General features: G+C 63.8%; 61 protein-coding genes (1 of these 61 cut by a window edge). 46 read left to right on the top strand and 15 right to left on the bottom strand.

From position 1 onward, the window contains the following. The 36 genes from fliN to F9929_RS08430 all read left to right on the top strand — a co-directional run. A protein-coding gene (gene fliN / locus F9929_RS08605) for a flagellar motor switch protein FliN (RefSeq protein ID WP_193227668.1) crosses the window boundary here: on the top strand, nt 1-63 show its end. 267 nt of this gene lie to the left of the window's left edge; 63 of the gene's 330 nt are visible here — the last part of the coding sequence; its start codon lies beyond the left edge, outside the window; it ends in the stop codon at nt 61-63. Nucleotides 64-80: 17 nt separating this feature from the next. Further along, the gene (locus tag F9929_RS08600; RefSeq protein WP_152046140.1) at nt 81-1124 is read left to right on the top strand and encodes a FliG C-terminal domain-containing protein; all 1044 of its coding nucleotides are present in this window, start codon (nt 81-83) and stop codon (nt 1122-1124) included. 45 nt (nt 1125-1169) lie between these two features. Next, complete coding sequence (gene flhB, locus F9929_RS08595) at nt 1170-2252, top strand: flagellar biosynthesis protein FlhB (RefSeq protein WP_152046139.1); 1083 nt, start codon at nt 1170-1172, stop codon at nt 2250-2252. 137 nt (nt 2253-2389) lie between these two features. Continuing rightward, nucleotides 2390-2839, top strand: a complete 450-nt coding sequence (locus F9929_RS08590) for a hypothetical protein (protein ID WP_152046138.1) — start codon at nt 2390-2392, stop codon at nt 2837-2839. A 214-nt stretch (nt 2840-3053) separates the two neighbouring features. Next, on the top strand, nt 3054-3434 hold the full coding sequence (flgB, locus tag F9929_RS08585) for a flagellar basal body rod protein FlgB (RefSeq protein ID WP_152046137.1): 381 nt from the start codon (nt 3054-3056) through the stop codon (nt 3432-3434). 4 nt (nt 3435-3438) lie between these two features. After that, a complete protein-coding gene (gene flgC / locus F9929_RS08580) occupies nt 3439-3861 on the top strand; it encodes a flagellar basal body rod protein FlgC (RefSeq protein WP_152046136.1) in 423 nt (140 codons plus the stop codon). Continuing rightward, nucleotides 3858-4175, top strand: coding sequence for a flagellar hook-basal body complex protein FliE (locus tag F9929_RS08575; RefSeq protein ID WP_152046135.1), 318 nt, complete (start codon nt 3858-3860; stop codon nt 4173-4175). The genes flgC and F9929_RS08575 overlap by 4 nt, the downstream gene beginning before the upstream one ends. Nucleotides 4176-4203: 28 nt before the next feature. Next, entirely contained in the window at nt 4204-4989 is a 786-nt protein-coding gene (flgG, locus tag F9929_RS08570; RefSeq protein ID WP_152046134.1) for a flagellar basal-body rod protein FlgG, read from the top strand. A 68-nt stretch (nt 4990-5057) separates the two neighbouring features. Next, entirely contained in the window at nt 5058-5555 is a 498-nt protein-coding gene (gene flgA / locus F9929_RS08565; protein ID WP_152046133.1) for a flagellar basal body P-ring formation chaperone FlgA, read from the top strand. Then, a complete protein-coding gene (gene flgI / locus F9929_RS08560) occupies nt 5552-6763 on the top strand; it encodes a flagellar basal body P-ring protein FlgI (RefSeq protein WP_152046132.1) in 1212 nt (403 codons plus the stop codon). The genes flgA and flgI overlap by 4 nt, the downstream gene beginning before the upstream one ends. Nucleotide 6764: 1 nt before the next feature. Then, on the top strand, nt 6765-7361 hold the full coding sequence (locus tag F9929_RS08555; RefSeq protein WP_152046131.1) for a MotE family protein: 597 nt from the start codon (nt 6765-6767) through the stop codon (nt 7359-7361). Nucleotides 7362-7365: 4 nt separating this feature from the next. After that, the gene (gene flgH / locus F9929_RS08550) at nt 7366-8073 is read left to right on the top strand and encodes a flagellar basal body L-ring protein FlgH (RefSeq protein ID WP_152046130.1); all 708 of its coding nucleotides are present in this window, start codon (nt 7366-7368) and stop codon (nt 8071-8073) included. Nucleotides 8074-8183: 110 nt separating this feature from the next. Continuing rightward, on the top strand, nt 8184-8717 hold the full coding sequence (locus F9929_RS08545; RefSeq protein ID WP_152046129.1) for a flagellar basal body-associated FliL family protein: 534 nt from the start codon (nt 8184-8186) through the stop codon (nt 8715-8717). After that, nucleotides 8714-9490, top strand: a complete 777-nt coding sequence (gene fliP, locus F9929_RS08540; RefSeq protein ID WP_152046128.1) for a flagellar type III secretion system pore protein FliP — start codon at nt 8714-8716, stop codon at nt 9488-9490. Before F9929_RS08545 ends, fliP begins: the two co-directional genes overlap by 4 nt. A gap of 185 nt (nt 9491-9675) precedes the next feature. Further along, entirely contained in the window at nt 9676-11382 is a 1707-nt protein-coding gene (locus F9929_RS08535; protein ID WP_152046127.1) for a flagellin N-terminal helical domain-containing protein, read from the top strand. Between the two features lie 345 nt (nt 11383-11727). After that, on the top strand, nt 11728-13455 hold the full coding sequence (locus F9929_RS24795; RefSeq protein ID WP_152046126.1) for a flagellin N-terminal helical domain-containing protein: 1728 nt from the start codon (nt 11728-11730) through the stop codon (nt 13453-13455). Between the two features lie 225 nt (nt 13456-13680). Beyond that, nucleotides 13681-15372: a flagellar basal-body MS-ring/collar protein FliF gene (fliF, locus tag F9929_RS08525; RefSeq protein WP_193227661.1), complete on the top strand. Its 1692-nt coding sequence runs from the start codon at nt 13681-13683 to the stop codon at nt 15370-15372. A 3-nt stretch (nt 15373-15375) separates the two neighbouring features. Continuing rightward, nucleotides 15376-16206: a hypothetical protein gene (locus F9929_RS08520; RefSeq protein ID WP_152046125.1), complete on the top strand. Its 831-nt coding sequence runs from the start codon at nt 15376-15378 to the stop codon at nt 16204-16206. Beyond that, nucleotides 16203-17321 (top strand): flagellar motor protein MotB, encoded by a 1119-nt coding sequence (locus F9929_RS08515; protein WP_328595982.1) that lies wholly within the window; start codon nt 16203-16205, stop codon nt 17319-17321. Before F9929_RS08520 ends, F9929_RS08515 begins: the two co-directional genes overlap by 4 nt. Beyond that, entirely contained in the window at nt 17318-18724 is a 1407-nt protein-coding gene (locus tag F9929_RS08510; protein ID WP_152046124.1) for a hypothetical protein, read from the top strand. The genes F9929_RS08515 and F9929_RS08510 overlap by 4 nt, the downstream gene beginning before the upstream one ends. After that, entirely contained in the window at nt 18721-20115 is a 1395-nt protein-coding gene (locus F9929_RS08505; RefSeq protein ID WP_152046123.1) for a flagellar hook-length control protein FliK, read from the top strand. The genes F9929_RS08510 and F9929_RS08505 overlap by 4 nt, the downstream gene beginning before the upstream one ends. A gap of 462 nt (nt 20116-20577) precedes the next feature. Further along, entirely contained in the window at nt 20578-21249 is a 672-nt protein-coding gene (locus F9929_RS08500) for a response regulator transcription factor (RefSeq protein ID WP_152046122.1), read from the top strand. 184 nt (nt 21250-21433) lie between these two features. Then, nucleotides 21434-23152: a flagellar hook protein FlgE gene (locus tag F9929_RS08495; protein WP_152046121.1), complete on the top strand. Its 1719-nt coding sequence runs from the start codon at nt 21434-21436 to the stop codon at nt 23150-23152. A 95-nt stretch (nt 23153-23247) separates the two neighbouring features. Beyond that, nucleotides 23248-25062, top strand: coding sequence for a flagellar hook-associated protein FlgK (flgK, locus tag F9929_RS08490; protein ID WP_152046120.1), 1815 nt, complete (start codon nt 23248-23250; stop codon nt 25060-25062). Between the two features lie 15 nt (nt 25063-25077). Further along, the gene (locus F9929_RS08485; protein WP_152046119.1) at nt 25078-26151 is read left to right on the top strand and encodes a flagellar hook-associated family protein; all 1074 of its coding nucleotides are present in this window, start codon (nt 25078-25080) and stop codon (nt 26149-26151) included. Nucleotides 26152-26212: 61 nt separating this feature from the next. Next, a complete protein-coding gene (gene flaF / locus F9929_RS08480; protein ID WP_152046118.1) occupies nt 26213-26560 on the top strand; it encodes a flagellar biosynthesis regulator FlaF in 348 nt (115 codons plus the stop codon). A gap of 2 nt (nt 26561-26562) precedes the next feature. Beyond that, nucleotides 26563-27018: a flagellar biosynthesis repressor FlbT gene (gene flbT, locus F9929_RS08475; protein ID WP_152046117.1), complete on the top strand. Its 456-nt coding sequence runs from the start codon at nt 26563-26565 to the stop codon at nt 27016-27018. Continuing rightward, nucleotides 27015-27440: a flagellar hook assembly protein FlgD gene (gene flgD / locus F9929_RS08470; protein WP_152046116.1), complete on the top strand. Its 426-nt coding sequence runs from the start codon at nt 27015-27017 to the stop codon at nt 27438-27440. Before flbT ends, flgD begins: the two co-directional genes overlap by 4 nt. Nucleotides 27441-27444: 4 nt before the next feature. Then, the gene (fliQ, locus tag F9929_RS08465; protein ID WP_152046115.1) at nt 27445-27711 is read left to right on the top strand and encodes a flagellar biosynthesis protein FliQ; all 267 of its coding nucleotides are present in this window, start codon (nt 27445-27447) and stop codon (nt 27709-27711) included. Between the two features lie 177 nt (nt 27712-27888). After that, nucleotides 27889-29976 carry a flagellar biosynthesis protein FlhA gene (flhA, locus tag F9929_RS08460; RefSeq protein WP_152046114.1) on the top strand — a complete coding sequence of 696 codons (2088 nt, stop codon included), beginning with the start codon at nt 27889-27891 and terminating at the stop codon, nt 29974-29976. Nucleotides 29977-29989: 13 nt separating this feature from the next. After that, entirely contained in the window at nt 29990-30739 is a 750-nt protein-coding gene (locus F9929_RS08455; RefSeq protein WP_152046113.1) for a flagellar biosynthetic protein FliR, read from the top strand. Beyond that, on the top strand, nt 30736-31143 hold the full coding sequence (locus F9929_RS08450) for a hypothetical protein (RefSeq protein ID WP_152046112.1): 408 nt from the start codon (nt 30736-30738) through the stop codon (nt 31141-31143). The genes F9929_RS08455 and F9929_RS08450 overlap by 4 nt, the downstream gene beginning before the upstream one ends. Before the next feature lie 46 nt (nt 31144-31189). Then, the gene (locus tag F9929_RS08445; protein ID WP_152046111.1) at nt 31190-31588 is read left to right on the top strand and encodes a rod-binding protein; all 399 of its coding nucleotides are present in this window, start codon (nt 31190-31192) and stop codon (nt 31586-31588) included. Nucleotides 31589-31627: 39 nt separating this feature from the next. Next, nucleotides 31628-31999 (top strand): flagellar protein FlgN, encoded by a 372-nt coding sequence (locus F9929_RS08440; protein ID WP_152046110.1) that lies wholly within the window; start codon nt 31628-31630, stop codon nt 31997-31999. Continuing rightward, nucleotides 31996-32466, top strand: coding sequence for a hypothetical protein (locus F9929_RS08435; protein ID WP_152046109.1), 471 nt, complete (start codon nt 31996-31998; stop codon nt 32464-32466). Before F9929_RS08440 ends, F9929_RS08435 begins: the two co-directional genes overlap by 4 nt. 108 nt (nt 32467-32574) lie before the next feature. Beyond that, nucleotides 32575-34812, top strand: a complete 2238-nt coding sequence (locus F9929_RS08430; protein ID WP_152046108.1) for a DUF1217 domain-containing protein — start codon at nt 32575-32577, stop codon at nt 34810-34812. A 52-nt stretch (nt 34813-34864) separates the two neighbouring features. Here F9929_RS08430 and F9929_RS08425 read toward each other — a convergent pair whose 3' ends face one another. Then, the gene (locus tag F9929_RS08425) at nt 34865-35257 is read right to left on the bottom strand and encodes a PilZ domain-containing protein (protein WP_152046107.1); all 393 of its coding nucleotides are present in this window, start codon (nt 35255-35257) and stop codon (nt 34865-34867) included. A 339-nt stretch (nt 35258-35596) separates the two neighbouring features. On the opposite strand from F9929_RS08425, the gene F9929_RS08420 reads away from it, so the two are divergent. Continuing rightward, nucleotides 35597-36019, top strand: coding sequence for a hypothetical protein (locus tag F9929_RS08420; protein WP_152046106.1), 423 nt, complete (start codon nt 35597-35599; stop codon nt 36017-36019). A 3-nt stretch (nt 36020-36022) separates the two neighbouring features. On the opposite strand, the gene F9929_RS08415 is transcribed toward F9929_RS08420, so the two are convergent. From F9929_RS08415 to F9929_RS08405, 3 genes are all read right to left on the bottom strand, one after another. Beyond that, nucleotides 36023-36334 carry a polyhydroxyalkanoic acid system family protein gene (locus tag F9929_RS08415; RefSeq protein ID WP_152046105.1) on the bottom strand — a complete coding sequence of 104 codons (312 nt, stop codon included), beginning with the start codon at nt 36332-36334 and terminating at the stop codon, nt 36023-36025. Between the two features lie 125 nt (nt 36335-36459). Continuing rightward, nucleotides 36460-37818, bottom strand: coding sequence for a DEAD/DEAH box helicase (locus F9929_RS08410; RefSeq protein ID WP_152046104.1), 1359 nt, complete (start codon nt 37816-37818; stop codon nt 36460-36462). A gap of 263 nt (nt 37819-38081) precedes the next feature. Continuing rightward, nucleotides 38082-39893 (bottom strand): ATP-binding cassette domain-containing protein, encoded by a 1812-nt coding sequence (locus tag F9929_RS08405; RefSeq protein ID WP_152046103.1) that lies wholly within the window; start codon nt 39891-39893, stop codon nt 38082-38084. A 104-nt stretch (nt 39894-39997) separates the two neighbouring features. Between F9929_RS08405 and F9929_RS08400 the strand changes: the two genes are divergently transcribed. Next, nucleotides 39998-40282 carry a ribbon-helix-helix domain-containing protein gene (locus tag F9929_RS08400; RefSeq protein ID WP_193227660.1) on the top strand — a complete coding sequence of 95 codons (285 nt, stop codon included), beginning with the start codon at nt 39998-40000 and terminating at the stop codon, nt 40280-40282. Then, entirely contained in the window at nt 40279-40581 is a 303-nt protein-coding gene (locus F9929_RS08395; protein ID WP_152046102.1) for a type II toxin-antitoxin system RelE/ParE family toxin, read from the top strand. Before F9929_RS08400 ends, F9929_RS08395 begins: the two co-directional genes overlap by 4 nt. 3 nt (nt 40582-40584) lie before the next feature. On the opposite strand, the gene F9929_RS08390 is transcribed toward F9929_RS08395, so the two are convergent. From F9929_RS08390 to F9929_RS08375, 4 genes are all read right to left on the bottom strand, one after another. Continuing rightward, nucleotides 40585-43737: an efflux RND transporter permease subunit gene (locus F9929_RS08390; RefSeq protein ID WP_235919115.1), complete on the bottom strand. Its 3153-nt coding sequence runs from the start codon at nt 43735-43737 to the stop codon at nt 40585-40587. Continuing rightward, entirely contained in the window at nt 43734-45041 is a 1308-nt protein-coding gene (locus tag F9929_RS08385; RefSeq protein WP_152046101.1) for an efflux RND transporter periplasmic adaptor subunit, read from the bottom strand. The genes F9929_RS08390 and F9929_RS08385 overlap by 4 nt, the downstream gene beginning before the upstream one ends. 181 nt (nt 45042-45222) lie before the next feature. After that, entirely contained in the window at nt 45223-46740 is a 1518-nt protein-coding gene (locus F9929_RS08380; protein WP_152046100.1) for a PRC-barrel domain-containing protein, read from the bottom strand. Between the two features lie 150 nt (nt 46741-46890). Further along, the gene (locus F9929_RS08375) at nt 46891-47067 is read right to left on the bottom strand and encodes a DUF1328 domain-containing protein (protein ID WP_152046099.1); all 177 of its coding nucleotides are present in this window, start codon (nt 47065-47067) and stop codon (nt 46891-46893) included. A 168-nt stretch (nt 47068-47235) separates the two neighbouring features. Between F9929_RS08375 and F9929_RS08370 the strand changes: the two genes are divergently transcribed. Then, complete coding sequence (locus tag F9929_RS08370) at nt 47236-48192, top strand: diacylglycerol/lipid kinase family protein (protein WP_152046098.1); 957 nt, start codon at nt 47236-47238, stop codon at nt 48190-48192. Between the two features lie 9 nt (nt 48193-48201). Here the strand turns inward: F9929_RS08370 and F9929_RS08365 are convergent, their stop codons facing one another. The 6 genes from F9929_RS08365 to F9929_RS08340 form a co-directional block, all read right to left on the bottom strand. After that, the gene (locus F9929_RS08365) at nt 48202-48519 is read right to left on the bottom strand and encodes a hypothetical protein (RefSeq protein WP_152046097.1); all 318 of its coding nucleotides are present in this window, start codon (nt 48517-48519) and stop codon (nt 48202-48204) included. Between the two features lie 30 nt (nt 48520-48549). Continuing rightward, nucleotides 48550-48822: a hypothetical protein gene (locus tag F9929_RS08360; protein ID WP_152046096.1), complete on the bottom strand. Its 273-nt coding sequence runs from the start codon at nt 48820-48822 to the stop codon at nt 48550-48552. An 87-nt stretch (nt 48823-48909) separates the two neighbouring features. Continuing rightward, nucleotides 48910-49347: a phage holin family protein gene (locus F9929_RS08355; RefSeq protein ID WP_152046095.1), complete on the bottom strand. Its 438-nt coding sequence runs from the start codon at nt 49345-49347 to the stop codon at nt 48910-48912. After that, nucleotides 49347-49694, bottom strand: a complete 348-nt coding sequence (locus F9929_RS08350) for a DUF883 family protein (RefSeq protein WP_152046094.1) — start codon at nt 49692-49694, stop codon at nt 49347-49349. The genes F9929_RS08355 and F9929_RS08350 overlap by 1 nt, the downstream gene beginning before the upstream one ends. Before the next feature lie 113 nt (nt 49695-49807). After that, nucleotides 49808-50359 carry a sigma-70 family RNA polymerase sigma factor gene (locus tag F9929_RS08345; protein ID WP_152046093.1) on the bottom strand — a complete coding sequence of 184 codons (552 nt, stop codon included), beginning with the start codon at nt 50357-50359 and terminating at the stop codon, nt 49808-49810. Nucleotides 50360-50367: 8 nt separating this feature from the next. After that, the gene (locus F9929_RS08340) at nt 50368-50586 is read right to left on the bottom strand and encodes a NepR family anti-sigma factor (RefSeq protein ID WP_193227659.1); all 219 of its coding nucleotides are present in this window, start codon (nt 50584-50586) and stop codon (nt 50368-50370) included. 273 nt (nt 50587-50859) lie between these two features. Between F9929_RS08340 and F9929_RS08335 the strand changes: the two genes are divergently transcribed. The 6 genes from F9929_RS08335 (at nt 50860) to F9929_RS08310 (ending at nt 54065) form a co-directional block, all read left to right on the top strand. Beyond that, nucleotides 50860-51654: a response regulator gene (locus F9929_RS08335; protein ID WP_152046092.1), complete on the top strand. Its 795-nt coding sequence runs from the start codon at nt 50860-50862 to the stop codon at nt 51652-51654. A gap of 11 nt (nt 51655-51665) precedes the next feature. Then, a complete protein-coding gene (locus tag F9929_RS08330; protein ID WP_152046091.1) occupies nt 51666-51845 on the top strand; it encodes a hypothetical protein in 180 nt (59 codons plus the stop codon). A gap of 77 nt (nt 51846-51922) precedes the next feature. Further along, nucleotides 51923-52927: a sensor histidine kinase gene (locus F9929_RS08325; RefSeq protein WP_235919113.1), complete on the top strand. Its 1005-nt coding sequence runs from the start codon at nt 51923-51925 to the stop codon at nt 52925-52927. A 55-nt stretch (nt 52928-52982) separates the two neighbouring features. Continuing rightward, nucleotides 52983-53273: a hypothetical protein gene (locus F9929_RS08320; RefSeq protein WP_152046090.1), complete on the top strand. Its 291-nt coding sequence runs from the start codon at nt 52983-52985 to the stop codon at nt 53271-53273. A gap of 109 nt (nt 53274-53382) precedes the next feature. Then, nucleotides 53383-53661: a glycine zipper domain-containing protein gene (locus F9929_RS08315; protein ID WP_152046089.1), complete on the top strand. Its 279-nt coding sequence runs from the start codon at nt 53383-53385 to the stop codon at nt 53659-53661. Nucleotides 53662-53741: 80 nt separating this feature from the next. Continuing rightward, nucleotides 53742-54065 (top strand): hypothetical protein, encoded by a 324-nt coding sequence (locus F9929_RS08310; protein WP_152046088.1) that lies wholly within the window; start codon nt 53742-53744, stop codon nt 54063-54065. Here the strand turns inward: F9929_RS08310 and F9929_RS08305 are convergent. After that, complete coding sequence (locus F9929_RS08305; protein ID WP_152046087.1) at nt 54057-54800, bottom strand: HugZ family pyridoxamine 5'-phosphate oxidase; 744 nt, start codon at nt 54798-54800, stop codon at nt 54057-54059. The genes F9929_RS08310 and F9929_RS08305 overlap by 9 nt on opposite strands. Nucleotides 54801-54923 lie beyond the last annotated feature (123 nt).

The raw sequence follows: 54923 nt of genomic DNA, 5'->3' as shown, positions 1-54923 counted from the left end.
ACGCTTACCGAGATCGTGTCGCCCGGCGCCAAGCCGCAGCGCGCCAAATCCGTCAATGCCTGAATAACGCCTGAACCCTGATGAGCCTCGCTTCCTATTCCGAATTTTCCGGCGGCGTCGATGTCGTCATGCCCGGTCCGGCGAAGGCGGCGGTGCTGCTTCTCGCCCTGGGCGCCAACGGTGCCTCGCGGCTGTTGAAGCATTTCAGCCCCGACGAGCTGCGTGCGATGAAGGACAGCGTCGCGGCTCAGAAAAGCGTTTCGGCCGACCAGCTCGACCAGCTCGTGAACGACTTCCAGGAGGAGTTCAAAAGCGGTTCCGGCTTGTCCGATCTCGATGACGAACTCGGCCGCCTGATGCGCAGCGTCCTTTCGGCCGACGAGATGAGCAACATCTTCGGAGCCGACGACTTCATCGACCAGAGCCTCTTCACCGGACCGATCCTGAACGTCTGGGAAGAAATGGAGAAGCTCGGGACCCCGGCTCTCCAGGCCCTTCTTTCGGCCGAGCATCCGCAGGTCGCGGCCGTGATCCTGTCGCGCATCGAGCCGGAAATCGCGGCGGCGGTGGTCGCCGGGCTCGAAGGGGACCTGCGCAACGACGTGATGCGCCGCATGCTCGACGCCAAGGCCCTCGGCGGAGCCACGGAAGCGCTGGTCGAGGAAAAGATGCGCGAAGTCTTCGTGGCCGGCTCCGGCACGGCGGAGAAGAAGGCGCGGCGCGCGGCGCTCGCCGAGATCGCCAACCGCATGGAAAAGGTGCAGACCGACGATCTCCTGGCCTCCATCGAAGCGCGCGAGCCCGACGAGGCCAAGGCCATCCGCAGCCTGCTCTTCGCCTTCGAGGACCTGCCGAACGTGCCGAAGAAGGCGCGCCTCATCCTGTTCGACTCGGTGCCGTCGGAATCCGTGACGCTCGCCCTTCGCGGCGCGTCGCCGGAACTCATCGAAGCCGTCACGTCCTCGCTCGCCGCCAGAGCGCGGCGCATGGTGGAGGCCGAACTCGGCCAGGCCGCCGAGGTGTCGGCCAAGGATGTCACGGCGGCAAGGCGCACCATCGCCTCGCTCGCGCTCCGACTGGCCTCCGAAGGCCGCATCCTCCTGACGGCCTCCAGCGAAAGCTGAGGGTTCCGTCAAGGCAGTTTTAAGACGGTTTAGGGCAGGATCGCCGTGGCCGAAGGTGCCGAGAAGGACTCAAGGACAGAGGAAGCGACCGAGAAGCGCATCCGCGATACCGTCGAGAAGGGCAATCTGCCTTTCTCCAAGGAAGCGCCCATTCTCGGTTCTCTTCTGGCCTCCATAGCCTTCACGGCCTTCGCCGCGAGGGATGTTTCCGATTCGCTCGTGTCGAATCTGCGATCAACCTTCGAGAACCCAACCCAATGGGATATCGAGAACGGTGCCGACGCCCTCCACTTCCTGCAAGGAGTCGCCCTTCAGACCGGGCATTTCGTGCTGCCCGCCACCGGCTTCTTCCTTGTCGCCGGCATTCTGGCCTCGGTTCTGCAGAACCCGCCCCAGGTCAACCTGGAACGGATTCGGCCGAAATGGTCCAATCTGTCGCCGGCCAGCGGCTGGAGCCGCATGTTCGGCGTCAAGGGCTTCACCGAGTTCGGCAAGGCGCTGTTCAAGTTCGGCGCGGTCACGATCATCGTGGGTTGGATTCTTTCCAGCAACCTGGCGGACACGATGAAGACCATGTTCTCCGATCCGCTGGCCCTGCCGGAAACGCTGCTTTCGCTCGCGATGCAACTCCTGGCGATCGTTTCGGTCGCGACGATCGCGCTTGTCGCGGCCGACCTTCTCTTCTCGCGCATCCATTGGCGGCGCGATCTCCGCATGTCCAAGCAGGAGATCAAGGAGGAGATGAAGGAGCAGGAAGGCAATCCGATGGTGAAGGCGCGCCAGCGCCAGATCGCCCGCGAGCGCAACCGCAAGCGCATGATGGCCGCCGTGCCCCAGGCGACGCTCGTGATCGCCAACCCGACGCACTACGCCATCGCGTTTCGTTATTCGCGCGAGGACGGCGGTGCGCCGGTGGTGGTCGCCAAGGGCGCCGACCTCATCGCGCTGAAAATCCGCGAAATCGCCGAAGCCAACGACGTGCCCGTGTTCGAGGACAAGCTCTTGGCAAGGTCGATGTACGACCATGTGGAAATCGACCAGATGATTCCCTCGCAGTTCTACAAGGCGGTCGCGGAACTCATCTACTTCCTGCAGTCGAAATCGACTGCACGGGCCGGCGCCGCCTGACGGCGCGGCATTGTTCAGACTTCCGGCAAAGGATGATCTTGCCGGATCGCCTCCCGGCCACCGTTTGTTTCGACGGTTGATCGGTTCCGTAGCGGCCCAGTTTCGTCGCGTGATGTGTATTTGACGGTTGGAGTTCGATGGGTTCCCATTTCATGCCGGACTTCCGTAACAAGCATTTGGCCGATCGTGAAAGACTTCTCGCGGAAGGTATTCGCGAGGTCGTGGCGGAGCTTCGGCTCGTCGAGATCGCCGATTACATCGCGTTCCTGCGGATGGATCGTCTCGGCAACATCGCCGATATCGTGAATTCGTCGAGCCAGCTTTTCATGAAGGCCGGCACGCTACGCTTTTCGGGCGAGGGCGACGCGCATGTGACCTGGAACCATCCCCCGACGATCGAGCTCGGCATGGAATTTCGCCATCGCGGCGTGACGGCTCATTTCCGGTTGTCGCTTGCGGCGACGACCGCGTCGATCAACCTTTCCTATCTCGCTTTCGAGACCCCCGATCTTTCCACCGAAGAACAGACCGCCGCTCTTTCCGCCGCGATCGACAATGCGCGGATCGATTGGCGAAGCGCCGGCTGATCATCGGCACTCGTTAACTATTCGTTAATATATTCATCCGCCCGGCGGGCGATTTATTAAATCAGGTTCACGGAAGTTAACGGCCCCATGTCAAGTGCGGGCCGTTTTTTGTTGGCTGGTCTTGGAACCTATTGACGAGTCACGAAAACAGCAAGCTTCGGACAAGTGCTCGATCTTAAGACTTGGATGTCTAAATCGTTCTGCCGAGGCCCCCTTGAGCGACATCTACCTTTTCGGCCTTTCTTCGCGGCGCGCGGAATGGCTTTCGCAGCGTCAGACGGTGATCGCCGAAAACGTCGCCAACGCCAACACGCCCGGCTATCTCGGCAAGGATGTGAAGAACTTCGCCGACGAGCTGCAAAGCACGCAGCTCGCCATGGCCGGCAGCAACCCCTTGCATCTGGCCGCGAGCGGCGGGCGCGCCACGGAAGTCGACTCCTCCAAGGAAACGGCGTGGGATATCACCCATTCCGGCAATTCCGTCAGCCTCGAGCAGGAAATGCTGAAGGGCAGCCAGGTTCAGGGCGCGTTCTCGCTCAACACCTCGATCGCCAAGGCTTTCCAGCGTTTCTACCTCATGAGCGTGAAGGGCTGATCCCATGTCGGATGCCATTGCCGCCTCCCTGAAGATCGCCGCCAGCGGCCTCGAAGCGCAGTCCAACCGGATGCGCATCGTGTCCGAGAACGTGGCCAACGCCCGCTCCACCGGCCAAACGCCGGGAAGCGACCCGTATCGCCGCAAGACGATCTCCTTCGAAAGCCAGCTCGATCAGGTGACCGGCGCCGAGATGGTGCGCGTGGCCAACTACGGCAACGACAAGAGCGACTTCACCATCGAGCACGATCCGGGCAACCCGGCGGCCGACGCCAACGGCTACGTCAAGATGCCCAATGTCAGCATGCTGACCGAGATGGCCGACATGCGCGAGGCCAACCGGTCCTACGAAGCCAACCTTCAGGTCATCAAGCAGTCTCGCGAACTGAACTCGATGATCATCGATCTTCTCAGGAGCGGTTCATGATCCCCGCCATCGGCAACACGCTTCCCGCGCTCGACACGAGCCGCGTCAACCCGCTTGGCTCCGTTGCCGCACCGGCGACCACGGGCGTCGGCGCCGGTACGGACTTCGCCTCCGTTCTCGCCAAGGTCACGACCGATGCCGTGGGCGCGGTCAAGGGCGCCGAATCCAGCTCCATCGCCGGCATCAAGGGCGAAGCCTCCACGCAGGCCGTGGTGGACGCCGTGATGGGCGCCGAGCGTGCTCTCCAGACCGCCGTCGTGATCCGCGACAAGGTCGTCGCCGCCTATCAGGAAATTTCCCGCATGGCGATCTGACGCCGCGGGATTCGAGGGAACCAGGACCATGAGAGCTCTCGCGATCGCCGCGACCGGCATGAACGCGCAGCAGACCAATGTCGAGGTGATCGCGAACAACATCGCGAACATCAACACGACGGGCTTCAAGCGCGCGCGCGCCGAATTCACCGACCTGCTTTATCAGGTGGAGCGCGCCCAGGGCGTGCCGGCACGGGGCGGCGAGGGCGTCGTTCCCGAAGGCGCGCAGATCGGCCTCGGCGTGCGCACCGCCGCCATCCGCACGACCCATATCCAGGGAACGCTGGAGCAGACCGGCAACTCGCTGGATCTCGCCATCAACGGCAACGGCTACTTTCAGGTGCAGGGACCGGGCGGCGAAATCCTCTACAGCCGCGACGGCGCCTTCAACAAGAACGGCGAAGGCCAGCTCGTGACCCTCGACGGTTTCCTGGTCGATCCGGAAATCACCGTGCCGACCGAAGCCAAGAAGGTCGTCGTGTCGGAATCGGGCGAAGTCTACGCCGATATGGCGACCGGCGAGCCCCAGCTTCTCGGCCAGTTGACCCTCGTCAACTTCGTCAACGAGCCGGGCCTCGACGCGCAGGGCAACAACCTCTTCAAGGAAACGCTGGCTTCCGGCGCTCCGGTCGCGGGCGTGCCGGGCGATCCGGGCTTCGGCAAGATCAGCCAGGGCTATCTGGAAGGTTCGAACGTCGATCCGGTGAAGGAAATCTCCGAGCTGATCTCGGCGCAGCGCGCCTACGAGATGAACTCGAAGGTGATCCAGGCCGCCGACGACATGTCGAAGGTCGTCTCGACCGGTCTGCGCTGATCGCGCCGACAGGTACGAACAAACGGCGGGGCGCCGCGGCGCCGCCATCGCAACGGAGCTGCGGCACCATGGAACCCGTATCGAAAAGCTGGGCTCGCGCGGGCCTTCGCCGGACCCGCGACGGTCTGGTTCTCGCGATCTGCCTCGCCGCACCGACATTTGGCGCAGCGGCAGCCGATCTCGATCTGCCGGTGCCGGCTGGCGTCGTTTATCCGGGCCAGAGCGTTTCGGAAAAGGGCGTGGCGAAAATCCGCTTCACCGTGCCCGCCGCCAAGCTCTCCGCCTATGTGGTGGAAGAAGGCATGCTGACGGACCGCGTCGCCAAGCGCACGCTCCTGCCGAATCAGCCGATCCTTCTGTCCGACCTGAAATCCCCGAACATCATTCGGGCCGGCGTTCCCGCGCCCATCGTCTACCGCGAGGGCGGCGTCTTCATCGCCGGCCTCGGCACGCCGCTCGCTTCCGCCGGAGAAGGGGACCGCATCCGGGTCCGCAACACCGACAGCGGCATCACCATCAACGGCGTCGTGCAGGCCGACGGCACGATCGAGGTCGACTCGCAATGAAGCGCCTGACAAGGGCCCTGATCGTTCCGCTGCTTCTCGCAGGGCAGGTGGCAGCGCAGGCGGCCGACATTCTGGAAACCGCCCCCGGCCCGGCGCTCGAAGCCGGCATCGGGGCGCGGGAGAGTTTCGACACCGTTCGGCCCGGCCAGAATGCCCTGCGAAACGAGGGCGTTCGCATCAAGGACATCACCACGATCAAGGGCGTGCGCGAGAACCAGCTCGTCGGCTACGGTCTCGTGATCGGCCTTCAGGGCTCGGGCGACAGTTTGCGCAACTCGCCCTTCACCGAACAATCCCTGCAGTCGATGCTCGACCGCATGGGCGTCAACGTGCGGAGCGGCAATCCGCGCACCAAGAACGTCGCCGCCGTTGTCGTGACGGCCGAGCTGCCTCCGTTCGCCGGAACCGGCTCGCGCATCGACGTTTCCGTTTCCTCGCTCGGCGACGCGCAGTCGCTGATGGGCGGAACGCTCGTGATGACACCCCTCTATGGCCCTGACGGCGAGGTCTACGCCGTCGCGCAGGGTTCCATGGCGGTGTCCGGGTTCACGAGCGAAGGCGAGAGCGAGCGTCTCACGCAGGGCGTGCCGACATCCGGCCGCATCTCGGGAGGCGCCATCATCGAGCGCGAGGTGCCCCGCGCGCAGGTCGAGACCGACCAGATCACGATGGAACTGCGCAATCCCGACTACAAGACGACGATCCGCATCGTCGACGCGATCAACGCCTATTCGTTGAAGACCTGGGGCCGCCCGGTGGCGCGCGAACAGGACCTGCGGACCGTGAGCCTGACCCGGCCTTCGCGCATCTCCTCCACCCGCTTCATCGCGGCGGTGGGAGACCTGCCGATTCAGCCGGACATGAACGCCCGCGTCGTGATCGACGAGAAGACCGGCACCGTCGTCATCGGCAAGGATGTGCAGATCTCGACGGTCGCCGTAACCCACGGCAACCTGACGGTTCGGATCACCGAGGCGCCGAGCGTGTCTCAGCCCGCGCCCTTCTCCAACGGGGAAACGGTGGTGACCTCCGACACGGCCGTCGACGCGCGGCAGGAAGGAGGCAACTTCGCCTATGTCCAGGGCGCCAATCTCGAAACCGTCGTCAGGGGCCTCAACCGCCTCGGACTGAAGCCGACGGGCATCATCGCCATCCTTCAGGCGATCAAGACTTCCGGCGCCCTCCAGGCCGATCTCGTGGTGCAGTAAGATGATCAAAAGCTCGACGCTTCTTTCTGCCTTCGCCGCCCTCAGCATCGCGTTTTCCGCTTCGCTCGCCCATGCGGCGGAAGGCGGCGGCGACAAGCCGACCGAACCGCCCCCGCCGGACCAGTCGGCGGTGCGCGTCATCGGCACGGACGGCAAGCCCGTGCCCCCGCCCGAAGCCGGCAGCGACGTGGAGCGCTATTGCAGCGCCATCGCCGATCCGGCCCGCGAAGCCCGCATCGCGATCCAGCAGAAGAAGCTGAAGGAACTCGAAGGGCAGATCGAAACGCGCATCGACGAGTTGGAAACGAAGCGGGCCGAATATCAGGTCTGGCTGAAGGAGCGGCAGGATTTCCTGAACTCCACCTCCGACATCATGACGGAGATCTACTCCAAGATGAAGCCGGATGCGGCGGCCGCGCAGCTCGTCGCGGTGGACCGTCCGGCGGCCGCTTCCGTTCTCGCTCGTTTGAAATCGCGCGCCGCCAGCGCGATCCTGGCCGAGATGCCGGCCCCCGTCGCGGCCGAAATCGGCAACCTCATCGTCGCCAAGACCAGCAAGACGCCGGACGGCGCGATGTCGGCATCCGTGAAGGGCTGATCCGTTGAAGAAGATCGCAATCCTGGCCATCCTGGCGCTCAGCGGCTGTTCCACGACGAAGCAGGACTTCCTCGCCTCGCCCGTGATGACGCCGCCCGGCGCCGGCTTCGTGCAGAACCCCTCGATGATCGAGCCCTCCGCCTTTCCGGTGGAGAAGGTGGCGATCCGGTCGAACTCGCTGTGGACCGACCGGAACGCCAATCTCTTCCGCGACGCGCGCGCGCTGCAGCTCGGCGACATCGTGACCGTGAAGATCGAGATCAAGGACCGGGCCGAGCTCGACAACAACTCGAAGCGTTCGCGCGATTCCGGGATCAATATCGGTGCCGACGCCAATCCGACCTGGAACAAGGAGTCCATCATCGGCGCTCTCGGCGGCAAGATCGGCTTGACGGGCGGCACCAATACGTCGGGCAAGGGCAACGTCAAGCGTTCGGAGAAGATCGATCTTTCGGTCGCCGCCGTGGTCACGCAGATCCTGCCGAACGGCAATCTCTACATCACCGGCCAGCAGGAAGTGCGCGTCAATTTCGAGGTTCGCGTCCTGTCGATCGCCGGCGTGATCCGGCCGGGCGACATTCTGCCGAACAACACGATCTCCTATGACCGCATCGCCGAAGCGCGCATCTCCTATGGCGGCCGCGGCCGTTTGACGGAAGTGCAGCAGCCGGCCTGGGGCCAGCAGGCGCTCGACATCGCCGCTCCTTGGTAGGAACGGCGCAAGGCTCGTGACAGGGTCAGTGCGTAATTGATCGGGAAGGGGCGTCATGAGGACGCCTCGAGGGCATGAGCCCCACGCTTTCCTATGAGGGGAAACGGCCGATGACCGACCTAAGCGCGGATGCGCTCATCGCGCAGGCGACGGGCGCCGCAGAACAGCCGAAGAAGAGCGGCCTCGTTTCCACGATCGTTCCGATCGCCATCCTGACGCTCGTCGCCATCGGCGGCGGCGCGACGGTCGGCTGGATGGTCGGCGGCCAGAGCGCCGAGCGTGCCGAGGAAGCGCTGAAGGCCGAAGCCAAGACCGCCGCTCCTCCCGCCGAAGAAGCCACCCCGGCCGAAACGCCGGACGCGATCGTCAAGCTTCCGCCGATCATCACCAATATCGGCTCGCCGTCATCCGCGATCATCCGCATTCAGGCGAGCATCGTCTACCGCAAGGCCGATGTGGCCGACCCGGCCGTTCTGGCGGCGGAAGTCGAAAGCGACACGCTCGCCTTCCTGCGCACGGTGGATATCGTGCAGATCGAGGGCGCGCGGGGCTACCTTCACCTGAAGGAGGATCTCGCCGAGCGTGCGCGGGTCCGCTCGCCCGCGATCAAGGACTACCTCATCGAATCCCTGGTCGCCCAATGAGACGGCTGCCTTTGGCGCTGGCTCTGGCGATGCTGGCGACGCCGGCGCTCGCGCAGGATGCCGGCAACATCGCTCAAGGGTTGGCGGGCCTTCTTCCGGCCGGCGAGGCGTCCGCTTCGGGGCGCATCATCCAGCTCTTCGGCATCGTCACGGTTCTGTCGATCGCGCCCGGCATCCTCGTCATGGCGACGTCCTTCACGCGCATCGTGGTGGCCTTGTCGATCCTGCGCTCAGGCATCGGCCTGCCCTCGACCCCGGCGAACCTCATCATCATCTCCTTGTCCCTGTTCATGACCTTCTTCGTCATGGCGCCGACGCTCGACACCGCCTGGCGCGACGGGTTGAAGCCGCTTCTCGACAACCAGATCAGCGAGCAGGAAGCCTTCACCAAGATCACCGATCCGTTCCGCGACTTCATGTTGTCCCAGGTGCGGGCGGAAGACTTGAAGCTCTTCGGCGACATCAACGAGGCCTCGAACCGCGACCGCGTTCAGCCGACGCATGAGCAGGGCGCGGGGGAGGGCGAGATCGTCGACCTTCGCGTGATCGTGCCGGCCTTCATGATTTCCGAGCTTCGCCGCGGCTTCGAGATGGGCTTCCTGATCGTCCTGCCGTTCCTGGTGATCGACCTCATCGTCGCAACGCTCACCATGTCCATGGGCATGATGATGCTGCCGCCGACCGTGATCTCCCTGCCGTTCAAGATCCTGTTCTTCGTTCTGATCGACGGATGGAACATGCTGACGGGTTCCCTAGTGCGCTCCTTCTTTTAGTTGGAAGCTTCCTCAAGGAAACAGGTTAACGTTAGCCTTGCGTTAACCTTGCTCGCTTAACACTGTGCATCAGAAGGCGGATTGACGTAGCCCGTTAGGGAGTCGCTCAAAGGCATGATGCCGACCCGCGAAGCTGGCCTGACCAGCATGTCCTGAGACTGACTTATTCCGGGGCACGGATTTCCATGGCAAGCGTGAACACGAATGCGGCCGCCATCACGGCGCTGCGCACCCTCCAGCAGACTAACGCGACGCTTGATAAGACGCAGAACCGCATCTCTACCGGTTACAAGATCGGCAATGCGAAGGACAACGCGGCTTACTGGTCGATCTCCACGACGCTGAAGTCGGACAACAAGGCCCTGTCGACCGTCAAGGACGCGCTTGGTCTGGGTGCGGCGACCGTCGATACGGCTTATCAAGGCCTCAACAAGGCCAAGGACGTTCTGGACGAGATCAAGTCCAAGCTGACGGCCGCCACCCAGGACGGCGTGGACAAGTCGAAGATCCAGTCGGAAATCGCCGAACTCCAGAACCAACTCAAGTCGATTGCTTCCTCCTCGGTCTTCTCGGGCGAGAACTGGCTTTCGGTCGACTCCTCCGCCAACGGATACAACGCCACGAAGGGTGTCGTCGCCTCCTTCACCCGCCTCAACAACGGCACAGTGAATATCGGTACGATCGGTATCGACGCGAGCAACGTGGCACTGTTCGATAGCAACACGCAGAAGCAGGGTATTCTGGACGGCGGCAAGTCGGGCAACACGGACGCTGGCACGATCGTTTCGGCGACTTCAGCGGCCAAGGTGAATCAACCCGCCAAGGCGGCGACCTTGACACAGCAGATCACGATCGGCGGTGTCGCTCAGAACGACGTCATCACGTTCGATCTCACCATCGACAATCGCCCGACGCAGACGATCTCGGTGAAGGTCAGCAACGCAACCCCCGGAGCGACGAACTACGTCGCCGACATCCAAGCCGCGATCAACGCGAAGTTCGGCGCCGGCGTCGTTTCGGCGACGGAAACGGCGGCTCTGGGTGCAGCCGGTACCGGCTACCTCACGCTCACCTCGGCGACATCAGGTGCGTCTTCGCGTATCGTGACTGCCAACTGGACCAACACGACGGTTGGTGCTCATGGCGTAGGCGGCCTGACAGCCGCGACCAATACCGGAACGGACGCTACCTACAAGGCGGCCAACGCGGTGATGACGAGCGCGTTTGCTGCGGCGGTAACGCTGGATGCCGACGACACGGTTGCCTTCTCGATGACGGTCGATGGCGGCTCCAGCAAGGTGGTGACCATCTCCAAGGCCCTGGTCGACTCGACCCTGGGTGCGGGCGACGGCAAGATCAACAACGTCACCCAGATGAAGTCGGTCCTCGCGGAGGCGCTGAAGCAGGCAGGCATTACCGGCGTGACGATCGGCTTCGGCGATGGTGCGACGACGTTGGATCAGGACGGCAACGTGATCGCCAGCGACAAGTTGTACTTCGCGTCCAGCACTGCGACGGCGGCTTCCAAGGTCGTGCTCGGCGACATCTCGGTGAGCAAGGGCATCAACATCACGACGCTCGACATCACGGGCAAGTCGATGACGCAGATCTCGCAGTACGTTCAGGCGGTGAATACGGCTTTGAACCGCGTGACCACGGCTGCGGCGACGCTCGGGTCTGCCGCCAATCGCATCGACATGCAGAAGTCCTTCGTGGACACGCTGATGGACACGATCGACAAGGGCGTCGGCGATCTCGTGGACGCCGACATGTCGGAAGAGTCCACCAAGCTCCAGGCTCTGCAGGTCAAGCAGCAGCTCGGCGTTCAGGCTCTCTCGATCGCCAACCAGTCGGCTCAGAACATCCTGTCCTTGTTCCAGTCGCGAGGCTGATGGCATCCAGCCGTCTATCAGATCGAAAAATATCATGGCCCCGGGCAGCGATGTCCGGGGCCTTTTCGCTTTCGAATCACGGCTCGATTTCTTTTCAGAATAAGCGGTTACAGGTGGCGGAGGTCGATCCGGCATATTCAACCCCCAAGATCTCGGTTAATCCCGGAATGTCGATACTGCCCGAAGCGACGATGCGATTCACCGCCCGTTAAAAGCTGTCGGCTAGATTGCTCTTCATGACGGATTGATCGAAAAACAAGTTCGATCAAAGGCATGATGCCGGTCCTTCATGCTGGGTAAGATCCAGCCTGTCCCTTCGAGTACCCAAATACCGGGACAAATAACATGGCAAGCGTGAACACCAATGCGGCCGCAATCACGGCGCTCCGCACCCTTCAGCAGACCAACACTGCGCTCGATAAGACGCAAAACAAGATCTCGACCGGTTACAAGATCGGCGAAGCCAAGGACAACGCCGCCTACTGGTCGATCTCCACGACGCTGAAGTCGGACAACAAGGCCCTGTCGACCGTCAAGGACGCGCTCGGCCTCGGCGCTTCGACGGTGGATACCGCCTATCAGGGTCTGAACAAGGCCAAGGACGTTCTGGACGAGATCAAGTCCAAGCTGACGGCCGCGACTCAGGACGGCGTCGACAAGACCAAGATCCAGACAGAAATCGGCGAACTCCAGAAGCAGCTCGTTTCGATCGCATCCTCCTCGGTCTTCTCGGGCGAGAACTGGCTCTCGGTCGACTCCTCGGCCAACGGCTACAACGCAGCCAAGGGCGTCGTCTCCTCCTTCACCCGCCTGAACAACGGCACGGTGAACATCGGCACCATCAACATCGACACCAGCAACATCGCGCTGTTCGATAGCAACACGCAAAAGCAGGGCATTCTGGACGGCGGTAAGTCGGGCAACGCCGATGCCGGCACGATCGTCTCGGCGACTTCTTCGGCGAAGGTGAACGCTGCGGCGGAAGCCGCTGTCAAGACCACCGCTGCGGACTTCTCCAACACGACGCTGTTGGATGGAAAGACGGTGTCGTTTGACTTGACTGTGGATAATCGCCCGACCCAAAGGATCGAGGTTGCCGCTACCACTGCCAACAGGGCTAGCGCGACGACGTGGGCAGCGGCAGTTCAGAGCGCGGTCAATGCTAAGTTCGGCTCGGGTGTGTTGTCGGTGGTGGCGACGAAGGCTGACGGAACGGTCGACGGTACCGCTACCAACAACGTCCGCCTTACTTTCACCTCGGCGACTTCCGGTGCTACCTCGCGTATTGTGACTGCAAACTATGCAACCACCGATACGACAAACACGAGTGAGTTCGGTGGCCTGAGCACAGCGATCAACGATGTCGGCGCGGACGCTACCTACAAGGCGGCCAACGCGGTAATGACGAGCGCGTTCTCGACGGCGGTCACTCTCGATGCCGACGACACGATCGCCTTCTCCATGACCGTCGATGGCGGCTCCAGCAAGGTGGTGACGATCTCCAAAGCTCTGGTCGACTCGACTCTGGGTGCAGGTGACGGCAAGATCAACAACGCCACGCAGATGAAGTCGGTTCTTACTGCTGCGCTGTCCCAGGCCGGCATCACTGGCGTCTCCGTCGGCGTTGGCGATGGTGCGGTTCTGGATCAGGACGGCAACGCGATTGCCAGCAACAAGCTGTACTTCGCCAACAGTTCGTCGACCGCAACCTCCAAGGTCACGATCGGCGACTTGTCCGTCAGCAAGGGCACCAACATCACGACGCTCGACATAACGGGCAAGACGGCGACGCAGATCTCGCAGTACATTCAGTCGGTGAACACCGCGCTGAACCGCGTTACCACTGCCGCCGCCACGCTCGGTTCGGTTGCTTCCCGCATCGACATGCAGAAGTCCTTCGTGGACACGCTGATGGACACGATCGACAAGGGCGTCGGCAACCTGGTGGACGCCGACATGTCGGAAGAGTCCACCAAGCTCCAGGCGCTGCAGGTCAAGCAGCAGCTCGGCGTCCAGGCTCTCTCGATCGCCAACCAGGCGTCGCAGAACATCCTGTCGCTCTTCCGCAGCTAATAGCGGCCAACTCATCGGCATCGCGGCGGGCGTCACTGTATTCGCCGCAGTTCCGGCCTTCGAGGCGCCCTCGGATCATATCGATCCGGGGGCGTTCTTTTTTGGCCAACATCCTCAAATTTAAGGATCTCCAGACCTTAACGATCACTGAACGCCATCACATCCGCGCAAGCTTGGCCGGCCAATTGTGGACCAGTTGGAATTCCGCATCGGGCAGGCGATCCCATGGCGATACTCGCGGCCGAAAAAGGCCGGCAAATTCTCGAAAACCTCCAGGCCCTCGGGTCGCGGAAACTCATTGCGCTGGGGCTGATCGGCCTTTTCGTGATCGGGCTCGTCGGGCTCGGCGCTTATTCGCTGAGCCGGCCGACCATGGAGGTCCTGTATACCGGCCTCGACCGGCAGGACGTGACGCGCATCGGCGCGGCCCTGACCGAAGCCGGCATCACCTTCGACGTGAACGCCAAGGGCGACACGGTCTCGACGCCGTTCTCGGCCACCGCGTCCGCCCGCATGCTGCTGGCCGAAAAGGGTCTGCCGCGTTCGGAAGGGGCGGGTTACGAGCTGTTCGACCAGCTCGGCTCCATGGGCCTCACCTCCTTCATGCAGGAAGTGACGCGGGTGAGGGCGCTGGAAGGCGAACTCGCGCGCACCATCCAGACCCTGAAGGACGTGCGCGCCGCCCGCGTCCACATCGTTCTGGCCGAAGCCGGCTCCTTCCGCCGCGAAACGCAGAAACCCTCCGCCAGCGTCGTGGTTCGCACCGACAACGCCGAAGGCTTCCGCTCCGCCGATGCCATCCGCCATCTCGTGGCCTCCGCCATCCCGCAGATGAGCCCGGAAGAGGTTACCGTCCTCAACACCGATGGCACGCTTCTGGCGTCAGGCGACGACGGCGCTTCGGCGACTTCCGCCAAGCAGCTCGGCATGGAAAACGTCGTGTCGCGCTCGGTCGAGGACTCGATCCGCCGCACGCTGGCCCCGTATCTCGGCGTCGGCAACTTCCAGTCGAGCGTCGTCGCCAAGCTGGACACCGACCGCAAGAGCACCTCCTCGCGCAAGTTCGATCCCGACGGCCGCGTCGAGCGCTCCACCCGCACCGTCCGCGAAACCGGGCAGAGCAACGACCGCGAGGCCGACAAGGCCACCACCGTCGAGCAGAACGTGCCCCAGCCCGCCGGCCAGGCGCAGAGCCAAGCCGGCAACGAATCCTCCGAAGCCAAGGACCGTCGCGAGGAACTCACCAACTACGAGATCAACGAGACCACCACGCAGACCGTCAGCGACGGCTACGACGTGAAGCGCCTGTCCGTCGCTGTGGTCGTGAACCGCAAGCGCCTGTCCGACTCGATCGGCGCGAACGCTACCCCTGAGCAGATCGACGCCGCGTTGAACGAGGTGAAGACGCTCGTGTCCTCCGCCGCCGGTTATTCCGAAGCGCGCGGCGACCAGATCGCGGTGACGGCCGTCGACTTCGCCTCCAACGGCGACGCTCTCCAGCCGGTCGAGCCCCTCGGTGTCGGCGATATGCTGATGCGCCAGTCGGGCACGCTCATCAACGCGCTCACCATCCTCGTCGTCGCGGTTCTCCTGATCTGGTTCGGCCTGAAGCCGGCCGTGCGCGCCATCGCCGGTTCCTCGGCCTCCGAAGCCACGACCCTCGACCCGAACTCCATCGAGCTCGCCAATGCCGGCATCCCCGGCTTCGGCGACGGGGCCCTCGGCTTCGACGGCGAGATGAACGCGGCCCTCGGCTTCCCCGGCGCCAATCGCGGCATCGATCCCGAACTCCTCGAAGACCTCACGCGCAGCCAGGCGAACTCGCCGCAGGCCCGCCTCGAAAAGCTCGTCGACTTCGACGAGGCGCAGGCGGCCAACATCCTGCGCAACTGGATCCATCAGAAAGAAGCGGCATAAGCGATGATCCCTCTCTCGCAGTATCTCTCTGACGGCGCCGGCGAGGACTTCACCCCGCTGATGGCCCTGGCCGCCCGCAAGGTCGCCGCATCCGGCGCTTCCGGCGCGAAACTGAAACCCCTGAAGGTCCTGCCGAAGGCGGCAGAGCCCGCGCCGGTGAGGATGCCGGAAGCGCCCGTCGCCACTCGGCCGGCCTTCGCCCCCGCCGCGCCCCGCCTCGTCACCGAGCCGCGCGTCCCCTTGCGGGAGCTCGAAGCCGAGAAGGCGGCCCGCGCCGCTGAACAAGAAGCGCATGCCGCCGAGATCGTGGAGGCCGCCGAGGCCGCCCGCTCGCAAGGCATCGAGATCGGCCGCGCCATGGCGCGCGAGGCCTATGAAGCCGATCTCGCCGACCGCGTCTCGGCCATGCGCGCCAATCTCGGAGAAGCGCAGGCTGCCGAGATCGCCGAACTTCGCAACCGCTGGACCGTGGAACAGGCCGATCGCCTCGCCGACCTCATGATTCTGCAGGTCGCGATCCTGGAAGAAACGCTGAAGCTCAGCCTCGGCAACGTCCTGCGCCCGCTGGCGCTCGACGTGCGCCGTCGCCAGACGGTGGACGAGATGATCGGCGCGGTCCGCACCATCGCGCTCGACGGCACGGCCTGCCGGATCGCGGCGTCCGGCCCGTCCGACCTCCTCGACGCGCTCGAGGACCGCATCGGCGCCGACATGCCGATGATCGCCTTCACGCATGACGAGGAGAAGACCGATATCCGCATCGAGGCCGACGCGACGGTGATCGAAAGCCGCTTGTCGTCCTGGCGTTCGGCGCTGGAGGAGGCTCTTTCGTGAGCAATACCGGAACTGCCGGACCCCCGCCCAGCCAGATCATCATCGTCAAACGCAACTACGATGGCGATGACGGCCATCATGGCGGCGCGTGGAAGATCGCCTTCGCCGACTTCATGACGGCGATGATGGCCTTCTTTCTCGTGATGTGGCTGACCAGTGTGTCGGACGACGCCACGAAGAAGAAGATCGCCCAGTATTTCAACCCGATCCAGCTCAACTCGTCGTCGCCGGCCAATTCCGGCCTCGACGATAAGGCGCAGGAATCCGGCCAGGGCGCGAAGAAGGACGACATCAAGCAGAAGGGCGAGAACTCCAAGCCCGTCAGCGGCTCGGCGCTCGGCGGCCAGGAACAGGCGATGTTCCGCGACCCCTATGCGGTTCTGGCCGAGATCGCCGCCACTGGCGGCAGCGGCGAGAAGAAGAGCACCGATGGCGTGCCGAACGGCACCGGGCTGCCCGGTCTGAACGGGGGCGAGGCTTATCGCGATCCGTTCGATCCGACATCCTGGCAGCTCGAGCCGAACGCCGTCGCCAAAGCGGCGGACGGCACCAAGCTCGCGCCCGTCGGCATGCCCGCGACACCTTTCGCCACCACCGAGGTCGTGCCAGCCGCCAAACCTGCCGATGCCGCGCCGCCGGTTGATCCCGCCGCTGCCAAGGCGGCTGCCTTGCAAAAGGAGATCGACAAGGCTGCCGAAAGCGCAGCGCCGGGTTCGGCTGCCGGGATCGAGGTCAAGGCCGGCGACGGCGGCGTGACCATCTCGCTCGCGGACAACATCGCCGGCGGCATGTTCCAGATCGGCTCGGCCAAACCGACGGCCGAAACCCTGGCGCTCGTGGAAAGCATCGGCAAGATCCTGGCTTCCAAGGGGGGCAGCATCTCGATCCGGGGCCATACGGACGCCCGGCCTTATCGCGGGCCGGAATACGACAACTGGCGGCTGTCGGCGGCGCGCGCCCAGTTCGTGTTCTACATGCTCGTTCGCGGCGGCCTGGACGAAAAGCGCGTCACCGGCATCGAGGGTGTCGCCGACCGCGATCCCAAGCTGCCCACCGATCCCGATGCCGCGGCGAACCGCCGTATCGAGATCTTTCTCAAAGAGCCGGCCGCATGAAGCGCATCGTCGCGACCTTCGCCGCCGGGCTCTTTGTGACCTCCGCGCTGTGCGGGCCCGGTCATGCGCAAACGGCGCAGGACACGGGCGCGCAGCAGCCGGTCGTTGTTCCGGCGGCGGTGCAGGCTTTGCCGGCCCCGGTTCCCGCCGTTTCGAACGAAACGACGGGCAGCTTGCCGGAGGAGCCCGCCGCTTCGGGCGCGGAAGGGGCTGAGCATCCTGCCGAGCCCGCGCCGGCGCACGCCGAGACTCCCGCCGAGCCCAGCGAGGGCTCGGACGCCGCGCATGGGGAGGAGGAGCACGCGGCCGCCGCTGCCGCGCCCACGCGCACGCCCATGCCCTTCGACATCATCCGCACCGTGCAGTTCCTGCAGGATCAGGTCGCGCGCGGCAACGGGCGCGCGATCCGCGTCCAGGCCATGCTGCTGCGCCGTTTTTCGCCGAACCTGCTTTCGGCCGACCAGGACGTCTGGAAGGACCCGCGCAACAAGCGCGCGGCGATCCTGTTCGCCCTGTCGGGCGGGCCGCCGGAGGTGCTGCGCCGTTTGATCGCCGCCGAGATCTTCGATCCCGACACGAAGCCGATCGCCGAAGGGGCGTTGGCTTATGTGCAGAACGATCTGAAGCAGGCGGCGAGCCTTCTGGCCAAGATCGATCTTACCGATGCCGAGCCGGGGCTCGCGGCCCATCTTCATCTCGTGACCGGGCAGTTGCTGCAACAGGATTTACCGACCGTCGCCGTCGCTCATCTCGACCGCGCGCGGCTTCTCGCGCCGGGCGGGCTGATCGAGGAAGCGGCGCTCCGGCTGGAAGTCGTTCTGGTGGACAAGCTCGGCGATCACGACCGGGCGGACAGCCTGGCGCGGCAATATTTCGACCGCTTCCCGAAGTCGTCCTATGCGGAGAACTTCCTGGCGCGTTTCGCGATGGTCTACGACGATCGCGGGAGCACCGAGCCGCAGGCCGCGCTCGACAAGATCTTCGACATCGGGTCGCGTCTCGACGACGGGGACCGGCGCGCGCTTCTTTTGGCGCTCAGCCGCCGTGCCCTGATTGCGGGCCATCTGGAGTTCGCGCAGCTTACCGGGTCGGAAGCCCTGAAGATCAACGGCATCCAGGACGAGGATCGCCAGCGTGGAAGCCTTTACACGGCGGCGGCAAGCCTCGCCACGATGGACCCGTTGAAGGCCGCGACCGAGTTGCAGTCGGTGGACAGGGGGCTTCTGCATCCAGCCGACACCGGCTTGCTCGACGCCGCCAACAGTGTGCTCGCCCATATGGAAGGTCCCTTGTCGGACGACTCCACATCGTTGGAAGCGCAGGCCGCGTCTTCTCCCACCCTCGATCGCGCCCGCAAGCTGCTGGATGCAGTTGCCGGCGATCTCGGAGACAAATCGAAATGATCGCATCCATCACCGCGGCCTTGCCGGTTGGCGATGCCGTGGCTTCCGGCCCGGCTTCCGCTACTGAGAGCGAAGAAGCCGGCGCGGCCTTCGGCGTGGCCGTCCGGAATGCGGGGCAGAAGCCGGAAGGCCGTCCGAACGCGAAAACGGCGGAGAACGACGAGAACAAGACCGGCGAGACCGGGAAGGGGCAGGGCAAGCACGGCCGGAACGTCGCCAAGGACGAGGGCGATGCGTCCCCCGACGGCGAAGGCAATGGCGTGCCGATCTCGGCCGGCGACATTCTGGGACGCCTTCTGGGCGGCACGGCCTTCGCGGCGCCGGTTTCCGCCGATGCGCCGACCGGCATCGGGGGCGAAGGCGCGACGGGCGGCGACGAGGGTCCGCAGGAGCGTCTCGTGATCTCGACGGTGGTCGACCTCGCGGGTGCCGTCGCCGGAGAGATGCCGAAGGGGCAGGTGGCCCTGGAGGTCGTGAAGATGGAAACGCATTTCGAACCCCGGCTGGAGGGTGCGACCCTGGTGGACGCCGAGGCCGCCACGAAAACCGTCGAAACGAGCGCGGCGGAACGATCGGAGCCGGTGCTGGCCAAGGACAGCGCGCCCGCCGACCGGACGATCCGCAAGGGCTTCGAGGAAATCCTGCAAACGCTCGGGCGACCCGCCGCCAGCGCGGAAAGCGCCGGCGACGACGGCCAGTCCGATGCCGATCCGCAGTCGGAGCGCGGTGCCGGCACCAACAAGCTCGGCGGAAAAGGTCGGACGGGCGAGGGGACGCAAACCTTCTCCGCGTCTCCCGTGCGCGAGAGCGAAACCAAGGCGGCACCGATCGGCCAGATCATCAGCTCGCAGGTCGCCGAGCACATCGTCGAAGCCTTCGTGTCCGAAAGACAGGGCACGAGCGCAGCCGCATCGACGCCGTCCGATGCGCAGGCCGCACAGCTTTTGCGGATGACGGCCGGCGGCGCGGCGCTGAAGACGCTGACGATCCAGCTTCAGCCGCAGGATCTCGGGCGTCTCGACGTATCGATGCGCCTCGTGGACGGTCGCCTGGCCGTGGAACTGTCGGCCAGCGAGCCTTCCACGGCGCAGGCCCTGGCGAGTGACCGCCACACCCTTCGCAAGCTTCTGGAAACCGCCGGCTTCACGGTGGACGATGCCGCGATCACCGTGGTGTCGCGCGATATGTCTCAGCCGCTCGCGGCCTCGCCCACGGGCAACTCGTCTTCGGATATGCAGGGCGGCGCGTCCGACCGACGCCAGAACGGCGCCTTCGAAGGTCGGAACGGTTCGAACGGCAACGGCTCTTCGAGCGAGCAGCGGTTCGGCCGGCAGCGCGAGGATGCGCCGGAGCGCCCCTCGTCGAGGGCAGCCGGCTCGATCTTCGTTTGAACAAGGCCGCCGCCTTCATCGAGGCGGCGATTGCAGCCTGACAACTTTCATCGCGCGGGGATCGGTCGGACAGACCGGTCCCCGTTTCGCGTTCCGAGGGCGAAATCTAGCGGGGAAGGTCGTAACTCTGGCCCGAAGAAAACAGCCGAATTCGGACGTTTGAAACGAGCACCCTCTTGCCGATGTAGATGGGTCACAGTGCTACTCGCCTGCCACAGTTCCCGACCCGAAATGGCGCTGCGATTGACAGGACGCGAAAGACCCCTGTTTGGACCCTGCGCGAGCCTCGACTCAAACTTTAGCGAAACTGAAGATCGGGATGCACCATCCTGTTTCGACTGAGCTTTTAGCGAATCGGCATAAGGGTTCGTTAACCCTATCATGACTTTTAGGGATAGCTCGCCTGAGCCTTAACTCGGTATCAATATTCCCACGGCAACCGACGAAATTCAGGTGGGACAGATGATCATAGTGGTCGATGATCGCGAGCTTGTGACGAGCGGATATCAGTCCCTGTTCGGCCAGGAAGGCGTTTCTTCCGCGGGCTTCGGGGTCGGCGAATTCCGCGACTGGGTCGAAAGCGCGCCCGATGCCGATCTCTCCGCCGTCGAGGCTTTCCTGCTCGGCGATTTCCCGGAGCGCGGCGCTTTCACCCGCCTCGTTCGCAACCGCTCCAATGCACCGCTGATCGCGCTGGCCGAAACCCGCGCCCTCAACTCCACCCTCGATCTCTTCGCGGCCGGCATCGACGACGTCGTCGCCAAGCCCGTGCATGTGAAGGAAATTCTGGCCCGCGTCGGCGCCATCCGCCGCCGCGAATCCGCCAGCGATCGCGGTCGCACCGTTGTCGAGGAGATCTGCGTCTTCTCCGACGGCCGCGACCCGGAAGTCGGCGGCAAGGCCATGATGCTGCCGCGCCGCGAGCGCCGCATCCTGGAATACTTGATTGCCAATCGCGGTCGCCGCGTTTCCAAGCAGCAGCTCTTCAATGCGATCTACGGCGTGTTCGACGAGAATGTCGAAGAGAACGTGATCGAGAGCCACATCTCGAAGCTGCGCAAGAAGCTGAAGATGCGCCTCGGCTACGACCCGGTGTCCTCCATGCGCTATCTCGGCTACGGCATCGGCGTCTGACGAGCCGCCACCACACAAGGTTGCCGCCTTCATCCAAGGCCCGGTCCGCAACAACGGACCGGGCCTTTCTCGTTGTTAACTGGTTCCATTTTCGATTTACTTTTCAGCAACTTTCCTGGCAGGCCCACGCAAGCTGCGAAAGCTAATCCTGAGCCACGTTCTGCAAGAGATAAGGCGACCGGGAATGAGCATCGGCAATATCATGCGCACCAGCACGTCCGGTATGAGCGCGCAGGCCTCGAAGCTCTCGGTGGTGTCGGAAAACGTCGCGAACTCCGACACGAACGGCTACAAGCGCTCCGAAACGCAGTTCTCTTCCCTTATCACCGCGCAATCCGGAAGCGGCTACACGTCGGGCGCGGTCGCCGCGGTCACGCGCAACACCATCAGCATGTCGGGTAACCTTGCCCGCACCGGAAACTCCACCACCACCCAGAAGCTCGATCTGGCGGTCAACGGCGACGGCTTCTATGTCGTCAGCGACGGGCGCGAGAACCTTCTGACCCGCGCCGGCTCCTTCACCATGCAGCCGGACGGGACGATGGTGAACGCCGCCGGCTACACGCTGAAGGGCTATCCCGTCGGCGCCAACGGCACCGACGCGGTTCTGAATGGCTTCGCCGGTTTGCAGGACGTGAACCTCAAGGCGGGGCTCCTGCAGGCCAACCCGACCACGAAGGGAGTTCTGACGGTTCCCTTGGATCAGGCTTTCACCACGGGAACGAAAGCCGCCTTCACCCAAACCGCGCTGTTCTCGGTTACTGGCACCGCTTCGTCGAACCTCGATACGGATGAACTGAGGTTCACCGTGAGCGTCGACGGTGGGGCAGGAAAGGATGTCGTGGTCAAGAAGGCAGGAGGTCTCGGCAACATCAAGGCCTCGGATGTAGTCTCCGCGATCAACAGCACCGCAGGCCTTTCGGGCGTGGCTTCGGTCGATAGTGCCGGCAAGATCGTTCTGAAATCGAACGGGACCGTGACGGGCACCGGCAGCACGATCGCAATGACTGCCCCGACCATGGTCACGCCGCCGAGCACGGCGATCACGGGTCTGACCATCGCCGGTCTTTCCGTCGTTGCCACCACGGATGCCGGCGCCAAGGGCAAGCTCGCGGCCGACCCGGCAGCCAACGGTTCGGTGCTGCCTTCGGCGACGGCGACCACCGCGATATCGATGACGGTCTACAACAATGCCGGCGAGCCGGTGAAGCTCGACGTTTATTACACCAAGACGAACGACGCCACGAACGAATGGAGCATGGCGGTCTTCGACAGCCGTGACGCGTCCAAGGGAACCGCCACGTCGCCCTTCCCGTATTCGACCAGCCCGCTGGCCAAAGCCAAGCTGACCTTCGATTCCACCAATGGATACAAGCTCGGCAGCATCACCCCTTCGACGGGCACCGGGCAGCTCGACAACAAGACGCTCGTGATCGATCTCGGTCCGATCGGCGGCGGCAACTTCAACCTCGACATCGGCAACACCACCCAGCTCTTCAAGCCGGACGCCTCCGCGCTCGACGCTTCCGTCGACGGCAATCCGCCCGAAGTCGTGAAGACCATCAACGTCGGCGAGGACGGCGTCGTGACGGCGCAGTTCACCTCCGGCAGCAGCCGCAGCCTCTACAAGATCCCGGTCGCCAAGGTCGCGAGCCCGGACAGCCTGACGGCCGTCAGCGGCAACGCCTATCAGGCGGGCGTCGCGTCCGGCACGGTTCTGATGGGAACCGGCGGCGAGAACGGCTTCGGCAAGGTCACCGCCGGCGCGCTGGAGGAATCCAACGTCGATCTCGCGTCCGAACTGACCGACATGATCACCGCGCAGCGTTCCTACACGGCCAATTCCAAGGTCTTCCAGACAGGCTCGGAAATCCTCGACGTTCTGGTCAACCTGAAGCGCTGACGGGGCAGGGGCCGATATCGGCCTCGTCCTGATCCCTTCGACGGGGCGTCCGACGCCCCGTCTCGTGTCCCCTCCGGTTCCGCGGTCTCGTTTTCATGTCGCTCACGTCCGCCCTCAACACCGCGAAGTCCTCGCTTGCCGCCGTGCAGACGCAGACCGCGCTCGTGTCGCGAAACATCGCGAACGCGAACACGGAAGGCGCGACGATGAAGTACGCGACCGTGGTGACGGGCGCGGGCGGGCGCGTCGAGATCCGGTCGATCACCCAGTCCTCCAACACGACGCTGTTCCGCAACATGCTGGACTCGACGTCGAACCTTTCGCAGACCTCCGTCGTCCAGAACGGCCTCAACCGCATCAACGAGCTCGTTGGCGACATCCAGAACAAGCGGACGCCCGCCGCCTTGATCGGCAAATTCGCCGATGCCTTGAAGGCCTACGCCGCATCGCCGAACAAGTACGAATTCGCCCGCACGGCCGCCGATGCGGCGAAGGACGCGGTGACCGTTCTGAACGAAGGCACGGCGACCGTCGACAAGGTCCGCCGCGATGCGGACGACCAGCTCGTCGCCGCCGCCGGCGAGATGAACAAGCTTCTGGCCGATATCAAGGACCTCAACGAGCAGGTGGTTTCCGGCACGGCCGCCAACCGCGACATCACCGATCTCGCCGACAAGCGCGATCAACTCGTCGCCCAGCTCGCCCAATATGTCGGCATCACCGTCAATGTGCGCGGCAACAACGATATCGCGATCTACACGGACTCCGGCGTCACCCTGTTCGACAAGATTCCGCGCAGCGTGAGCTTCTCCACCACCCAGCCGCTCGTGGACGGGAAGGACGGCAACGGCTTCCGCATCGACGGCATCCTCGTCACCGGCGACGACGCGATGATGCCGATCAAGTCCGGCAAGATCGCGGGGCTCGTGGATCTGCGCGACAACGTGACGACCACATATCAGAGCCAGTTGGACGAGATGGCGCGCGGCCTGATCGCCGCCGCATCCGAGCGTCCCGCGACGGGCGGCGATGTGACGGGCATCTTCACCTCCGTCAATGCGGCCGCGCTGAAGACAACGAGCACGGTGGATGTCGGGACGTTCGCGGCTGGAACGCTGGCAAACGGCAACGTTCTGTCTTTCGACCTCCAGCTCGGCAGCACCACCTACAAGGTGTCGGGCGAAGTCAGCGCCACCGATCTTGCATCCTCCACCGCCTTCGCCGCGAAACTGCAGACGATGATCGCGGCCGCAGTGCCGAGCGCCGGAACGGGGACGCTCGGAACCGGCCATGTTTCCGTCACCGCCGACGCCACCGGCAAGCTGAGCCTGAGCGCCGATGGGATCGGATCGAAGCTCGCGCTCGGCATCTCGAACTTCACCTCGAAGGCGACCACTGCAGCAACGACGAACGACGTCACCGCCAAGACGGGCGGCCTCCTCGCCGCAACCGCCGATACCACCAACGCCGTGATCCCCGGCCTCGCGCGCCTCATCACCCTTTCTTCCGCCGTCACCATCGACGCGACCAAGATCCGGGACGGCGTCAATGTCGGCTACAACGCCACCAATCTCGGCGGCTTCACCGATCGATTGAACGCGATCCAGAACGCCCTGAACGCGGTGCAGAGCTTCGGCATGGGCACGGACGCCGCCACCAGCGGCTCGCTGACGGCGTTTGCCGCGTCGTCCGTGAGCTGGCTTCAGGACAAGCGTTCTTCCGCCACCAACGCCACCGAATACCGCCAAACGCTTCTCGACCAGACCAAGGCGACGCTGTCCAGCGCCACCGGCATCGACATCAACACCGAGTCCCTGAAGATGCTCGATCTGGAGCGTGCCTATCAGGCATCGTCGAAGGTGCTGAAGACGGTGGACGAGATGCTGAAGACCCTCATGGATTCGATCTGAAGAGACTGAACGGCAATGACCATTTCGAATCTTTCCTTCACCGCATCCCAGTACAAGAACCTGCAGAAGCTGCAGGCGCAGCTCAACAAGTCCGTGACCGAGGCGACCAACAGTCGTTACGCCGATGTCGGCCTGTCGCTAGGGCGTTTGACGGGCACGGCGGTGAACTACCGCGTTCAGGAAACGAGCTTCGAGTCGCAGCTCCAGACCAACAAGGTCGTGAGCAACCGCCTCGAACTCATCGACGACGCTCTCACCGCGATCAACAAGACCGCGACGGACATGAAGAGCTCGGCTCTCGTCGCCAAGAAGTATCCGCAATATTCGTCGCTGGCGAAGTCCGGCCTCGAGCAGTTGCAGGGCGCGCTGAACACAGCCGATGGCGGCCTCTACGTCTTCTCCGGCATGGCCGCCGACAAGGCGCCGATGCCGGCGATCGACAAGGGACTGAAATCGGCGCAGGACAATTACGACCTTTTCGTCAAAGAAGTCGGAGGCGGTCAAGCTCAAAACATCACCGCCGAGCAGATGACTCAGTATCTCAGCGAAGCTGGCTACAGCGTCAAGGATCCGGTGACGAACGCGGTTGTAAAGACTTACAGTTTCTTTGATACCGTGAAGGGCTCGACGCCCGGAACGCCTTGGGCCGACAACTGGTCCAATGCTTCCAGCACGTCGACGGTGGCTACGATCTCCAAGACCGAGACGGTCGAGACTTCCGTCAGTGCCAACAACGATGCCTTCAGGAAGCTCGTGGCCGGCTATTCCATGCTGTCTGTCATCGACCTGACGAAGCTCACCGATGCGGTGAAGGATGCAGTTTCTGTACAAGCCTCCACCACGATGACGGCCGGAACCGACAAGATCACCGCCGAGCAAGCTTTGGTCGGTATGCGTCAAAGCCGCATCGAGGCGGTCAATACGGCCTTGACCTCGCAGAAGGACGTGGCCGAGACCGCTTATTCGGATCTCGAAGGCGTCGACCCCTACGAGGCGAGCCAGCGCATGAACGCGCTCGAACTGCAGCTCAACGCGGCCATGGCCGCGACGGCTCGCATCCAGAAGATCTCCATCCTCGACTACATCTGATCGCCGCTCGGCTTTGGCCGGGGATGTATCGACAAGAACACTGCCACAGCAAGGAAACGGCATGTACCAATTCTCGTATTCCGAGATCAGGCAGGACAGCGGCTCGGATGCCCGCGAGCGCGAGCGCGAAGCGCTCGACCGCGCCATCGAGCTCATGGAAAAGGCGGAAGAGGCCGGCACCCATTCCAAGGAATCCGTCGAGGCGATCTACGCCACGCGCACCCTCTGGGGCATCCTGGTGGAAGACCTCGCGAACCCTGAGAATTCGCTGCCCGACGAGCTCCGCGCTTCGCTGATCTCGATCGGCCTCTGGGTGATGCGCGAGGCGGAAGCCATTCGCCTGGGCAAGACACAGAGCTTCCAGGGCATCATCGACGTGACGTCCATGATCCGAGAGGGATTGGAGTAGACATGGGCACGCTGAAGCTTTCGCTTCGTCCCGGCGAGCGCATCTTCGTGAACGGCGCGGTGATGCGCGTCGATCGCAAGGTCTCGCTCGAGCTTCTGAACGACGCGACCTTCCTTCTGGAAAGCCACGTCATGCAGGCGGCGGACGCGACGACCCCCCTGCGCCAGCTCTACTTCCTCGTCCAGATGATGCTGATCGCGCCGGAATCGGGCGCCGAGGCGACCGACGCCTTCCGCAAGACCTATCCGCTTCTCATGGCGGCCTTCTCCAACCCGGCCGTGCGCGATGGGCTGATGGATGTCGCCGAGCAGATCGAACGCAGCCGGCCATACGAGGCGCTGCGCACGCTTCGCGGCCTCATCCCGGTGGAAGACGCGATCCTGGAAGGCCGAAACGCTTCGGCGAGCGAGCGCCGTTCCGGCAATGCCGGTCCGCGCTTGATGGAGGCAAGGGCATGAGCACTGTCGACACGGTAGGAAACGCCACTGCCGCCGCATCGAGCGCGACGGCCACGACCACCACGACGAAGAAGACCGACGCGGAAAAGGCGGCCCTCGACTACAACGCCTTTCTTCAGCTTCTCGTCGCCCAGATGAAGAACCAAGACCCGCTGAACCCGTCCGATCCGACCGAACAGCTCAGCCAGCTCGCGTCCTTCTCCAATGTCGAGCAATCGATCAAGCTGAACGATAAGCTCAGCACGATCATGACGACATCGATGCTCGGCCAGGCGGACGGCGTGATCGGCCGCACGGTCACCGATTCCGACGGCACCACGAAGGGCGTGGTCAAGTCGGTCTCGCTGAAGGACGGCGTGGCCACCGCCACGTTGGATACGGGCAAGACGGTCGTTCTCGGCAACGGCATCAAGGTGGAGTGAGGCCATGAACGAAGCCGACGCCATCGACATCGTGCAGTCCGCCATCTGGACGGTCGTGATCGCCTCCGGGCCGGCCGTGATCGGTGCGATGCTGGTCGGCATCGTCATCGCTCTCTTCCAGGCGCTGACCCAGATCCAGGAAGTGACCTTGACCTTCGTGCCGAAGATCATCGCGATCTTCGTCATCATCGCCTTCACCGCCTCCTTCACGGGCGCGCAGGTCTACGCCTTCACGCAGGAAAGCTTCTCGCGCATCGAGCACGGCTTCTAGCCGACATCGCTTTTCGCGTGTCCATTCGAACCGCGTCCGGCCTCCGCCGGGCGCGGTTCTTCGCATTTCCAGCCCGGCTCAAGGCTTTGCGTGGAAAAGGAAGGGCATCCGGCGGGCATGACGTTCGTCGGACGAACCGCCTTTCTCGAGGGAGCATGATGCTCCCGGGAGCGCCCGATGGCCGTCGTCGACAGCGTCAAACTCAGCCCGCCCGCCGCCAGTCGCCGCGATATCGGTTTCGCGCTCGGCATCATCTTCATCATGGCGGTGCTGTTCGTTCCGATTCCGCCCTTCATCATCGACTTCGGGCTGGTGATCTCCATCGCCCTGTCGGTGCTGATCCTGATGGTCGCCCTGTGGATCGAGAAGCCGCTGGACTTCTCGTCCTTCCCGACCGTGCTCCTGATCGCCACCATGCTGCGTTTGTCGCTGAACATCGCGACGACCCGCGTGATCCTGTCCCACGGCAACGAGGGGCACGACGCGGCCGGCCACGTCATCGGCGGCTTCTCGCAATTCGTGATGGGCGGCGACTTCGTGATCGGCCTCGTGGTCTTCGCGATCCTCATCACCGTCAACTTCCTCGTCATCACCAAGGGCGCGACCAGAATCGCCGAAGTCGGCGCCCGCTTCACCCTCGACGCTATCCCCGGCAAGCAGATGGCCATCGACGCCGACCTGTCGGCCGGTCTCATCGACGAGCGCCAGGCGCAAGCGCGCCGCCGCGAGCTTGAAGAAGAAAGCTCCTTCTTCGGCTCCATGGACGGTGCCTCGAAATTCGTGCGCGGCGACGCCATCGCCGGCCTCATCATCACCGCCGTCAACATCTTCGGCGGCATCATCATCGGCGTCACCCGCCACGGCATGGACGCCGCGACCGCCGCCGACGTGTTCGTGAAGCTCTCGGTCGGCGACGGTCTCGTGACGCAGATCCCGGCGCTGATCGTGTCGCTCGCCGCGGGCCTCCTCGTGTCCAAGGGCGGCACGAGGGGCGCGGCCGAAAAGGCGATCATCTCGCAGCTCGGCTATTACCCGCGCGCCATGATGGTCGCGGCGGCCCTGATGCTCGTCCTGTCGCTTCTGCCGGGCCTGCCGATGCTGCCCTTCCTTCTCGCCGCGATCGGCCTCGGCTTCGTCGGCTATACGGTGCCGCGCCAGCGCGCCGCCGCCGAACGGGCCGTCGCCGAAGAGCAAAAGCTGATCGAGGCGGCCAAGGTCGAGACCGAGCGCCAGTCGGTGAAGGAGTCGTTGCGCATCGTCGAGGTCGAGCTGGTTCTCGGCAAGCAGATGGCCGCCCATCTCGCCTTCGCCCGCGATGAGCTCGGCAATCGCGTCGGCAAGATGCGCCGCCGCTTCGCCTCGCGCTACGGTTTCGTGGTGCCTGAAATCAAGCTGTCCGACGACCTGTCGGTGGATTCCAAGTCCTACGAGATCAAGGTCCATGGCACGACGGTGGCGAGCCAGTCGCTGCGGCTCGGCGAACTCCTGATCGTGCTGGGCGACAGCCCCGTTCCCGATATCCCGCACGATCTGACCAAGGAGCCGGCCTTCGGCCTGCGCGCCGCCTGGATTTCCGAAACCTTCGCGTCGGCCGCGCGCCGCGCCGGCTTCGAGCCGGTGGACACGCTTTCGATCATCCTGACGCATCTGTCGGAGGTCATCCGCAACAATCTGGCGCATCTTCTGTCCTACAAGGACATGCGCTCGCTGCTCGACCGGCTGGAGCCCGAATACAAGCGGCTGATCGACGAGATCGTGCCCGCCCATATGAGCCATAGCGGCCTTCAGGCAGTGTTGAAGCTCCTGCTCGCCGAGCGCGTCTCGATCCGCAACCTGACGCTGATCCTGGAAGCTATTGCCGAGATCGCGCCCCATGTGCGCCGGTCGGAGAAGATCGTGGAGCATGTGCGCATGCGCATGGCGCAGCAGATCTGCGGTGATCTTCTGCATAAAGGTCAGCTCGGCGTCCTAAGGCTCGGGAATCGCTGGGATCTCGCCTTCCACCAAGCCTTGAAGCGCGACGCGAAGGGTGATGTCATCGAGTTCGATATCGATCCGCGCCTCGTGGAACAGTTCGCCGGCGAAGCCACCAAGGTCATCCGCGAAAAGACCGACCAGGGCGAGAACTTCGTGCTCGTCGCTTCGCCCGACGCGCGCCCCTATGTGCGGATGATGATCGAGCGCATCTTCGTGAACCTGCCGGTGCTGTCGCATCTGGAGATCGCGCGCGGCGTCGACATCAAGCCCCTCGGCGCCATCTCGTAAGGGCCTCAAGCCGGTGAACGCCGACACCACCGCGACGATCCTGTCGCTGTTCCTGATCTTCTGCCGCGTCGGCGCGTGCCTGATGCTGCTGCCGGGCTATTCCTCGTCGCGCATTCCGGTGCAGGTTCGGTTGTTCGTGGCGGTCGCCGCTTCCATGGTGATCGCGCCGGGCATCATGCCGGACCTGAAGGCAATCATGCTGGGGGCGGGCGACGACCTGCGCCTGCAATATGTCGTGACCGAACTTCTGAACGGCATGCTGATCGGTCTTCTCGGCCGCTTCTTCATGCTGGCGCTGCAGTTCTCCGGCACCTTCGTCGCCAACGCCATCGGCATGGGGCAGGCCTTCGGCGTGTCCATCGACGACCAGGAACCGGCCATCGCCTCGCTGATCACGCTGACGGCGACCGTGATGATCTTCACCCTGAACCTCCACGCGGAAGTTCTGCGCGCGCTCGTCGCTTCCTATGGCGCGATGCCTGTCGCGGCGGGCTTCGGGCCGCGGGCCAGCCTCGTTTCGCTGACCGACAATCTGGACGAGACCTTCACGCTTTGTCTGCGGATCGCCAGCCCCTTCGTGATCTACGCGGTGATCGTCAACTTCGCGATCGGCTTGATGAACAAGATGACGCCGCAGATCCCCGTCTACTTCATCTCCATGCCATTCGTGATCGCCGGCGGCATGGTGCTTCTGGGCTTCGCCGTCGGTGACTTCCTGCGCATCTTCGTCGGCACCTTCCAGACCTGGGTCTTCAACGGATGAGCACGGAGCGCGACCGGGCCGAGCGGCTGAAGCGGCTTCTGGATGTGCAGGCGCGCAAGCGACGCCTTGCCGAATGGCGTCTGGCCGAACTCGTCCGGGAAGAAGCGGAACTGAAGGCGACGAGCGCGGAAATTCTGGAAAGCCTCGGCACCCAGTCTCTCCTCAACGGTCTGTTTCTCGAAGGCCGCGCTTCGGCCCTGCGCCGCAACGAGGCGAAGATCGTCCTCAACGTCCAGAACCGCGAGGCGACCGGCAAGGCGCTCGTGGAAGCGCAGCGCATCGAGAAACGCATGGAGCGGGCGGTGGCCGAGGCCGATCTGATCGCGCTGCGCCGGGAAGAGCGCGACGATCTGGATCTCGCCCTCGACGACTATCTCGCCGCCACCGGCGCAAGCCTGGAATAAGACGGTCCGGCTAAATCTCGGTGCATATACAGCGGACGGACGAGAGATGACGATCAAGCCGATCGGAGCCCCGGAGGGGGCGGCCCGCGCTCAAGGCAGCACCGCCGTCGAACGCGCCCTGCCGTTCAACGCCGTTTCGCGCGGGTCCCGAAGCGGCGAGCTGACGCCCGCCCAGAAGTTCGAAAGCTTCGTGATGCAGAGCTTCGTGGAGCCGATGCTGCCCAAGGCCGATTCCAGCTATTTCGGCGAAGGCACGGCAGGCTCGATCTGGCGCTCCATGCTGGCCGAACATATCGGCGCGGAAATGGCGGCGGCCGGCGGGATCGGCATCGCCAAGATGGTGGAAGAGCGCAACGCTTCCATCCTGGCGCATTCGACCGAGGCCCTCGCCAAGGATGCCGCGGTCGCCACCGGCGCAGCCCATTCCAAACCCGGCACGCTCTGAAGCGCCGAGTTTCCCGTTCAACCGCGATCATCGCGACATTTGAGAGAGTTCAACACGGTGGAAGCGGTTCTCATCCAGGCCATCAACCGGCTCGAAGGCATTCTCGCTGGCGAAACCGAGGCGCTGCGCTCCGGTCGCCGCATCGACCTGTCCGAGGTCACCAATTGCAAGAACCAGAGCCTTCTGGAAATGACGCGCATCTCGCGCGGTCTCGACCCTTCCGCCGTGACGCCTGTTCTGAGAGAGCGCCTCGGCACGCTGAAGAGCCGGCTGGAAGAAAATAGCCGCGTCCTGTCGCTTCACATGGAAGCGGCCTCCGAGATTTCCGGCATCATCGCGCAGAGCCTCAAGGACGCCGAGTCCGACGGCACCTATGGCTCCTCGGTCAACGGCGTGAAGAGCGGCAGATGATCAAGACCCTCGCCATCGGCCTCTGGGTCTGCGTCGCCTCGCTCGGTGCCAGCTACGTCGCGGCCTCCATGCAGGGGCCGGCGGTCGAGGAGAAGCACGAGCCGACCTATTTCAACGGTCTCGACTGGCGCAAGACTGAAAGCATCACGGTGCCGATCCTCACCAAGGACCGGATCGCCGGCTATGTGCTTGCCCGCTTCGTCTACACGATCGACGGCGAGATCGCGAACAAGCTCGCGGTGCCGCCGGATGCCTTCGTCATGAACGACGCCTTCACGGCCGTCTACCAGACCTCGGATTTCGATTTCCAGAATCCGCAGAAATACGACCTCGACGGCCTCAAGACGAAGATCAAGGACAGCGTCAACAAGCGCTACGATCAGGAACTCATCCACGAGGTCCTGGTGGAGCAGTTCGACTTCCTGCCGAAAGACGACATGTCGCCGAAAACGGCTTCCGCCAACTGAACCCGACTTCGGCGGGACCGGAACCGTTAGGATTTCGCTCACGACGATTCGGTAGGATTCTCGAAAGCGACGCGCAGGCGCGTCCTTGCCTCTGGACGCATCGACGCAATGGTTTCGACCCTTCTCGGCTACAAGCTCTACGCTTCGAACATGTCGAAGACCCTGGAGCGTTTGGAAAATTCCACTGCGGTCAAGAAAGAGGCGGCCTACTACAACGAGAACATCGGCAAGGTTAAGACGGTCGACGACCTTCTCGACAACTACCGTCTTTATTCCTACGCCATGAAGGCCTACGGGCTGGAGGATCAGATGTCCTCCAAGGGCCTGATCCGCAAGGTGCTGGAAAGCGATCTGAAAAGTTCGAGCTCCTTCGCCAACCAGTTGGCCGACAAGAAGTATCGCACCTTCGCCGCCGCCTTCAACTTCGGCACGAACGCGGCAAGCGAGACCAAGGTCGTCCAGAACTCCACGCAGACCGAGTCCATGGTGGATTCCTATAACGACCGCCGCGTGCGCCAGGGCGTCGTGGCCGCGCAGAAGACGAACTACTACCAAGCCAATATCGGCTCGGTGAAGACGGTCGACGATCTCCTGAACAATACGGCCCTTTACGAAGTCGTCCTGCGCTCGATCGGAGCCGATCCGGAAACGACTTCGAAGGACTTCGCGCGTCAGGCGCTGACGAATACGCTGCCGAACGGGACGACGACGACGAACCCGATCGGTTGGATGAAGATCCACGAATTGTTCAACTTCGACCAAAATGGCGATGTTATTCCTGTCGCCGGGACAACGAACGTACTATTCGCGCAGGATCCGTCTGATAAAAGCCAGTTGATTTATAACTACAATGTGGCGACCGGGAACAATAACAATCCAGCCGCCGCCGCATTCAATACCGATTTCTTCAAGCTGCAAACAGCGGCGGGGCGCATCGGCGATGTGGATGATCTCTTGGATAATCCTCGTTTGTTCGAATACGTCGCTACCGCTTTCGGTTTCGATCCGACGATTGAGACTCCGGACTACTTCAAGAAAATCCTGTCCAGTGATTCCACGGCCTGGGCTTCCGACACCTACCTGAACATGATGGCGAACCCGAACGTACCGACCAGCCGCAAAGAACAATTCACAAATCTCCGCGCTGCTTTCAATTTCGATAAGGACGGGAATGCAATTAGTGGAGGTATGCAAACAGCCGATCAGCAACAAAAACTGGAAGCGGCCTACTTCCGCAATTACACGGTTATCGCGATATCGAAGGACTCGAAGCAGACGAGCAGCTTCAAGTTCTTGATGGACAACATCAATTCCGTCACCGACCTTCTGACCAAGGACCCGGCTTTCGGAAACGACGCGATCAACTACGCCTTGAAGGCCTTCGACATCGACCCGAAGGAAACGTCGCTCTTTCAGGTCCGTCGCGTTCTCACCAGCGACGTTTCCGACCCGAACAGCTACGTGAACAAGCTGAAGGACGAGCGCTTCGTGAAGCTCGCCAACGCCTTCAACTTCGATTCCGAGGGCAAGGCGGCGCCGCAGCGGCTCGTGCAATCCACGAGCGCTCAAACGACGACCGGTGTCAAATACAAGGAAAGCTTCGGCGAGAACCTGTCGAAAGCCAAACAGGAACTGATCAAGACGGATACGAAGGCCTATCTCGAAGCGATTCCGAAGCTCACTTCGCTGGATGCCCTTCTGAAAGACACCAAGACCCTCAACTACGCCCTGAAGGCTTATGGGCTCGACGACAACAAGCTCTCGACGGCCGATCTCAAGAAGATTCTGACGAGCGACCTCTCCGACAAGAAAAGCTTCGCTTATACGGGCGCGGAGGACGGCTCCTACGTGAAGTTCGCGCAGGCCTTCAGCTTCACGACCTCGGGCACGGTCAGCCGCGAGGCATTTGGCTCGCAGTCCGGGGCGGCGAAGCTGACGACCGCCAACAAATTCCTGCTCCAGACCCTGGAAACCAAGGCTGGCGACGAGGGACAGGAGGGCGTGCGCCTTGCGCTCTATTTCCGCCGCACAGCGTCCGACCTGACGTCCATGACGTCGATCCTCGCCGACAAAGCGGCATTGAAGGTCGTGATGACCGCGTTCAGCCTGCCCACCGGCTTTTCGCAGCTCGATACCGACAAGCAGGTCTCGATTCTGGAGAAGAAGTTCAAGCTGGAAGACTTCAAGGATTCCAAGAAGCTCGACAAGTTCATCAGCCGCTTCTCGGCGATGTACGACATGGCCAATGGCGACACGTCCAACGCGAGCTCGCCCGTGCTTCAACTGATGAGCGGCGCGTCCTCGTCGACGTCAGGGGCGGGAAATTCGCTTCTCGCCCTGCTTTGAACTTGGTTCAGGGCCGGACGGACGGGCATGGTCGCTCGTCCGCCATGACGGGTCAGTCGCCGACGGCGTAATAAGGGCCGCTCAGTCGCCGGCGCGTGGCGTCGTCCGCCGGCTTGCCGTCGCCCTCGACATCGATGCCGATTTCGGAGTCCCGGCTCCAGGCGATCCGGCCGGACAAGAGGATGCCTTCGTTCTCATCGAACACGGCGACCTTATCGTCCCCGTTCTCGATAGGACCGAAGCAGCGCACGCGCAGGCCATTCGAGGACCGGTCGAGGATGGTGCAATCCGCCAGGAAACGCTGGTCTTCCCCGACGACCTTTCCGGGCCTCAGGCGCGTGCGGTTGCGCCGTTCCCTCCGCCGTTCGGCGAGGGGGCTTCGAGAAGGGGAGGTGAAGAATTTACGCCAGTCGATCACAGGTCCGGCCTGTCGGTTGCTCCGCATATAGATAGCCTAGAACATAAGATCGGTTGCTAAAACGCGCCTGCTTTCGCCCGTCAGGGTTAACGCTGGATCACCATGGCTGGTGTGATTTGACGAAACGCTAACCCTGACCTGCGGAAGATTTCGGGCCAATCGAGCCTGAACGGCGGGCGTTAACCACGCGGGCGGCAATCTGCGGGGGTCTCGAAGCTCCCGGTCGCACCGATGCCTGTTCCGTCCAACATTCAACGATCTTCGGTCCGAACCGGACGCGACGATGCTTCTCGGACCGTCTTCGGTCGCCGACCGGCGGAGGCGTCGATCGCGCCGCGAGCCATCGAGGCCACGCGGACCTCCGGCTTGGAGCGGATCTTTCTCGGGCTGGTGACGGCGACCTCGCTTTCCTTCTGCATCGGTGTGGTCGGCGTGACACTTCACGACCCCGATTATTTCAATCGCAAACTTCTGGCGTCCATCGAACTCAACGATCTCGATCCGATCGAAACCGGCGCGACGCCTGCGCCGGAAGGAGAGGGGAAAGGCGCGGCGATCGCCAGCCTTCCGGTGCCGGTTCTCGTGCGCGCACACCCGCCGACGCCGCAGGATTATCAGATCATCATGGTGTTCGAGAACGAGGCGATCCTGGCGACGAGCGAGGAACTTCTGCGCGTCAAGGTCGGCTCGGTTCTGCCGGGTCTCGGCGCGATCCGCGAGATCACCCCGAACGACAATGGCGGGGCGGTGGTCGCGGAAAACGCCACGCTGAAGAGCGTCGTGAAGTAGCGTCTACTTCTTTTCGAGAAGCGCCTGACCTTCGGTCGCGATGCGGCCACGGATTTTGTTCGCGATGGCCGCAAGGAAGCCGGGCAGGTCGAGTTCCACATGGACATGGTCGTCGAGAACGTCGAGGCGGCCGACGACGTTCTGCCCGAGCATCCCGGCGCGAAAGTCCAGGCGGTCGCCTTCCCACTTGTCCTCGAACTTCAGCATTCCTCCGACCGCCTGATCGCGGAGCCGGCCGAAGCCTTCCGTGATGCGCTGGAGCGCGGCATCGCGGCTCAGCTTGTGCGGAATGTCGATCTTGATCGTCTCGGCCATCGGTCGGCGGGCGCTCCGGAGTTCGTCCCTCGGGATATGGCCCTCTCGGGTTCCGCCCGCAACGGCAGGCGAAAAGGAAAGGGCCGGATCGCATGTCCGATCCGGCCCTTCCGTTTATCGAAGTATCAGGCGAAGGCGGGCTTCGCCTTCGGTGCGCCGTTCCGGGCCGGCCGGCGGCGTCCGCGATTGCGGTTGTCGGCGTTCTCGCCGGCGGGCTTGGCGGAGCGCGGCGGCGGATTGGGGCCGCGCGACTGGCGCCCGGGATGGGCGCGGGCGCCCGGCTGCGGGCCGCGACCGGAGCGCGGCGGACGGTTGTCGCGCCGTTCTTCGTGGGCGGCGCCTTCCGGCACCGGAATGTCGCTGACCTTCAGATCGAAGCTCTGGCCGGTGAGCTTCTCGATGGCCTTCAGCTTCGCCCGCTCGGACGGATCGACCAGCGCCACCGCGACGCCCGACTTGCCGGCACGGGCTGTGCGGCCGATGCGGTGGACGTAGCTTTCCGGCTCTTCCGGCAGGTCGAAGTTCACCACATGGCTGATGTCGTCGACATGGATGCCGCGCGCCACGATATCGGTGGCGACGAGCACGCGCATCTGCCCGGAATGGAAGGCGGACAACGCCTTCTGCCGCGCGCCCTGGCTCTTGTTGCCATGGATCGCGGCGGACTGGATGCCGGCCTTTTCGAGGTCTTCCGACAAGCGGTTTGCGCCGTGTTTGGTGCGGGTGAAGACCACGACCTTGTCGACGCCCGGCTCCGCCAGATGGCGGATGAGCCAGAGCTTCTTGGCCTTCTGCGGCACGAGCCAGGCGCTCTGCTCGATCTTTTCGACCGTGACCACTTCAGGCGTGACTTCCACGCGCACCGGCTCGCGCAGGATCTTGGCCGCGAGCGAGGCGACGTTCTGCGGCATGGTCGCGGAGAACAGCAGCGACTGGCGCTTCTGCGGCACCGCCTTCACGATGCGGTTCACGTCGCGGATGAAGCCCATGTCGAGCATGCGGTCGGCTTCGTCGAGAACGAGAAAGCGCACCGCGCCAAGCTCGATCGAGCCTTGTTCCATATGGTCCAGAAGGCGGCCGGGCGTGGCCACCACGATCTCGACGCCGCGCTGCAGCGCTTCGGCCTGCGGCCGCGCGCTGACGCCGCCGAAGACGGTGGTGTATTTCAGCTTGGTGCGGTCGGAGAGCTTCTTCACCGAGTCGGCGATCTGGATCGCAAGTTCGCGGGTGGGCGCGAGGATCACGGCCAGCGGACGCCGGGGTTCGGCGCGAAGGCCACCCTTCAGCATGGCGTCGAGAAGGGGCAGGGCAAAGGCGGCCGTCTTGCCGGTGCCGGTCTGTGCGATGCCGAGAACGTCGCGCCCTTCGAGCTGCGGCGGGATCGCCTGCGCCTGGATCGGCGTCGGCGTCACAAGCTCGGCGCGCTCAAGAGCGGCGAGAAGGACGTCGGCGAGACCGAGGTCCTTGAACAGAATTTGGGTCAAGATATGCTTTCGGAACTGGCGGGCAGCATGGCCCGCACGAATGTCCGGACACCCTCGCGCTCGGGGCGGATCGGAACGGGCCGTGCCGGACTTCGAGAAGTCCGAGGGCGCTCTCAGAAGCGTTCCAGTCTGTTCGAATGGTTCGAACGGAAGGCGAGAGCGCAGCGCGCCACGGCGTGACACGCTGCATATCGACGTTTATCCCCTCGCGGTCAAGCGGCACCGGCGCCGCCCGTGGCGAGCCATGCATTCCGCGCGCTGCTTCAGCCTTGAAGTTCCGATTGAAGCATTTCGAGTTCGAGCCATTCGTCCTCGGCCTTGGAAAGCGCTGTCCTGTCCTTTTCCAGAATCTTCACCAACTCGTCGAAGCGCTTCGGATTCTTGGAGAAAAGGGCAGGGTCGGCCATCTCGCCTTCGTTCTTGGCGATCGCCTTTTCGAGCTTGGCGATTTCCTTCGGCAGGTTCTCCAGTGCGAACTTCTGCTTGAAGGACAGCTTGGTTGCAGGCCCCTGCGCCTTCGGCGCGGAGCCGGAGCCCTGCGCCTTTGCCGGAGCCTCGTCGCGCCGGCGACGATCCGGCTCGGCCCCGCGCCGCTGAGCCAGCATGTCGGCATAGCCACCGGCATATTCGATCCATTGGCCGTCGCCTTCCGGCGCGACGGTCATCGTCACGGTGCGGTCGAGGAAGTCGCGGTCGTGGCTGACGAGAAGCACGGTGCCGGGATAGTTGGCGACGAGTTCTTCGAGAAGGTCCAGCGTTTCCATGTCGAGGTCGTTGGTGGGCTCGTCCAGCACCAGGAGGTTGGCGGGCGTCGCCAGCGTCTTGGCGAGCAGCAAACGCGCTCGCTCGCCGCCCGACAGCATGCCGACCGGCGTCCTGATCTGCTCGGGCGAGAACAGGAAGTCCTTCAGATATCCGACCACATGGCGAAGCTCGCCGTTGACCATTACCTGATCGCCGCGCCCGTCCGTGAGGTTGTCGGTCACGGAAGCGTCGTCGCGCAGGGCCGCGCGCTTCTGGTCGAGAAAGGCGAGGTCGAGATTGGTGCCCTGGCGGATGCGGCCGCTATCGGGCTGCAACTCGCCGATCAGCATCTTCAAAAGCGTCGTCTTGCCCGCGCCGTTCGGCCCGACAAGGCCGACGCGGTCGCCGCGCAAAATGCGGGTCGAGAAGTTCTCCACCAGCCGGCGGCCGTCATAGGCCTTGGAAACCTCCTCGGCCTCGATCACCAGCTTGCCGCTTTCGCGCGTTTCGCCGGCCTTCATCACGACATTGCCCTGCGCGCGCCGCGCATCGCGCCGTTCCTGGCGCAAGGTGTGCAGCCCTTCCAGCCGGCGCTGGTTGCGGGTGCGGCGGGCGGACACGCCGTAGCGCAGCCAATGCTCTTCGCGTTCGATCTTTGCGGACAGCTTCTGGAGGTCCCGTTCCTCCTCGTCCAGCACCTTGTCGCGCCAGCGCTCGAAAGAGCCGAAACCCTCATCCAGACGCCTGACGCCGCCGCGGTCCAGCCAGACGGTGGCGTTGGTCGTCTTCTGCAGGAAACGCCGGTCGTGGCTGATGACGACCACCGCGCTTTTCAGCGAGGCGACTTCGCTTTCCAGCCATTCGATCGTCGGCAGGTCGAGATGGTTGGTCGGCTCGTCCAGAAGGAGGATATCCGGTTCGGGCGCCAGAACGCGGGCGAGCGCCGCGCGCCGTGCCTCGCCGCCGGACAGATCCGCCGGCCGCGCGTCTCCCTTCAACCCCAAGGCTTCGATGCAAAGCGCGACCCGATAATGGTCGTCGGCCGGCCCGAGACCTGCCGCCACATAGGCTTCCACGCTCGGCGCGTCGCCGAAATCGGGCTCCTGCGCGAGATAGCGGATGGTCGCCGTCGGCTTGCGGAACACCTCGCCGCGATCGGCTTCCACGATGCCGGCTGCGATCTTCAGAAGCGTCGACTTGCCGGAGCCGTTGCGCCCGACAAGCGCGATACGGTCGCCGGGCAGGACGTTCAATTCGACGCCGGACAGAAGCGGCGTTCCGCCGAAGGTCAGTCGGACGTCATCGAGACGAAGCAGAGGAGGGGGTGCCATGCGCCGCTTCTAGCCGATGATGCGTTGGATCGGAACCATGTTCGTCTTGTCGATGCCCGAAGCCGATGCCATCTTCGGCCCCAGGAATCGACAAGGACTTCGCCATGACGAAACTGGATGTCGAGATGCCGGATGCGTTGATGGAATGGGTCGCGTCGCGCGTCGAAACCGGCCGCTATGTGGATGCGGGCGACTATGTTCGCGATCTGATTCGACGTGAACAGGCACGCTCATCCGAAGATGGACTGTGGACGGCGGAAGTCCAGCGTTTGATCGCGGAAGGGGAGGCCGATATCGCGGCTGGGCGCGTGCACGATATCGAAGAAGTCTTCGAAGAGGCCGAGGCGGCTATCCGCGAGGTCGAGCGGCGGCAGGTCGCGGCGGAATGAAGGTCGTCTTCTCGACGGCTGCCAAACGGGACGTCGTCAGGATCGCTCGCTACATCGCCCTCGAAAGCCCGATGCAATCTCGTGCCGTCGTTGCCCAGATCCATCGACGCATATACGAACTCGAGCAGTTTCCAAGATCCTGTCCGACGATCGCCGGCGTCGCCGACACGGCATTGCGGAAGCTGACGGTCGGCAGCTTCAATGTCCTTTACGCTGTTCGAGGCGACCGGGTGGAAGTCTCCCGTGTCCTTCATGGAGCCCGCGATATCGCGCGTATTTTGGCCGACATGAAAGACTGAGTTTCACTCCGCCGGTGCCGGCCGGCCTCCAAGTTCCGCTTCCGCGATGTCTCGGTGAAGCGCGGCGGTGCGCTCGGAATTGGGTTTCGAGAAGCGGCCGAGAAGAAGATAGGCGACCGGCGTCACGTAGAGCGTGGAGAAGGTCGCAAGGCCGAGGCCGCCGACGATGACGTAACCGAGCGCCACGCGCGCTTCCGCCCCCGCGCCCGTCGCGAAGATGAGCGGCACGCCCCCGACCACGGTCGCGATCATGGTCATCATCACCGGGCGGAGGCGGATCAGGGCGGCCTTCTCCACCGCTTCGCGCAGTTCCATCCCTTCCTCGCGAAGCTGGTTGGCAAATTCCACGACGAGGATGCCGTTCTTGGCCATGATGCCGACAAGGAGAACGAGGCCGATCTGGCTGTAGAGGTTGAGGCTGACGCCGAAGAAGGCGAGGGCGAAGATGGCGCAGGCGATTCCGAGCGGCACGGTGGCGATGATGATGAGCGCGGAAACGAAGCTTTCGAACTGCGCCGCCAGAACGAGCACGATGACGACGATGGCGAAGCCGAACACCACGGCGAGGCCGTTGGATGTTTCCTGAAGGGTCGCGGCCTCGGCGAGGGGGATGAGGCGCATGGAGTCCGGCAGCACCGTTCGGGCGAGCGTCTGCGCATCCGCCCAGCCTTGCGCGATGGCATAGCCTTCGGGAAGCTGCGCGGTGAGCGTCACCGCACGCGAGCGGTTCTCGCGGTTCAGCGAGGGCGCGATCGGCTTTTCCTCGACCTTGGCGATGGAACTCATGGGCACGAGCCGACCGTCCGAGGTCTTCAGGAAGATGTTGGCGAGATCGCCCGGATCGTTGATCGGCCGGCTGGTCGCCACGATGCGGATCGGCACCGACTTGTCGTCCAGAAAGGTGCGTCCCGTTTCGCGCCCGTCCAGAAGTGCCTGCATGGCTTCCGACAACCCGTCGATGTCGATGCCGAGATCGGATGCCCGCTCGCGGTCGATCACGACGGAAAGCTGCGGTTGCGCGGATTCCACGGCAAGCTGCACACGGCTCCACCGACCGTCCCTTTCCATCGCCGATTTCAGGCGCGCGGCCGCGTCCGCGATCTCGTCGAAGTTCTGGCCGGCGACGGCGAATTGCAGGCCTTGCCCGCCGCCGCGAATGCCGAGCGAGTTCGGCTGGACGGCCACGGCGCGCACGCCCGCGATGCCCGCAAGCTGGCGGTTCACTTCCGAGGCGATGGCCTGCTGAGAGCGCTCGCGCACGCCCCAATCGGCGAGCGACATCACCACGAAGCCGGTATTGGCGGCGCCGCGCCCAACCGTGGCGTAGACGCTTCTCGCCTCGCCGCTTTCGAGATATGGCGCGAGGATCTCCTCGATCCGCCGCATCTGCGCGGCCGTGTAGTCGATATTCGCGCTTTGCGGGGCCGCGATGCGTAAGAGAACCGCGCCGCGATCCTCGGTCGGCGTCAGTTCCTGCGGCAGGGTCTGGAAAGTGAGATAGGCCGCGTAGGAAAAGATCGCCGCTGCCGCCACGACCAGAAGCGGAAAGGCGAGGCAGGCGCGGATCGTCACCGCATAGAAGCCGCTCAAGGCGACCCCGATCCGGCGAATGCCGCGCGAGAAAAAGCCCGGAGCGCGCTCGTCTTCCTTCGGCTTGACGAAATGGGCCGCGAGCATCGGACAAAGGGTGAGCGCCACGAAGGCCGAGATCACCACCGCGACGGCGAGAACATAACCGAACTCGCGGAACAATCCGCCTGCCGCTCCCGGCAGAAAGGAGATCGGCACGAACACGGCCGCGAGCGTCGCCGTCGTGGAGATCACCGCGAAGAACACTTCGCGCGTGCCGAGTACCGCCGCCGCGCTCGGACGCGCACCCATGTCGCGCCGCCGGACGATGTTTTCGAGAACGATGATCGCGTCGTCCACCACCATGCCGGTCGCGAGAACCAGGGCAAGGAGGGTGAGGATGTTGATCGAAAAGCCGGCGAGATAAACGAAGGTGATGACGCCGATCAGCGCGATCGGCATGGTGACGGCCGGGATCAGCGTGGCGCGAAGGTTCAGAAGGAAAACGAAGATCACCGCGATCACGATGATCACCGCATAGATCAGCGACAGTTCGACCTCGTGGATCGCGCCGTTGATGAAGACGGCGTTGTCGCTGGTCACCGAGACCTTCACCCCGTTCGGCAGCGTCCCGTTCAACCGGTCCACCTCGGCGCGGATGCGCTCCGAGATTTCCAGCGTCGAGGAGCCCGCCTGCCGCACCACGCCGAGACCGATGCCCGTTTGCCCGTTGACGCGCTGCTGCGAAGCGGCCTCGTCGGGGCCGAAGCGCACGGAAGCGACGTCGCGAAGGCGCGTGCGGTCGTTCAACGCGATGGCCTCGAAGGCTGCCGGCGTCGTGACATTGGCGTCGGTTCTGACGATCAGGTCCTGCGTCGGCGAGGCGAGTGACCCGGCCGGCACGTCCAGCGCCACGTTGCGTAAGGAATTGGCGAGATCGGCCACGGTGAGGCCGCTCGTGGCCAGCCGGTCGGGGTCGATATCGATATAAACGATCCGCTCGCGCTCGCCGGAAAGCTGAATGTCCGCCACCCCTTGCACTGCGGCGAGCTGGTCGGAGATGCGATCCTCGACCAGCGTCGTCAGGTCCTCGATGGGCATTCCCGGCGCGAGGACGGCGAGGCGCATGATCGGATCGGCGTCGGCGTCGGCTTTCACGATCTGCGGCTCGTCCGCTTCGTCGGGCAAGGTATTGGCCAAGCGGCTGACGGCGTCTCGCACATCGCTCGCCGCGACGTTGAGGTCGGTCGAGTCGGTGAACTCGATGGTCACCCGGCTGCGGCCGAAGGACGACGAGGACGAGATCGACGCGATACCCGAAACGCGGGCGACGGCGCTTTCCACCTCGCTGGTGATCTGCCGGTCGATCGTTTCGGGCGCCGCGCCCTCGAAGGCGATGGTCACGCTGATCACGGGCCGATCGACATTCGGCAATTCGCGCACCTCGACCGCGTTCAACGCGGCAAGGCCGGCGACGACGATCAGAAGGTTCAGGACGATGGTGAGAACCGGCCGGCGGATGAACAGGCTGGTGAAAGCGGTGAGGCCATCCGCCTTTCCGCGCATGTGTGGGGGGACGGCGCTCATCGCGTGCCGGTCTCGCCGACGGCCTCGGCGGACCTGCGAACCTCGCCGGATCGCGTTTCCGCGCGCTTGCCGGCCTCAGCGGGTGCGGCGCTTTCGGCCGCCGGCACCCCATCCTCGCCGAGCGGGGGAGCCGGAACCTGCGGCACGCCGCGAATCTCCACCGATCCGCCTTCCCGCACCGACTGCACGCCTTCCACCACCACGACATCGCCGAGCGCCAGCGCGTCGGACTGGAGAAGCAGGCTGTCGATGTTCCGCTCGGCGATCCGCACCGGCGCCTTCTCGACCTTGTTGTTCACGACCTTCCAGACGAAGGCGCCGTCGCGCTCCCATTGCACTGCCAACGGATCGACGGCGAGCAGGCTTTCGCCCGGCAGCGTCATGGTGATGGTGAAGGACATCCCCGGCCGCAACTCGTCGGCGGCGTTGTCCAGAATGGCTTCGACGCGCAGGGTCCGGCTCGCCTCGTCCAAGCGGCTGTCGATCGCGCTGATCGTTCCCGCATAGGATTTCTCGGGGCGCGCGGTTGGAACGGCTTCCACCGGCGCGCCGAGCTTCAGGTCGCCGACATAGCCTTCCGGCGCGTGGAAGATGACGCGCAAGCGGCGGCGGTCGTCGATGGTGGCGATCGTCGTCGAACTCGAAACCAGATCGCCCGGATCGACGTTCACGATGCCGACATGCCCGTCGAGCGGCGCGACGACGGTGCGCTTACCGAGCGCGACCTCGGCGGCGCGAAGATCGAGCCGCGCATTGTCCCGCGCCCGCGCCATGTCGTTCGCCTCAACGGAGGTGACGGCCAGTGATTTCGCGAGCTGCTGGTAGCGCGTGAATTTTTCCTCCGCCGCGTCGAGCGCGATGCGGGCACGGTCCACCGCCAGACGCTCGGTATCGCTTTCGAGGATCGCGAGAGTGGCGCCGCCGGCGATCTCCTGACCGGACTGGAAGTTGACGCTTTCGATGAGTCCGGTCGTATCGGGATAGACCACCACGGAATGCTCGGCCTCGCCGGTGCCGATGGCGCGCATGACGGTGCGCGTGCTGGCTTCTCCGACGCGCCCGGCGACGATGATCGTGGCGCGTTGCCTATTGCCGCCGCCTTCGACTTTCGTCGCGCCGATCTTCGTCGGTTCCGGTTGCCCGGCGTCCGGCGCGATCTTCAACACCGCTCGGCGAAGGAAGCCTGCATCCTCGGGAAGGACGTTCAGAGCAAAACGGGCCGGCCGCGCATCGAACGCCATCCAGACCAGAACGCCGATCAGAAGTGCGCCGAAGGTGACGGAGATCTGTTTCAGAAAGGCCATGCTGTGTCGTAGCGCCCGGTCGTTGAACCGAACCTGAACCGGTTCGCCGAAAGCATGGAGGCTAGCATCGCTATCGGCCTCCCGCTGCTAAACTTCTCGTCAGTGCAATGGTTGGAGGATGACCCGAACGAAAAAAGCCCGCACAAGGCGGGCTTTCTCGGTCGCGTTCAGTGCGGCGTTTTTACTGTGCCGGCTGCGAACCTGTCTGTCCGGAAGCGTTGCCGGTCGGCGCAGGCGCGTTGCCCTGTTCGATCCGCATGCTGCTCCTGTTCTGGGCGTAGCTTTCGCGGTTAAACTCGGGCGCGTTCTTCAACTGGTCCTGCGAGAACTGCGTGTAGATGTTCACGTTGCCGTTGGAGTCCCGCATGAACTGCAGGTTGTCCATGGCGACCGCCACCGGCTTCGAGCCGATGCCGAGGAACCCGCCGACATCCACCACCACCGCATCGACGCGACCATCGGCGGTGAGGGCGATGTCGCCGACCTTACCGATGCTCTGATCGTTCGGGCCGTAGACGGAAACGCCGTTCAGGTTATCCGCCGTCAGTTCCGGGCCGGTGACCGGCGTCATGGACGAACGGTCGTTGTTGTTGGTGGAAGCGGTCGTGGACGGATCGGCGTTCATCATCCCGCCGGACGTCGTGTTCTGGGCCGAAGTCGTGGTATCGGTCGCCATGGCACCCGTGGCGGCAGCGCCGGTTGCCGCGCCCGTGCCGACGCCGGTCGCCGTGCTGGCGACGTTGGACGTGCCCTGCTCGCCGGTGTCGAAGGTCGGGGCATTGGTCAACTGTTCCTTCGTCGCCGCTAGCACCAGACGGGGATCGGAGTTGTCGCCGTTTTCCGCCTTCATCTGAAGCGACTGGAACGGCACGCCGACATTCTTCTCGCCGATGCCGAGGAAGCCACCGACGCCGACCAGAACGGCGGGGATTTCGCCGGTCTTGGTCAGAACCAGATCGTTGACCGAACCGACATTCTGGGCATCGTCGCCGGGGCCGGAATAAACGTTGGCGCCGATCACGTCCTCAGAGAGCTTCTGGTCGTTGCCGAGCGAGGCGAGATAGCCATTCTGGGTCCCCATCGTGGCGGAGCTTGCAGCCGGGCTTTGGCCCGCCGTGCCGGCGGCCATCCCGGAGGCGGCCATATCGGTGTTTGCGCCGGTCTGAGCGCCGGTGCCGGGCGTCATCGCGCCGTTGTTGGCCGCTTCCTGCGCCGTGTTGGACGTGAAGGCCGGCGCGCCCTGGAGATCGGTCAGGCTGGCCTTCAGCACCGCGCGCTGGTCGCCGTTCTCGGCATTGATCCAATCGATCCGGTCAGCCGGAACCGCAACGGTCTTGTTCTCCTCGAGACCGCTGGTGGCCACGACGACTGCTGCGACCTTGCCATCCTGGCCGATCACGAAGTTCTGGATCTCGCCGACATTGCGAGCATCCTGCGCGTTGGTCTCATAGAGATCCGTGCCGGTAAGGCGCGAAGCGAGATACTGGTCCGCTTCGAGCCGCTGTACATAGTCGATCGCCGCCGTGCTGGAAGCGGTGTCCGTCGTCATGGCACTTGTCGCTGCGGGATTGTCGTTCGTCATCGGGGCCGGCGAAGCGGCGCCCGGAGCGGCCGTCGTGGTCTGGCCGGGGGACTGCGCGAAAGCGCTCGTCGCCAGCATGCCGGCCAAAGCGGTCGTAGCAAGCAGGGTGCGGATCATTTCTTGTCCTCCTGGTTCGGTTGGACAAAGCCGGGCGGTAGGCGCCCGGCCTGCGTCCTTTCGTCTTTAGAAGGAGGCGATCCGTGTTCCGGTTCCTTGATCACGCAACGTTTTTGGCTGCAGGCGCCCTATGCGGCGGTAGTCTGGAAATCAAACAATCTTGAGCGTCAACCAGCCGAAAAGCACCGCCAGGAGGATCACGGCGAGCACGACGAAAATGAGGACTTTCGCGATGCCGGCGGAAGCGCCCGCCACGCCGCGAAATCCGAGAAGGCTCGCGATGGCGGCCACGATGAGCAGGATGAAAATCCACTTGATGAGATCCACGACGGTCTTCTCCGAACAAGCGCCGTTTTTCCGGCCCTTGCCGGTACGCGAGCGCGTCAACGGCGCAGAATCTAGAGCGCTCGCGCGGAAGACGAGCGGGCGGACCGCCTTGGCGTCAAACTTCCTGCACTAGATAGGCAACCAGTGAACTCGCCCGGATGCGCTTCCATGAAGATCCACGTCATCTTGAACGCCGACGGCGGCACCTTGCGAACGATGGATCTGGAGGAACTGCGCCAGACGATCGAAAGCGAGTTCGCGTTGCACGGCCACGAGATCGAGACGGAACTGCCCCACGGGTCCGAAATCGGCGAAGCGATCAAGAAGGCCGCCGCGCGTGACGATATCGACGTGCTTCTGGTCGGAGGAGGGGACGGGACCGTGTCCTCGGCGGCCGAAGCGCTGATGGGTCGCCCGATCGCGCTCGGCATCCTGCCGGCCGGCACGATGAACCTCTTCGCCCGCACCCTTCAAATTCCGCAGCAGCTTCCCGAAGCCATCGCCGCCCTTGCCGATGGCCGGATCGCGGATGTCGATATCGCGACGGTGAACGGCAAGCCCTTCGTCCACCAGTTCGCCGTGGGGATGCATGCCCGCATCGTGAGGATGCGCGACAAGCTGCATTACGGCTCGCGCTTCGGCAAGATGTTCGCTTCGACGCGCGCGATCATGACGACGTTGCGCAGAATGCCGATCGTGGAAGTCGAGGTGGGCATCGAAGGCGAGCGCAAGCTCCTGAAGACCCCTGCGCTGGCCGTCTCGAACAATCTTTATGGCGAAGGGCATCTGCCCTATGCCGACGATCCGCGCGGCGGCGAGCTCGGCATCTATATCTGCCGCACCACCGATCGGCTGGCCGTCGCGCGCCTGACCTTGTCGATCCTCTTCGGCTCGTGGCGCAACAGCCCATATCTCGCCGTATACACCGCGCAACGGATCGTCTTCGACTATCACCATCGTCGGCGGCAGAACCGAGCCGTGAGGGACGGGGAACTGGAGGAGGTGGCGACGCGGTCCGAAGTCGTGATCCACCCGAAGGCGCTCAAAGCCCTCGTACCTCGCGATGCGAGCTTCCTGTCGGATCGCAATATCGACGTTCAGGCCGTCGATGGCGAACTCGCCTGACCCGGTGGGTCAGGCTTTCGAGATGTCGTCGGTATCGCCTTCCACATGGTGGCGTCCCGTATAATCGTGGCCGCCTTCCGCCAGCATGGAAAGGGCATCCATGATGCGGACCTGAAGGGGGGCGTATTCCTCGTCCCCTTGTTCATGTTCGCTGTCCAGAATGCGCTGGCGAAGATCGGTCAGGCGGTTTTCACGCTCCGCCGGCGAGAGGCTCGCGTCGTTCAGCACATCGTCGATTTCCTGCTGCGTGACGGCCTGCTCCGCGCCGGCTTTCTGCTGAACGCGAAGGGTGCTTGCCGGATCGGCGGCGCGGTCGAAATCGGACATGGGCATGGAACTCCTCGGAAAACCCGGCTCTCAGTTCGCCGTGTCGCCGCTCGATGACGGGCCGGACGTTTGAGGTGTCACTACCGACCCGTTGGAGGCAGGCGGCGTGGCGGAGCTTTGCGACGGCGATGTCACGCCCGATCCCGTGCCGCCCTCGGGAAGTGTCTGGTCGGGCAGGACGCTGCCATAGATCGCCATGCCGATGCCGGCAATCACCGCCAGCACGAGAGCGATAATGAGAATGCGCAGAACCGGCGTGCCCTTGCGCCCCTGCCTTGCATCCTGCGGGTCCATTCTCGACATCTGCTTCTCCCGGTCGTTCTTGTTGCTGCCGAAAAAGGAAGGCCGCGCTTCTCGAACGAGAACCGCGGCCCGTTGGTTTTTATGAGCTTACCGATCCCTCAAGGCGGCGATCGCCTTGTAGAGTCCGAAGAAGCCGGCGATCGCGGCGGGAACGATGATGAACCCCCGCTTTCGCTGCATGAGGCGCATCAGTTGCGGGGCGTTCGCCATCGCGGTGACGCCTGCGATTGAGGCGATATCGCGTTGGAGACGGTCCTCATCCTTGTTGCGTGGCGGCTGACCGGAGATCCTCCCCAAAAGAAACGCCACCAGCGAGAGAACCAGAAACGCACCCGCGAAGATCAGCGCCGCGAGGATCGGACCGACAGCCCCGGCGATCCACGAGTAAAGGGCGATCAGGAGAAAGATCGCCATGACAAGGAGAAACACTCCCATGATCGCGTACCACACGACCATGTTCTTGAGCCGGGTGAAATAAAGCCCGGCTTCTCCCGTCAGAAGGCGCGTGATCAGCGCGAACGGCATCAGTGGAACAGACGGCCGTAGACGTAGCCGACCGCAGCCGCGATCAGGACATACTTGATCGGCTCGGCGCGGACGCGCTCGCTGACCTGTTCTTCCAGCTCGTTCGCCGTGTCCTGAGCCTGGCGCAGATAATGCTCGCCCTGGGCGCGAAGGTCGTCACGAAGCGCGAAGGCCTGCTGACGAGCATTGTCCCTGTGGTTGTTGGCAAGGCCCTTTAAAGCCTCCACCACCCCGGCGACATCCTCGCGAAGCTTGCCGATCTGCTGCTCCAGATCAGCCTGATCCGGGCGTTGCCCGTTCGCGGCGTTGTTTTCGAACTCGTTGTGCGAAGGTGCGTCGGACGGCATGGTTTTCCTCTACTGAACGCGGCCGCAGTGCGGCCAGCCGGCTGAACGGTTTCGGCGAAACCCGCCGTGTTCCCGGCGGGGAAATGGGGCATCTGCCCCGAGGTTCCAGTTCTTCACGCCGCCGGAGCGATGCCGATGATCTGGCTCGAAATGGAGTCCGGTCCGAACTCGCCGTCGCCCTCGATCCCGAGAACGTCGGCCAAGCGGGAACGGGCACGCGAAACGCGGCTCTTGATGGTGCCAACCGCGCATTTGCAGATTTCGGCCGCTTCCTCGTAGGAAAAGCCGGACGCGCCGATCAGGATCAGGGCCTCGCGCTGGTCGTCGGGGAGCTGGTCCAGCGCCTTGCGGAAATCCTGCAGGTCGAGGTGGCCCTGCTGCTCCGGATGGCCGGCGAGCTGCATGGCATGGATGCCGTCGACATCCTGCACCTCGCGGCCCTTCTTGCGCATCTGCGTGTAGAACTCGTTGCGCAGGATGGTGAAGAGCCACGCTTTCAGGTTGGTGCCGGGCTGGAACGTGTGCTGCTTGTCCCAAGCCTTCACCAACGTTTCCTGCACAAGGTCGTCGGCCCTGTCGAACGAGCCGGAAAGCGACGCGGCGAAGGCGCGGAGGTTGGGAATGATGGCGATCAGTTCCTTGCGGAACTCGATGTCCTGGGTCATGGGCCCTCCTATTCGCGGCCCGACTTCTTCGACGTCTGCTCTGCTTGGTCGAGAGCGTCGAGAAGGCTCAAAAAACGATCCGGAACAGGTTCGCTCGCAACATCGTCGTAGAATGCCTTGAGCTTCCTGCCGATCGCGGTGTTCACGCCCAAATCGGCAGCCGGAGTGCCTGATGGGCCTGCGTGGCTGGTTTGCACGGTACTGCCCTCGCGCTCACGATCTTCCATCAATTGCCTTGCGCCTGTGCCGGTCTGTCGCGCTTCCCCGGCTGTCGGCCGCGATCCGCACGATCTTCGTTGATGACATAGATGAGAGGGGGCTTCCCTTTCTCAAGATGCCATCGCCCCGCTTTCTTGGTCATGGTTGAGAAGATCGCTTCGACCGCCCGTTTTTAACTCTGACGCCTTTTTGTTGTGCCGAAGGGGCGGAGGCTATGGGAACTTCGCCGCGAGCACCTATCTTGGCCTGCAGTCCTCAGTATCGACGCGAGGGGAGAATTCATGTCGATGTCGTCCCGCATTGCCCCGCATATTCCGTATCTGCGCCGCTATGCACGAGCGCTCAGCGGTTCGCAGGCGAGCGGCGATGCCTATGTCGCAGCCGTGCTTGAAACGCTGATCGCCGATCCCAGCCTCTTCAAGAGCGACGAAAGCCCCAGAATCGCCCTCTACCGTCTGTTTTCCTCCCTTTGGCAGTCGATCGACGTCAATATTCGCGAGGACGCGCCCGTTTCGGCCTGGGAAGAGCGGACGTCCCGCAACCTCAAGGCCATCGCGCCGCTGCCGCGTCAGGCGTTTCTGCTGATCGCCGTGGAGGGTTTCACCGCTACAGAAGGTGCCGTGATCCTCGGTGTCGACGAGGCAGAGTTCTCGCGCCTGATCGACGAGGCGAGTTCCGACATCGGCCGTCAGGTCTCCACCGAGATCATGATCATCGAGGACGAGCCGCTGATCGCGATGGACATCGAGCAGATGGTGGAAAGCCTCGGCCACAAGGTCACGGGCATCGCCCGCACCCACAAGGAAGCGATCGCGCTTTTCGAGCAGGAGCGGCCGGGCATGGTGCTCGCCGATATCCAGCTTGCCGACGGCTCTTCCGGCATCGACGCGGTGAATGACATTCTGGCGCGCGTCAGCGTTCCCGTGATCTTCATCACTGCTTTTCCCGAGCGCCTGCTGACCGGCGAGCGGCCGGAGCCGACATTCCTTGTCACGAAGCCTTTCAACCCGGACATGGTCAAGGCGCTTATCAGTCAAGCCTTGTTCTTCGACAGCGAAAGTCGCGTCGCGGCATAAGGCGCAAAGCGATGAGCGGCGAAGCGGTCGCCGGTTCGGCGCCATTTTCACTATCGGTTATTCCTGAGGCAGGGATCGTCATCGGCAAGGATGCTGAAGTGATGACGATCCCGATGAAACCGAAGCAGGTCCATCATCGTATCATGTCGGCGCTACCCGGTCGTTTCTCGAACGTGCCGGGCCGGCGATGATGAATGAAGACGGGGCGCTAGAGGCATCGGATGGCCTGACCTCAGCGTCTGTCCGGGATCGTGAAGGCGTCGGTGCGATGGAAACCATGGATGCCGGCCGCTCGACAGCGGCAAAGGCACTTGCCGCACTCGGCAATACCGAGCTGACACTCTTTTCGCAGAATTTCGAGCTCGCCTACGATTGGATCTACAATGCCGGCGATTCCTGGCTCGCCGATGCGAAAGTCGGTCAGGACGACGGCGATGTTCTCGGCGACGCCAGTTCGCTTCGACTTGTGGCGATCAAGCGCGAGGTTTTGAGAAGCGGCAAGCCCGCGCATTTCGAACTCTCGGTCATGCGCGGGTCGACAACCAAGTGGTTCGATGTCCGGGTCGATGTGGAGCGCAATGTCGATGGCATGGCGATCGGTCTGGTCGGCACGTCGCTCGACGTGACCGAGCAGAAGCGGCGCGAGGAAACTCTCAAGACACTGCTTCGCGAACTTTCGCACCGCTCCAAGAATCTTCTCGCCATCATCCAGAGCCTCGCATCCCAGACCGCCCGGCATTCCGTGACGGTTCCAGAATTTCTCGTGCGGTTCCGGGGTCGCATCCAGTCTCTGTCGTCGTCGCAGGATATCGTGACGGACACCGACTGGCGTGGCGCCGATCTCGCCAATCTGGTGAGAATGCAGGTCGAGCGCTATGCGCCGGACGGTATGGAGCAGGTTTCGTTCCGGGGGCCGGATGTCTACCTTTCGCCGACGGCTTCACTTCATGTCGGGTTGGCGCTGCACGAACTGGCCGTGAACGCTGCCTCCTACGGCTCCTTGTCCGTGCCGGGCGGGCGGGTCGCGATCAATTCCAGCATCGAGGACGAGGAGGGCGAACGCGTTCTTTGTCTTGAATGGCAGGAGAGTGGGGGGCCGCAGGTTCGCGGCGATCACGATCCTCGGTTCGGTACGTCGACCTTGGAGCGTATCGTTCCCAATTCCGTCGGAGGCCACGCTCGCCTGACATATCGGCGCGAAGGTGTGCATTACAGGCTGAGCGTCCCTGATCTGCAGTTCGAGGAGCTGGACGCCCCGACCGCGAGCGCCTGACGCGACGGAACTTAAACGCTCCGAGAACATTGAATTCCCAAAGGAGTTCAGTGTCATGGAAGCCGTCGCCGCCCTTATGATGATCGTCGGATGCGACGCAAACTTGGCGGATTGCCGGATTGTCCCCGTCGTGGCTCCTGTCTATTCCGATGCGAACTCCTGCCATCGCGACCTCGATATCCAGATGCGTCTCGACGGTTTGAAGGCCACCAAGCTATTCGGAACCTGCAAAGACGTGGATCAAGCGACTCTGGCGTCGGCCGCTTCCGTGGACTGGTCGCTCGGGCGCGATGGTCGTCTGGAACTGCGCTTCGATACGGCACCGAAAATCATGGCGTCCCGATGAAGATCTTGCTCGTTTCGGCGGTCGAACGTGAATTTTTTCGTGTTCGACACTGGAAGGTGGGACTTTACGCGACAGATGCATGTTGGGACGTGAGCTTCAGAGGCGTTAGATGAAAAAGTTGATGTTGTGCGCGGCGGCGGGTCTGATGGTCGCTACGGCGGGCTGTTCGCAGACCGATAAGGATACCGCTCTGGGCGCGGGCGCCGGTGGTCTTCTTGGCGCCGGCATCGGCGGTTTGGCCGGCGGTGGGCGCGGCGCTTTGATCGGCGGTGCCATCGGCGCCGGTACCGGCGCGGTCGCCGGCAACGTAATCAGCCGCAACAGCCGGACCGGCGATTGCGTTTATCGCGACCGCGACGGTCGTCGTTACGTGGCGGCGTGCCCGTAATCGAATTGCACCGTTAGGTCTTGTGCGAGGCACCGTTCGGGAGGACGGTGCCTTTGTCGTTTTGGGTTCCCGAAGTGCCGATGACATCTCCTGCCTGTTCCTTCGTCCGGTCCGGTTTGTCCTTCATGAAGGTCGGGGGCGCCGTCGCAGTTGTGCTCCTAGTTTCAGGATGCCGATCGGATTCCGGCAACCTGCCGCCTGTCTTCAACGCGGTCTTCGGGCTCGACAGCGCCGAAAGCACTCCGTTTCGAACGGGCAAGATTTCGGAACCGGCTCCGGGACCGAGGGACCGCGTGGTCGGGGACGCCGCCAACAATCCCGGTCAGTGCATCTTCGCGACGCCGCGCGGCAACCGCTTCCGTGCCGCCTGCCCGGAAGGCTACGCCATCGGCTCGTCAGGCTGAACTTTTCGCCAGCGTCACGAAGGCGTCGCGGATTTCGTCTGCGTGGCGAATGGGAGCCGTGAAGAAGACCCGTCGCAATTCGTCGTCCTTTGCGATCTCGAAGCCGGAAGCGTCCGTCGTCACGATGCGCCAGCCGGTTCCTTCCGCTTTTCCGTGCCGAAGGGCGATGGCGTCCACCGCATCGGCGTGGTCGTCGTTCATATGGTCGGCGGCTCGTTTCAGGCGGAGGGTGAAGGCCGTCTCGCAGTCCTCGTCCAGAAGGTCCGCCGCGCCGAGTTCGTAGGCTCGCGCGAAGCCGGCGTTCAGGCTTCCATGCGTCGGCTCGACACGGAGGAAGCGGAAGTCGGCGAAGTCGCAGTAGAATTCGGCTGAAGGGTGGCGTGCAAGGAACCGCGCCCTCGCGGTTTCCCGGTCCTCGCCTTCAAGCGGAAACGCTCTTCCGGACAAGCTCAGCCGAGGATGCGCCAGAGGATCGCCCGCGCCTAGCTCGCCGAACAGGATCGAGCATCGTGGATCGGCCAGAAGCGCGCCGGCATGCACTGCCAGCATGGAAACCAGCAGCACCGGCCGCCCGAGCTCGTCGCTGGCGACGAGCACACGACTCGCGTGCGGGCCTTGGTTCTCCGGCAGAAGGCTGGCCAGAGCCGCATGTCGCGCCGCCCGCACGAGGCGTCGCGCCAGCCGCCTTGCATCGTCGTCCAGCGGCCGGAGAACCTGGCTTTCGGTTCGGCTCATTTTTCTTGCCCCACTTCCGCTTCGCAATCCGGCCATAGGTGGTTTCGCGATGCGCCACATGCGCCTATCTCATCCATTCCTGGTTTCGCGACGGTTCTGGCGCGGCCGGTTCGGAGAATATCG

Source organism: Aureimonas psammosilenae (genome assembly GCF_009176975.1).
GTDB lineage: Bacteria > Pseudomonadota > Alphaproteobacteria > Rhizobiales > Rhizobiaceae > Plantimonas > Plantimonas psammosilenae.
This window is presented reverse-complemented; position numbering and strand designations above follow the sequence as displayed.

What these genes read in the sequence shown, in the direction of transcription:
- F9929_RS08355 (WP_152046095.1), bottom strand. Translation starts at nt 49,347, where the DNA reads ATGCCGTTCGCGCTGATCACGCGCCTTCTGACGGGAGAAGCCGGGCTT.
- F9929_RS08575 (WP_152046135.1), top strand. Translation starts at nt 3,858, where the DNA reads ATGATCCCCGCCATCGGCAACACGCTTCCCGCGCTCGACACGAGCCGC.
- F9929_RS08500 (WP_152046122.1), top strand. Translation starts at nt 20,578, where the DNA reads ATGATCATAGTGGTCGATGATCGCGAGCTTGTGACGAGCGGATATCAG.
- flgD (WP_152046116.1), top strand. Translation starts at nt 27,015, where the DNA reads ATGAGCACTGTCGACACGGTAGGAAACGCCACTGCCGCCGCATCGAGC.
- F9929_RS24795 (WP_152046126.1), top strand. Translation starts at nt 11,728, where the DNA reads ATGGCAAGCGTGAACACCAATGCGGCCGCAATCACGGCGCTCCGCACC.
- F9929_RS08350 (WP_152046094.1), bottom strand. Translation starts at nt 49,694, where the DNA reads ATGCCGTCCGACGCACCTTCGCACAACGAGTTCGAAAACAACGCCGCG.
- F9929_RS08600 (WP_152046140.1), top strand. Translation starts at nt 81, where the DNA reads ATGAGCCTCGCTTCCTATTCCGAATTTTCCGGCGGCGTCGATGTCGTC.
- F9929_RS08535 (WP_152046127.1), top strand. Translation starts at nt 9,676, where the DNA reads ATGGCAAGCGTGAACACGAATGCGGCCGCCATCACGGCGCTGCGCACC.
- F9929_RS08495 (WP_152046121.1), top strand. Translation starts at nt 21,434, where the DNA reads ATGAGCATCGGCAATATCATGCGCACCAGCACGTCCGGTATGAGCGCG.
- F9929_RS08425 (WP_152046107.1), bottom strand. Translation starts at nt 35,257, where the DNA reads ATGCGGAGCAACCGACAGGCCGGACCTGTGATCGACTGGCGTAAATTC.
- F9929_RS08360 (WP_152046096.1), bottom strand. Translation starts at nt 48,822, where the DNA reads ATGTCGAGAATGGACCCGCAGGATGCAAGGCAGGGGCGCAAGGGCACG.
- flgC (WP_152046136.1), top strand. Translation starts at nt 3,439, where the DNA reads ATGTCGGATGCCATTGCCGCCTCCCTGAAGATCGCCGCCAGCGGCCTC.
- F9929_RS08435 (WP_152046109.1), top strand. Translation starts at nt 31,996, where the DNA reads ATGATCAAGACCCTCGCCATCGGCCTCTGGGTCTGCGTCGCCTCGCTC.
- F9929_RS08340 (WP_193227659.1), bottom strand. Translation starts at nt 50,586, where the DNA reads ATGGAAGATCGTGAGCGCGAGGGCAGTACCGTGCAAACCAGCCACGCA.
- F9929_RS08445 (WP_152046111.1), top strand. Translation starts at nt 31,190, where the DNA reads ATGACGATCAAGCCGATCGGAGCCCCGGAGGGGGCGGCCCGCGCTCAA.
- F9929_RS08385 (WP_152046101.1), bottom strand. Translation starts at nt 45,041, where the DNA reads ATGGCCTTTCTGAAACAGATCTCCGTCACCTTCGGCGCACTTCTGATC.
- F9929_RS08485 (WP_152046119.1), top strand. Translation starts at nt 25,078, where the DNA reads ATGACCATTTCGAATCTTTCCTTCACCGCATCCCAGTACAAGAACCTG.
- flhA (WP_152046114.1), top strand. Translation starts at nt 27,889, where the DNA reads ATGGCCGTCGTCGACAGCGTCAAACTCAGCCCGCCCGCCGCCAGTCGC.
- F9929_RS08325 (WP_235919113.1), top strand. Translation starts at nt 51,923, where the DNA reads ATGGAAACCATGGATGCCGGCCGCTCGACAGCGGCAAAGGCACTTGCC.
- F9929_RS08395 (WP_152046102.1), top strand. Translation starts at nt 40,279, where the DNA reads ATGAAGGTCGTCTTCTCGACGGCTGCCAAACGGGACGTCGTCAGGATC.
- flgA (WP_152046133.1), top strand. Translation starts at nt 5,058, where the DNA reads ATGGAACCCGTATCGAAAAGCTGGGCTCGCGCGGGCCTTCGCCGGACC.
- fliQ (WP_152046115.1), top strand. Translation starts at nt 27,445, where the DNA reads ATGAACGAAGCCGACGCCATCGACATCGTGCAGTCCGCCATCTGGACG.
- F9929_RS08450 (WP_152046112.1), top strand. Translation starts at nt 30,736, where the DNA reads ATGAGCACGGAGCGCGACCGGGCCGAGCGGCTGAAGCGGCTTCTGGAT.
- fliP (WP_152046128.1), top strand. Translation starts at nt 8,714, where the DNA reads ATGAGACGGCTGCCTTTGGCGCTGGCTCTGGCGATGCTGGCGACGCCG.
- F9929_RS08545 (WP_152046129.1), top strand. Translation starts at nt 8,184, where the DNA reads ATGACCGACCTAAGCGCGGATGCGCTCATCGCGCAGGCGACGGGCGCC.
- F9929_RS08365 (WP_152046097.1), bottom strand. Translation starts at nt 48,519, where the DNA reads ATGTCCGATTTCGACCGCGCCGCCGATCCGGCAAGCACCCTTCGCGTT.
- F9929_RS08510 (WP_152046124.1), top strand. Translation starts at nt 17,318, where the DNA reads ATGAAGCGCATCGTCGCGACCTTCGCCGCCGGGCTCTTTGTGACCTCC.
- F9929_RS08555 (WP_152046131.1), top strand. Translation starts at nt 6,765, where the DNA reads ATGATCAAAAGCTCGACGCTTCTTTCTGCCTTCGCCGCCCTCAGCATC.
- F9929_RS08370 (WP_152046098.1), top strand. Translation starts at nt 47,236, where the DNA reads ATGAAGATCCACGTCATCTTGAACGCCGACGGCGGCACCTTGCGAACG.
- F9929_RS08430 (WP_152046108.1), top strand. Translation starts at nt 32,575, where the DNA reads ATGGTTTCGACCCTTCTCGGCTACAAGCTCTACGCTTCGAACATGTCG.
- F9929_RS08315 (WP_152046089.1), top strand. Translation starts at nt 53,383, where the DNA reads ATGAAAAAGTTGATGTTGTGCGCGGCGGCGGGTCTGATGGTCGCTACG.
- F9929_RS08400 (WP_193227660.1), top strand. Translation starts at nt 39,998, where the DNA reads ATGACGAAACTGGATGTCGAGATGCCGGATGCGTTGATGGAATGGGTC.
- F9929_RS08345 (WP_152046093.1), bottom strand. Translation starts at nt 50,359, where the DNA reads ATGACCCAGGACATCGAGTTCCGCAAGGAACTGATCGCCATCATTCCC.
- flbT (WP_152046117.1), top strand. Translation starts at nt 26,563, where the DNA reads ATGGGCACGCTGAAGCTTTCGCTTCGTCCCGGCGAGCGCATCTTCGTG.
- fliF (WP_193227661.1), top strand. Translation starts at nt 13,681, where the DNA reads ATGGCGATACTCGCGGCCGAAAAAGGCCGGCAAATTCTCGAAAACCTC.
- F9929_RS08415 (WP_152046105.1), bottom strand. Translation starts at nt 36,334, where the DNA reads ATGGCCGAGACGATCAAGATCGACATTCCGCACAAGCTGAGCCGCGAT.
- F9929_RS08310 (WP_152046088.1), top strand. Translation starts at nt 53,742, where the DNA reads ATGACATCTCCTGCCTGTTCCTTCGTCCGGTCCGGTTTGTCCTTCATG.
- F9929_RS08305 (WP_152046087.1), bottom strand. Translation starts at nt 54,800, where the DNA reads ATGAGCCGAACCGAAAGCCAGGTTCTCCGGCCGCTGGACGACGATGCA.
- F9929_RS08590 (WP_152046138.1), top strand. Translation starts at nt 2,390, where the DNA reads ATGGGTTCCCATTTCATGCCGGACTTCCGTAACAAGCATTTGGCCGAT.
- flaF (WP_152046118.1), top strand. Translation starts at nt 26,213, where the DNA reads ATGTACCAATTCTCGTATTCCGAGATCAGGCAGGACAGCGGCTCGGAT.
- F9929_RS08505 (WP_152046123.1), top strand. Translation starts at nt 18,721, where the DNA reads ATGATCGCATCCATCACCGCGGCCTTGCCGGTTGGCGATGCCGTGGCT.
- F9929_RS08380 (WP_152046100.1), bottom strand. Translation starts at nt 46,740, where the DNA reads ATGATCCGCACCCTGCTTGCTACGACCGCTTTGGCCGGCATGCTGGCG.
- F9929_RS08335 (WP_152046092.1), top strand. Translation starts at nt 50,860, where the DNA reads ATGTCGATGTCGTCCCGCATTGCCCCGCATATTCCGTATCTGCGCCGC.
- F9929_RS08390 (WP_235919115.1), bottom strand. Translation starts at nt 43,737, where the DNA reads ATGAGCGCCGTCCCCCCACACATGCGCGGAAAGGCGGATGGCCTCACC.
- F9929_RS08330 (WP_152046091.1), top strand. Translation starts at nt 51,666, where the DNA reads ATGAGCGGCGAAGCGGTCGCCGGTTCGGCGCCATTTTCACTATCGGTT.
- F9929_RS08520 (WP_152046125.1), top strand. Translation starts at nt 15,376, where the DNA reads ATGATCCCTCTCTCGCAGTATCTCTCTGACGGCGCCGGCGAGGACTTC.
- flgG (WP_152046134.1), top strand. Translation starts at nt 4,204, where the DNA reads ATGAGAGCTCTCGCGATCGCCGCGACCGGCATGAACGCGCAGCAGACC.
- flgI (WP_152046132.1), top strand. Translation starts at nt 5,552, where the DNA reads ATGAAGCGCCTGACAAGGGCCCTGATCGTTCCGCTGCTTCTCGCAGGG.
- F9929_RS08320 (WP_152046090.1), top strand. Translation starts at nt 52,983, where the DNA reads ATGGAAGCCGTCGCCGCCCTTATGATGATCGTCGGATGCGACGCAAAC.
- F9929_RS08405 (WP_152046103.1), bottom strand. Translation starts at nt 39,893, where the DNA reads ATGGCACCCCCTCCTCTGCTTCGTCTCGATGACGTCCGACTGACCTTC.
- flgK (WP_152046120.1), top strand. Translation starts at nt 23,248, where the DNA reads ATGTCGCTCACGTCCGCCCTCAACACCGCGAAGTCCTCGCTTGCCGCC.